The following is a 53,864-nucleotide window of genomic DNA, read 5'->3' as shown; positions in this document are numbered from 1 at the left end:
GCGCCGAGGGCTGAGGCTCCTTCGCCTTGAATGCGCCGGCCAGATTCCACAGCCAGGCCTGTGAACGCACGATGAGGTCGTTCCCCACCCGCTCAAGCGCCCTGACACGCGCCCGCTGGACCGGGTCGGTGCCGAGCATGGGCCTCTCCGGGTACAGCTCTTCGAGATACTCGACGATCGCGGCCGACTCCGTAATGGCGGTTCCGTCTGCCGTCACCAGTGTCGGTGCACGACCCGATGGATTGAGCGCCATGTATGAGGCCGAGCGATGCTCCCCACTGGCATAGTCGAGCTCGTAACGCGGGATGTCGATGCCTTTTTCCGCCAGGTAGATGATGACCCGGCGGGGATTCGTTCCCATCTTGAATTGATAGAGCAGCATATGCGGGCGTCTTGTCCTGCCGTCAGGCGCTCACGGCCTGCTGACGCTTGAACTCTTCGATCCGCTGCCAGGCGCTGGGTGAGAACTCGGCTGCTGGCGCATTGCCTTCGACCATGCCCAGCAGCAAGCCGACCTTCTCGTCGGAACCCGCCTCCAGGCATTCGAAGCGACGCGGCACACCGACGGGGCAGGCGAAAAAGTCGAGCAGGCCCAGTTCAATGGAGCCATTTCCCTCCTGGCCTTCCCATTCGATCAGCCAGCGTCCCTTGACGCACAGGAAAGTCTCGACGGTCGCGTGGTTATGCATCAGCACGCCAGTGCCGGGCTCACACTCGATGAACGATACGCCGAAGCCGGCGCGTAGGTGTCCAACAGCTGCCTTGGCCTCGTCACCGAAGGGTGACGTGTACGCGTCGTCCTGGGGCTGCTCGAAGCCTAGCACGTTCAGGAAGGCGCGCCTGCCCTCGGGCAGCTCCATGTCAGGCAAGCCGGAGCTGCAACGCGCCAGCTCCGAAAACCGCGCGAGCCCCTTCAACATCTCTTTCTCGGGTGGTGTGACGACAGGTAATGGCATTTCTATATCTCTTGGTTGATTGGTTGCGAAGGCGCGCTCAGACGCCGCCCCCGTTGACGCGGATCACCTGGCCGCTCAGCCAACCGGCCTCCGGGCCCGCCAGGAAAGCCACGATGCCGGCGATGTCTGTAGGCTGGCCTAGCCGACCCAGAGGAACGCGGTCCGCGTAGTAGCGCAGTTCCTCTTCGGTCCGTCCCTCGAGGAACAGTGCCGTTTCAACCTGACCGGGCGCCACGGCATTGACGGTCACCTGACGCGGACCAAGCTCCTTTGCAAGAATCCGCGTCATCGCATCGATGCCACCCTTGGTCGCGGCATAAACACCGAACTCAGGGTGATAGAAGCCGATCACACTCGTCGAGATGTTGATGACCCGACCACCATCTCGGATGCGGCGTGCGCTCTCGCGCATGCCGCGGAAGTAGCCGCCGAGGTTGACTGAGACGACGCGTTCGAACATCTCGTCATCCGACTGCGCCAGCGGTGCTTTCCGCAGCATGCCCGCGTTGTTGACGAATACATCCACCGGCCCAAACTCACACTCGGCGATGTCGTACATGCTGCGGGCGCAGTCCAGCGCCGCGACGTCACCTTTGACCGCAATGGCTCGCCCACCGGCTGCCCGAATCTTTTCTACGACACCGTCTGCCTCAGCCGTCGCCTGCGCATAGTTGATGACGACCGCATGACCGTCAGCCGCCAGGCGGATGGCGATCTCGGCACCGATGCCTTTGGACGCCCCGGTCACGATCGCCGTCTTCTGTTGCTTTAAATTCGACATGTTCTTACTTGATTGATCTTCGATATGCTCTGGCTTACTGGACGCTCAGCGTCCCTGCCTCTCCCATGCGTTTGATGCTCTCCTGCGAATACACACCTCGCGGCGACTCGCCCTGAATGATTCCGATCAGCAACGCTTCAGCCTCCCCCGGTTCTGTCGATACACATTCGAAGCGACGGTTGACGCCGACAGGACACGCGATGAAGTCCAAAGCGCCGAGCATCACGGACTCGACGCCCCGGTCGCCTTCCCAATCAATGCGCCACTGACCCTTGACACACATGAAGGTCTCAACGGTGTCGTGCGCATGCATCAGGACGCCCTTGCCGGGTTTCGCGGCGATAAACGAGAGGCCAAAGCCTGCCTTGATGTGCCGAATGCGCGCCCGAGCTTCGTTGCCGAAAGGCGAGTAACCGCCGTCGGGCTGCTCAAAGCCGAGCACATTGAGAAAGGTGCGCTCGCCCTCAGGCAGGCCCATGTCGGGCAGCCCCGAGCTGCAGCGCGTCAGCTCCGAGAATCGGGCCAGTCCGGCCAGCACCTCGTTACGGGCTGGTTTTGAAATCTGAAACGTCATGGTGTTGCCTCCGGCTCGTTGTGGAAAGACTGAGCGATCAATCGCCCTTGAAATGCGTCATCAGCGCTGCGGCGAACTCAGTCGGGTTGAGCAGTGCGGGGTAGTGCCCCCCCGTGCTCAGCCTGAATTGCCTACTACCCAGATAGCGCTCGCGCATGGCCTCACGCGTGGGATCGTCGACCACGCCGTCGTCGCGCGCGTCAAGCAGCGCGATCCGGCTCTCGGACAGGTTGACCTTTGAAATGGGTGTGGCGCCGAGAACCGCCATCAGGGCCGACTTGGCCATCTCGGCTGTCTGAAGCGAGCCGACGAGGGCCAGCATCGTGTACTTGAAATCTGCTTTCTGCGCGGTTTCCTCTCCGGCGGATCGCAGCTGCCCCAGCGTGATCTCCAGGTGTTCGCTGGCGGACGTCGCGGCCAACTTCTCTCGCGAGATCTTCTTCTGCAGCCACCCGGCGTCGTGGAATGTGTTGGCGAACATGCACCGGCGCACGCGGTGCGGCTCACGTAACGCGCAAAGCTGCGCCACATATCCACCCAACGACGAGCCAAACAGATCAAAGGACCTGATGCCCGCCGCCGCCAGCAACGTCAATAGGCCCGAAGCCATGGCACTCGCGTCATCGAGTGCCGGATACGAGACGCTGATGACCCGGTGTGTGCCACGTAGAGCTTCAATGGTGCGATAGAACACATCCCCGGTGCCGCCGGCGCCAGGCAGCAGCACCAGCGGAATGCGCGCCGCGTCCTGATCGGTATCACGGATCGTCCAATCTTCGCCCTCGGCGCTCCACCGGATAAGCGGGAACCGGCGTTGGAAATCGGTGATATTCGAGTGCATTGTTGCGAGGCCTGGAAGGGAGGAGGCAATTCGAACAGCTGCGGCTCTTCCCGCCAATCAGGCCGCGTGCATTCGCGCATTCGTGGCGCCGATGTGCGCGCGTCCGATGCAAGGAGTCCGAGTCCGCATTGACCTCTGCCGCTTGCACCACCCAAAATTGCCAACCAACCCTGGAGGTGACTAGTGGCCCCGCTCAAGAAGAACGTCGACCTGAACCTACTCGTCTGTCTCGATGCCTTGCTCACTGAAGGATCGGTAACGCGCGCGGCAGACCGGCTCGACATGAGCCAGCCTGGCATGAGCCACGCGCTGTCGCGGCTGCGCGCGCTCACCGGTGACGCGCTCTTTGTGCGCTCCGGCAATGAGTTCATCCCTACAGAACGCGCGCGGGCACTGGCAGGAAAGGTACGTATAGGATTGGCCGCACTCGAGGAGATCTTCTCTTCCGAAGGGCCGTTCGATCCCGCCGCCACCGCGGGAAAATTGACGGTCGCGGCTGTCGATTCGGTGGGCGTACTGTTGATTCCGTTACTGGCTGAGGCGCTCGCGCGCGAGGCGCCAATGATCTCTCTTCAGGTACGTCTGCCCGATCCGGAAAAGCTGCGTGAATGGCTCACGGAAGGCGAATGCGACATCGCCCTCGGCTTCTATATTGATGCACATTCGGAACTGCATTGCAGTGACCTCTTCGGCCAAGAGCTGGCCCTGATCAGCGGTCCATCCCATCCTTTGCACGGCAAGCCGATGAACCTCGAGCAATATGTGGAATCAACCCATGTGGTGTTCGGTTCGCCCTTCTCTTCCACCTCCCCGATGGAAGAGATCATCGATCAGGCGCTGAAAGCGCGGAACCTTGAACGCACGCAGTCCGTCCAGGTGTCTTCGATGCTTCTGATGCCTTACGTCGTCGCTGCCTCGCCACACGTTGCCGCGCTGCCCGCATGGCTGGCCCGTCAGTACGCGCTTTCACTGCCGCTGCAGGTGCGACCCATGCCGCTCAACGTGCAGCCCATCATCATCCGCATGCTGTGGCACGACCGCACGCATCGCACGGGCATGCACCGGTGGGTGCGCCAACTCGTGCGCAAGCTTACCGAGGAGATGGCGCAATCCGGATCCACCATCACGGTGTCAAGAAGGACGGACGGTGACCCGCTTAGTGGCGCTGCCCAGATATGAGAAAGCCTGCTGATGACAGCGGCTCACAGCTTCAGCGTTGCCAGAATGCAGCTTGCTTCAGTCGGTACTCTTCGCGTCTGCAAACTCGATGCCGATTCCTGCAAAGCGTTTTGCCACCTCATCGCCGAATTGCTCGCGAAAGTCGCGCGAATTGCCAGGCGCCACGCTGATGTCAAAGTGGTCGGATTCGTTGGTGCCGGTGATGAGCACCAAGACGTAGGCCGTCTCGTCGGTCACATTGGTGAATCTCGGCGAACGCCTTGGCGACTATGCACATGTCCCAAAGAGACAGGAATATCTCACCCGCCGCGTGTGTGCACACGCAGTAGTCCCAGGATGCGGCATGCGTGTTGCGAACACATCTGGACGTCACGAGATGACTACGATGCACGGGCCATTTTTTCGATCGCTTCGAGTGCAACGAAGGCACGCAGCTTCAATCGTCATTGAATGGAAGATCCGCGCGCCGCTGCCCCGGGGGACCGGGCGGCGCAATCTCCGAGCAGTTGTTCGCGACCTTCTTTTTCGCCAGCACCGTGCGCACAAAAGCAAGCGAATCATCGAAGGACCCGTGCAGTGCGCCGTCATGCCCATGGCCTTCGTAGCGGTTCCAGCTGACCCTGTTGCCCGCGGTGCAAAGTGCCGAAACCGCAGCGTGCTGCCGCACCGGCGCGATCGTGGCATCGGCCAGGCCGGTGCCGATGAACAGCGGCACGCCGACAGGGCCCATCGGCATGTCCGTCACGGGCAGGCGAAGTCCTGCGAGGCGCTCCCTGGAGATCGACAAGGTCTCGCCGAGATCGGCAACGCGCAGCTTACGCGCGAGCCTCGCGACGTCTGCGGTACAGCCGCTGCGTGCCGCCTCCAGAAGCTGCCGCCCCTTGTCACTGACGATCTCGTCGATCTGCGGGCCGTCGTCGCGCAGCCCGCCTGCAGCGAAGGCGAGGAACATGTTGCTCGAGTCGCGCACAGGCTGCGAGACCGGCCCGGCGGGGAATGTACTGACAAGCCCTGTCGCGACGGCACCCAGCACGTTCAGCTCCGGCGCATATTCGCGAGCGAGTCGCGCCGCACCCAACGCGGCCCCGGAGCCCTGCGATTGGCCTGCGACAAAGACGCGGTTCGATACCTGGCGAGGACGCGCGCCGATGGCCGCTCGCACGGCATCCAGCACCGATCGACCCTCGGCCTGCCAATTCAGATAGGGATGCGGGCCTGGGCCGCCGAGTCCCTGGTAGTCCGTGACGACAACGGCGAAGCCCGCCTTGAGCCACCTGTTGATGTAGGTGGCATCCCGCGGGCGCCACCCGGTCCACGAAGGCGCGCACACGTCAGCAATTCCCAAGGTTCCGTGCGCCCAGGCCATGATGGGCCAGCCTCGCGCCGGCGCATTTCCAGCGGGCAAATAGAACGCTCCGCTGACCGGGATTCGACCCGAATGCCAACGCGCGTCGATCGACGTGTAGAGGATGCGCCGGCTTTCGGCGGCAGCATCGATCTCCGCCTGGCCCGGCATCGCCTCCTCGCGCAACAGTACGCCAGGTGCGCTAGGCAATGCGTCGGAGACCCGATAGAACGGCGACAAGGCCATGTCGCCCGCCGCCGGCCCCACGGGCAGGCTTCCCTGTGCGAGCGCAGCAGCCGAAACGGTTGCCAGCGCCAGCACGCCCAAGAGGCCACGGGCCCTTCTGTCTTCGACAAGTTCGCGCACGTTCATGCCTGCTCCCTTGCCGCATCCGAGGCGGGTTCTCGGGACATGGCTTCGAACAGCGGTTGGAAATCCCTTTGCTTCGCCAGATCCGACACAAACTCGAGCACGCGCCCTTGAGCAACACGGCCGATATGCGGCGCAGCCATGCGGCGAAACTTCCGCTCGAAGTCCGTGTCGGTCATTGGTGTTTCCAACGAGCCGGGGCCGCTGATTCTCTCGCTGCTGAACTCTTCACCCGACGCCAGCGTGACGGTCAGCCGGTTCGCGAGGTGCTTGGGAAACAGCTTCGTCAGCGCCGCGTCTTCGCTGACTGTCGTCTTGCTCATGAGCGCAATGGCGCGCGGATCGGCCATCCGCTGCGCCGTGTAGGACTCGATGGTGATGTCCCCGTCCAGCAGCGCCCGTGCCACGTTGTAGGGCAAGCTGTGGTCAGCCGTTTCCCGCGTGAGGGGCCGCCACTTTTCGGGCGAGTCGGCGAGCACGCGCAGGTTGAACTCCGAGGTTTCGACGCGAATCGCTGCGATGGTGTCGATATCGGGGATTTTCGATCTGAGATCTATTGCCGCCCACACGGCGGTATGCAACTCGCCGTTGGTAGGAAAGGTCTTGGTGAGCGAGCGGAGGATGGCGAACTGCCCGTTCTCACGACTGCCGAAACCGTCGACGTCCAGCTCGAACGCACCTGTCACCTGCTTGAAGAACCCCATCTCTCCTTCGAACACGGGAGACGGCCCGGTCATTCCGTGGCGCGCGAGCGTGGCGGCAAAAATCGCGTTTCGCGCAGCATTGGCTGCCGAGCACCCCTTCCAGTCCGACAACGATCCCGAGCGCACCTGGCGCATGGCAATGTGCGCGCTGAGCGCGATGTTGATCGCTTGTTCAGTCTGCGCTTCGTCGAGCTTCATCAGCCTGGCAGCGGCTGCGGCCATCGCTACATTGACGTAGTTCACGTGATCCCAACCGCGCTTGTTCAGGCTGGCTGCATCCTGCAGCCCCATCTGGATTTCGTAGGCAACGACGATGGCCGCCATGAGCTCACTGCCGGTCGCTCCTTCTGCCTCCGCCACTGCGAGGCATGCAGGAATGCTGTCGCTCGGATGGCCGGGCTCGCGCCCCATGTAGCCGTCGTTGTAATCCAGGAAGCGCACCATGATGCCGTTCGCAAACGCAGCCAGTTCGGGCGTGGTGCGAAGGCCGGTACCGAACACGGTGGAAGATGGTTGCGGCGTGCCGGATGCCACCGCGACCGCGGTCCTCACCGGACCGGCGTCATAGGCCCCCAGGATACAGGCCAGGCTGTCGACGAAACGCTGCTGCACACGGGCGTTCACCTGTTCCGGGACATCGTCGATGGAAAGTGCGCAGGCATACCGTGCAATGCGTCGTGCGAGGTTCAAGTCAGACATGTGTAGGCGTTTTCAGTTGTTCAGGGGTCGGCTCCGCGCGATGGCGGCCGTCGGCAATCACGCAGTCAGACGGCGGCGCCCTCCCCTCCAGCACCGCGACAACGCATTGCGCCGCGATCCGGTTCGTGCGCACCAGGCCCTCGCGCGTGGAAGCGCCAGAGTGCGGCGTGGCAATCACGTTGGGCAATGCGATCAATGCGCGGGTCACGCTCATGCACGAGGGGTCGGACTCGCTCTGAAACACATCCAGTCCGGCACCGGCAATCCTGCCGGACGCCAGTGCATCGAGCAGTGCGGCGTCGTCCACCAGGCCGCCGCGGGCCGTGTTGACGAGGATCGCCGTGGGCTTCATGCGAGCGAGCGCCCTGGCATTGATGAGCATGCGCGTCTCGGGTGTCAGCGGCGCATGCAGGCTCACGACGTCGCTCGAGGTCAGCAACTCGTCGATCTCGACATGCGCGACGCCGTTCACGCGGGACCACTCGTCATCCGGGCTTGCACTCACCGCAAGAAGGCGGGCCTCGAAGCCCTTGAGGCGCTGCACGACGCCGCGGCCAATGCGGCCGAGCCCCACGATGCCCACGGTCTTCCGATACAGGTCCGCCCCGGTGAGAATGTTCCACGACCCTGCATTCATCTGCATCTGCGATTCGCGCAGCCGATGGCTCACGGCAAGCATCAGGGCCAGGGCGTGATCGGCAACGCAGGCGTCGTTGCCGCCGACGGCAATGGCAGCCACCTTCCCCAGGTCTGCCACGGCTTGGGTGTCCACCCGTTCGTAGCCCACGCCGCGGCGTGCGATGACCCGCAGCCTTGGCAGCTTGCCCAGCAGCTGCCGGGTCACGCGGGCATGGCCGACGATCCAGCCCTCGGCATCCGCAAGCATCTGCACGAGGGTGTCCTCGCTGAGCTCCCCATCGGCCTTGCCCGGTGGCATCTCGGCCAGGCGAACCTCGCACCCGTGCGAGTTCAGGTAGGCGACGGTGTCTTCGTCGAAGAACCTCTGCGTGACCACCACGGTCCGCATCGCGTGCTCGCTCATGTCGCTTCCTCCTTCGCCAATACGGCGCCTTCGGTGGTGGCAGGCCGCTTGCCATGGTCGATGTCGACGACCAGGTTGAAGAAGCGGTCGACTCCAAGGCTGCAGTCGGGGCCGAAGCTGCAGCTCGACTCCCTTTCCTCGACCACGGCCGGGCCTGCGATTCGCACACCCGGCTCGAGCGCATAGCGGTCATAGACCTTGGTCTTCATGAAGCCATGGCCGTCGAAGTACACCTCGCGCTCGCCACGCAGCGCCTCGCCGTGCACGCACGAATAGGCCAGGGTGATGTCTTGCGCCGGCAGCGATGCCTTGAGCCGCCAGTTGACGGCTTCGATGGCCACCCCCTTCACCACACGGCCAAAACGCGCCAGGTAGGCGGCGTTGAACGCATCCTTGACAGTCTGGACGTGGGAGGCGTCGAGCGGCCCGCGCGGAAGATCCACCGTGACATCGAAACCCTGGCCGACATAGCGCATGTCGGCTTGCCAGCGGATGGCGATTTCGCTCTCGCCAAGCGCGGCCCTGGCAAGGAGCTCCCGGCTGGCGGCCTCCATCTGCGCAAACAGGGCGTTCACCACCGGCCAGTCGGCGCCCTCGAGCCGCGTGACGTAGCCGCGCACCTCGTCGACGGCGGGTGCCGCCACAAGGAACCCCAACGCGGAGATGACGCCTGCCCCCATCGGCACGATGAGGCGCGGAACCTTGAGCAGGCGCGCAAGCGCATAGCCGTGCACGGCGCCTGCGCCGCCGAATGCAAAGAGCGAATGCGTCCGCGGGTCCTTGCCCTTTTCCGCCAGGTGCATGCGCGTGGCCGCCGCCATGGTCTCGTTGGCGATGGCCTGGATGCCCTTCGCAGCGGCCATGGCATCGATGCCGAGACGGTTGCCCAGGCGCTCCTGCATCGCCTTCTCGACGGCGTCCAATGACAACGCCATCTCGCCGCCCAGGAAGAACTTTGGATTCAGATAGCCGAGCAACAGGTCGGCATCAGTGACCGTCGGCTCGATGCCGCCGAGCCCGTAGGCGACCGGCCCCGGGTCCGAGCCTGCGCTGCGCGGCCCCACCTTCATGAGGCCATTGGCATCCACGGCGGCGATGGACCCACCACCGGTGCCGATCTCGATCAGGTCGACGACCGTGAGCTTCAGGGGCAGGCCCGAGCCCTGCTTGAACTTGCGGATGCGGCCGGCTTCGAACTCGTGCTTGAGGTTGGGCTTGCCGTCCTCGATCAGGCACATCTTCGCGGTGGTGCCCCCCATGTCGAACGAAATCATGCGGTTTTCGCCAACCTGGCGCGCCACGAACGCCGCGGCCATGGCACCCGCGGCCGGACCTGACTCGATGAGGCGCACCGGGAAGCGGCGCGCGTCTTCGACGGTCGTGATGCCGCCGCCGGACAGCATGATGTAGAGCTCGCCGTCAAAGCCTATGCCCGCCAGGTCGCTCGCAAGCCGGCCCAGGTAGCTGTGGACGCGAGGTTGAACGTAGGCGTTGACGCAGGCGGTATTCGTGCGCTCGTACTCTCGGATCTCCGGCGCGACCTCCGATGACAAGGTCACCGGTAGGTTCGGATACAGCCCTCGAACCGCTTCCAGTGCCCGCTGTTCATGAACGGGATTCCGGTACGCGTGCATGAAGGCAATCGCCAGGGCTTCGATCTGCGCCGACGCCACAAGCCACTGCACTTCGCGGACCACATCCTCGACGTTCAGCGGGTCATGTTCGACGCCGCTCGCCAACAGCCGGCCGCGCACCGGGCGGCGCAGCCGCCGCGCAACGATGACGGGCACGGGGGGCAGAAAGAGGTCATCGACGTCGTAGCGGCTCTCGCGTCCCATTTCCAGAACGTCGCGAAAGCCCTCGGTACACAGCAGCCCCACCTTGGCACCCGTCCGCTCCAGGACGGTATTCGTGATGAGTGTGGTTCCGTGAACGATGCTGCCAATCTGGGCCGGATCGGTCTGCGTCTCGGCCAGCAGCCGCTCAATGCCATCCACGATGGCCCTGCTGGGTGCCTCGGGCGTGGTCAGGCGCTTGCCGATGCGCGTGATGCCGCGCGATTCGTCGTGCAGGACGAAGTCCGTGAAAGTGCCGCCGATGTCGACGCCGATGCGGGTGCTGCGTTTCATTGGGCACCCCCATGCACCTGCGCGCAGGCTTGGGGATAGACATTGCGGACCTGCTCCACGGAGACAAAGCCGTCGGCCAGGTCTGCCGCCACCGCGGCGACGTCCCGCTGCGCCGGGTCTCCGAATCCTCCGCCGCCCGCAAACCGGACGACCACGCGCCCGCCGGGCAGGAGCGTCGACTGGGACTTCAGGCTTGCCGACGAGCCATCGGGCAGAACCACCTGCGCCACCGCGCCCGGCATGCCCCCGTGCAGCCCCAGCGCGGGATGAGACTCGCGGTCTCCGAGCATCCCCATCATCACGGGCCGGCTGGCCAGACTCTGGACCACGCACTCCTGGCCGAGGCCTCCGCGGAACCGGCCAGCGCCGCCGGAGTCCTGCCGATACTCCTTCCGGGTCAACAGCAGCGGAACCACGGCCTCGAGCGCTTCGATGCTCCCCGCACCCGAGTTGGTGGGAAAGGCCGTCGTGGACAATCCATCCTGCCGGGCCGACGCGCCCATGCCACCGCTGGCAAACAGGATCTGGCCGAACCGTTCGCCCGCATCGTTCACCCCTGCGAAGCCCAGCCGAAAGGCAGGCGCACCGCCGCTGTCAGCAATGACTTGTTCAGGAATGACCTTGCCGAGGGCCTGGTAGATCGCACATGAAAGCAGATGCCCGGTCAGGTGCCGCGCGGCGACTGCCGCCGGGTACTGCGCGTTCACGATGGTGCGCTCGGGAGCCCGCACTTCGACGGCCCTGTAGGAGCCCTCGTTCCTGCGCGTGAGCGGGTCCACCGCACACTTGATGGGGTAGACCGAGTAGGCACGTGTGTAGTTGATCGTGCAGTTCGTTCCTTTGTCGACCTGCGCGGAAGTGCCGGCATAGTCCACCACCATCTTGTCGCCTGCGACCGTGATTGCGCAGTGGATGCGGGTCGGATATCCCGGCACGCCGTCGGCCTCGATGGTCGAGACATAGTGGCCGTCGGGAATTGCCGCAATGGCCTTGCGCATGGCCACATCGGCCTTAGCCAGCACTGCCGCCGAAAGGCGTTCGAAGTCGGGCTCGCCGCTGTCCTGCAGAAAATCGACCGCACGTTCGCAGCACACCCGGTTTGCAGTGCATTGCGCCTCCAGGTCGCCGAGCACTTGCTCCGGCAGTCGCACGTTGTTCAGAAAGAGCTCCACAAGGGGCTCGTTGCGTTGGCCTGCCCGGTACAGGTGCATCGGCGGAATGCACACGCCTTCCTCAAAGAGATCACGGCATGTTGCGGAGAGGGTGCCGCCCACGTCCGGCGAGTGCGCCGCACAACCAGCGAAACCGACGACTCGGCCTTTGTAGAACACCGGTGTCACCACCGTGATGTCGGGCAGGTGCCCGGTCGCGATCCAGGGGTCGTTGGTCAGGATGCAATCGCCCTCGCGCCACGTCTCGAGCGGAAACGTCTCGAGCATGGCCCGGATCGTTCGCGGGATGATTCCCGCGAAGGCCGGAATACCGCCGCTGCACTCCGCAATCGATTCCCCGCGCGTGTTGGTCAACACGGTGGCAAAGTCGTTGGACTCCCGAACGATCGTGGAGAAGGCAGTGCGAAGAAGTGCGGTGGCGCCTTCATCGACGATCGCCACGAGTCGGCTCCACCATATTTCCAATGTGATGGCATCGATGCCGTCCGCTTGCTCATTCATGCGTTCTCCGGGTCTGCAATGGGTAAAGCAGGATCGTAGGAAGGGGGCGCGCCGGCGTGTTTAGCTTCGTGCGACAGGTCTTTCGCCGTACGCGAAACCTCTGGCGCGCCTGCCGTAAATGCACTGCCGGCCAAGCCAGACACGTTCCGCTGGAGCTCCGCCTCACCCGCGTCGATGCAGCGGCGCAAGAAAGCGCGTGCCGCGCCGCTGAGCCCTTGTTTCGAGCGTGCGCCCACCAGCATCTGGCGCACGGCCCAGGGCTCGTGGAGTTCGACCAGCGCGATCGAGAAGCATCCCTGGTAGTTCTCCACGATCAGCCTGGGCGCGATGCAGATACCCATTCCGGCGTGGACCATCCTGCACGCCGCATCGACGCTGCCGACACGGATCCGCACGCGGTAGCCGACACCGCCCTCGGCCATCAGCTTCTGGCTCAAGGAGCTCTGCGTCTGCGTGCCGATGTGGTCGTAGCTGAGGGTCTCCTCAAAACGAACGCGCGCTTGCGCCGCGAGTGGGTGTCCCCTGGGCACGACCACGCAGAGCCTGTCGCGACGGTATGCAAACGTGACCAGCTCATGGCCCGAGACCGGTTCAAGAAAGATCCCCAGGTCTGCCCGCTCACCCAGCACCGCCTCCACCACCTTCTGGCTCGTGCCTTCCGAGAGATCGATGGCCACCCCCGGGTGCGCATCCGAGAACGACCGCACTTCCTCCGGCAGAAACTGCGCGACGGCGGATGCGGTTGCTGCGATTCGCAGGAGCCCGTGGATCCCCCTCGAATAGAGCAGCAAGTCGCTTTGCATCTGCTCGACGCCGTGGATGATTTCTCGCGCGTGCTGCAGCAACGCCCGGCCGGCGGGCGTGAGCGACATGCCCCGGGCGCGGCGCTCGAAGAAGCGCGTGCCTGCCGCTGCCTCCAGGTCGGAGATCCGCTTGCTCAGCGCGGCAATCGCGATGTTGCACTTGTCGGCAGCCGTCGTGAGGCTGCCGCAATCAGCGACGGCCAGGAAGAGCTTCAGCGTCGTGAATTCGAACTGCTTCATGACAAGCTTCAGGCTCCCTCCACCTGTTCGCGCCGCCGGGGAGTGGGCCCGCGGACGACCTTCAGCATCAGCAGCGCGGAGAGGCAAGACAGCACAGCCGCATGCAGCATCATGTAGCGCCATGCCGTCAGGTCGACCAGAAGGCCCAGGAAGGCCGGCATCAGCGTCTGGCCAATGGCCGCCGCTGTCCAGTAGAGGCCGGTGTAGGTGCCCAGGTACTTCTGGTTGGGCACGATGCTCCAGAGAATCGCGACCGCATTGATGGCAAAGGCGGCCCATCCGACGGCCATCAGGGCCATGGCCGTTGCAACCTGGACCGTGCTCGTCGCGAAGAACACCGCGACACAGCCAAGGGCGACGACGATCATGCCGAGCATGCAAACCGCGGCACGGCTCGTTCGATCGGCAATGACGGCCACCGGTATGGCCGCCACCAGAAACGCGATACCGGCCGGAAAGCCGATGGAGCCGGCGGTGCCCCGCGACAGTTCGAGCACCTCCATCAGGTAGGGCGTCAGCTGGGACCGGATCGCCGTCCAGGTGCCATTGGCGCCAAACACGGCCAGCAGCAGAAGCAGCCGGCGCTTGTCCGGCGAAGTGAAGACATCCAGGACCAGCTCCTTCAGGTTGAGCTGCACGGTGTCTTCTTCGGCGCCCTCCACCGCACCGTGGGCCTCTTGCGATGACAGCCCCTTGCATGCGATGTACATGCCGATCACCAGGAGCACCGCCGGGATGAAGAACGCCAGGCGCAAGTCCTTGTCCACCACGATGAAGCTGATGGCAGCCGACGCAAGAATGGTCAACGCCACGCCGATGCGGGCCACCGCGTTGCCCTTGCTTCGATGGTTCGGCGCCTGGTAGTCGGCGGTGAGCGACTCCGCAATGGACTTGAAGCCGTTTGCCACAAATGCGAAGCCGATCATCGAAACCAGCAGCATTTCGAACGAAATCGCCCACGGTATGAGCGCGAACAGCACTGCGGCCACAGGCGCGCCGATGAGCAGGAATCGGAACCGGTTGCCGCCCTTGGCCTTGTGCTGGTCCGACATGTGGGCCATCCAGGGCTGCACGAAGATTCCCAGCAGGTTGTCCACCCCCATCAGCAGGCCGATGACAGCGGCGCTGCTGATGTACTGCCTGAGCGAGGCGGGAACTTGCGCGTCGTAGAAGTTCCAGACCGACTCCTGCGCGAACAGCGCCAGCGCAACGAAGAACGCAGCCTTCTTGTTGAAGCGGTTGATTTCAGGGTTCCGTGGGGCCATTTATTGATACCTTTTCAGCTTCGTGGTCGTGGCCGCGCTAGTGGCAAAGAGACAGTGGCAGGCACGCTCGGGTGCGGTTGGTCGTTGTTCATCCGGGTTGGCGAGGTTTGCAGTACCTGGACACGAGCCGCGCCATCTGAGGCGCCAGGAGCGTGACGACGATGAGCCGCATGACCTGCACCGCAAGAATCACCGGCACACAGGCGTGCATGCCATGAGCCACAGCCACGGCTGCATCGATGCCGCCGGGCATGATTGCGAGAAAGGCCGTGAGCACATCGATGCCCTCGAATGAACGAAGAATCGGCCACATCAGCGCGATGCACGACCCGATCATCAGAAGAATCCCGAGGACCATCGCCGGCATCAGGTGAAGGCAGTCGAGCAGCACCTGCCTGTTGAAGCGCAGGCCCGCATAGCAGCCGCCGAACGCAAAGGCGGCAGCCGCAACAACGGCCGGAACCTGGACAGCCGCCAGCCCTGCCGCGTGCAACCCGCTGCCCACGATGACAGGCACCCAGAACGCCGCCTGCCCCCACTTGGCTGCGATGGCAACTGCAACGCCTGCGGCGATCAGTCCCGCAAGGGTTGCGGCAACATCGACAGACACTGCGCCAGAGAGAAACACCGTCACCGGCGGCGAAGCGGAAGCGTCGGACCCGCTGCCTGCACCGGCAAGACCCGCGACTGCAATGGCTGTCAGTGTCACGCAGACGATGCGAAGGTGCTGCATCAAGGCGATCACCCGCGGGTCGGCGCCTCGCTGTTCGCCCAGCATCATCATGGTCGAGGCCGCGCCCGGGGACAGCCCCCAGATGGCCGACTGGCCCGGCAGCCAGCCACTGCGCGTGAACACCACGGCGACGGCGCCGGCAGCAACCACGCTCAAGACATTGACGGCCAGCACCACTGCCCAGTGGTCCGCGATGAGTTGCAGCAGGTCCCAGCTGACAACGGAGGCCACCATGCAGCCGAGCACCGCCTGAACGGGCAGGAAAATGCCAGCCTTCAGTTCCAGTCCCACCCCGCTCAGCGCGAAACCGATGGCGACCAGCATCGGGCCCAGCAGCACCGCACCGGGAACATGGAGCGCGCGAAGCAGGGCGACGCAGGCCCCGGCGCCTCCGATCAGCAGCGCCCACTGAAACATTTTCTTGAGTGGCATGGGTCGGGTCGTCAGCGGGCTTGCGCCAGTCGATGCGGATGTCGCACAGCTCAATCGGCCTTGATGCCGGCCTCGGCGATCAAGCGGCCGTATCCGGCGAAATCGCGCTGAAACAGGCTTTCGCAGTCTTTTGCCGTGCCTCCGATGACGGCGCCGCCGCTGTCGGCAACAAACCGCTCGAGTTCGGGCGTGCGAAGTGCGTTGTTGAATTCGCCATTGAGGCGCTGCACGATCGCCAAGGGCGTTCCCTTCGGCGCTATCAGCGCCAGCCAGCCATCGACCTCGAAGTCGGGAATCCCTGACTCTGCCAAGGTAGGCACATCAGGCAATGCCGGCAGCCGCTTGAGCGTGCTGATGCCCAGGGCCCGTATCTGCCCGGCCTTGATCAGCGCAGCCGCTGCGACCAGTGGAAGAAAACCGGCCAGAACCTGGCCTCCGGCGAGATCCGTCGAGAACGCCCCGATGCCCTTGTATGGAACATGAAGCGCCGTGAACCCTGCCTTCAAGGACATCAGCGCGCTGGCGATGTGGAGCGGCGTGCCGTTTCCGGAATTGCCCATCGGCACGGATTCCTTCTCCGGACGGGACCTGGCGTAGGAAACGAACTGCTGGATGTCCTTCGCGGGCACGCTCGCATGCACGACAAAGATCATCGGTCCCGAGGTGAGCGCAACGACGGGCTGCACGTCCTGCACAGGGTGGAAGCTCGCCTTGTAGAGATGCGGCGTGATGCAATGCGTCGACGCCACAATGGCAAGCGTGTAGCCGTCAGCGGGACTGCGAACCAGCTGGGAGGTCGCAATCAAGCCTGCCGAACCGGGCCGGTTGTCGATGACCAGCGGCTGGCCGAGCGGGCCTTCGAGCACAGGGGCAAGCCTTCGTGCGGTCGCATCGATGGCGGAACCGGGCGAAACCGGTAGAACGATCTTGATCGGCTTGTCCGGGTAGGTCGAACCCCATGCGGAGCCAAGCACTGCGCTGCCAAGCGCAGCCGCAACAAACTTGCGCCTTTGGAGCGCGCGATGCTGGTTCATCTCTTCAGTTCGATATCGAGCAATCGCACGTACTGCTGACCGGAGTGCATGTCGCGTTCGACCATTCCCCCTTGAGGGCTCGCTCGCGGAAAGGAGATCTTCAGCACATGAAGGGAATCGACCGGAATGCGCTTGACGAGGCTTGGATCCACGCCGTACAGCCGATGGAACAGCTCGGGGGAAAGTTCTTCGCAGTCCCGGTACTTCCTGTACTTTTCCTCCCCGTCAAAGAAGAGGTCGACCGTGACCCAGAAGGGGCCGGCGACCTTGGAGCGGATGTGGTGACAGACTTCACGCAGCTTGGGCATAACTGATTCCTTCTTGATTCCGTTCAGGCCGCGATTGCTTTGCCGTGTTTGTCGATCCAGACCATGCGAACCATCGACAAGGGGTCTTCGACGGCCACAACGTGGTTGAGCTTGAATTCGAAGACCTGGCCGCGCGGAACGTCTGCGGGGCTGAAGGCAAAACCGTAGCTGGGCAGCTCCTTGTTCATCACGACCGGGTAGTGAAAGAAGTACGGGTTGCATGCGTGAGCGATTGCATTGGCCAGCTCCTGGGTCTTGGCTGTGGCAACCAGCAGCACCCCTATCTCCCGTGGAGGCGGAACGTTCACCGGCACGTCGCCGGTCACGGCGTTCCAGCCATACATGCGAAGCGAGATGTGGAATTCACCCAACTCCTCTGCGGGAATCGACTTGCGGGTGCGTTCGTAGAGCGCGTCCAGCAGCCGATCGTGGAATGCGTTGACGTTGTTGAGAACGTCGGGATCCTGAATGCCGATGAGCATCAGCGTCTGGTAGTTTCCAGCAGCTGCTCCTTCGAGCTTCATCGTGTAGGGCTGTGCGACCCACTTGGCACCCTCCACGCGCACGGCGCGCTCGCCGAGCTGCGTATAGGCTGCGCCAGTCACGTCCAGAATTCCGCCAGGTTCGTGCAAATAGTGGGGGTCGCTGTTTTCGTACAGCATGTGCTTGGACACACTGTGCGGCGTACACCGGTTGGTTGCTGACAGTGGCTCCACTTCGAAGCCCCCCTCATCGATGGTCAGCAGGACCCCGGCTCCGTCGGCCGGATTGAGACAGCATTGCGCGCCGCATTCCGCAATCTTGCCGGCGTGCCACGAAGCCCCCCAGGGTGCGCCCTTCCAGATCGCGAAGCTGGCCAGCACGGCCGTGTCAGTGGCCCTTCCGCCGATGACGACGTCTGCGCCCGCTTCCAGTGCGGCAACGAAGGGCTCTACGCCCATCAGGCCGACGATGTGCTCGCATGCGTCGATGGTCGCGTCCTCCAACGGGCCGAGCGGAGGCAATGGCCTCACCTTGCCTTGCCGGTTGAACGCCTTGAGGCTGGCCCTCTCCTGCTCGGAGTACAGCAGCGCGATCTTCGGCGAGATGCCCAGCTCCTGGACAAGCTCCAGAAGAATGTCCCGGGTCCAGTCGACGTTGAGATCGCCGCCCGCCTGGCCCGCCGTGCCGACGATGATCGGGATGCGCGTCTTCGCATGGGCGCGCAGCAGGATGCCCAGGTCGCGCTTGACCGCCCCGCGGTTGTTTTTGGATTTGCCCAGCGCAAGATAGGCCGCCCCGCTGTCGGTGGAGCCGGCGTCCGTTGCAATCACGTTGGCACCCTTGGCCAACCCATATTCGATTTCGCTCTCGCGGACCCCCGATCCAAGGGAACCGCAGGGCACCAGTACTTTCACATTGCCTTGCAGGGCCATGACTGTCTTTCTTTTCAGAGGATTGGAAGGTCGCGCGGACCTGGGCGGTTCTCTCCGCCCGGGGCCGAAGGAAGAACTCAGAAGTCGTGACGGACCCCGATCGCATAGCCGGAAGTGGAAGAACGCGATGGATCCCGGGTCAGCCCGGCAATGTTGACGGGGTCGAGCCTGTACCCGTCCGAGAAGGAGTTGCTGAAGACCGAAAAGCTCAGTGCCGTGCGCCGGGAGAGTTGGTAGTCGACGGCGGCAATCGCGGTCTTCTTCTTGCCGTCGCGGCCCGCCACGTTGTTGATGTTCTTGCCGCTGTCCAGCGTGTACGAGAACTTGAAGATGAACGGCGCCATGTCATACCGCAAGCCCGGCGTGATCAATGTGTTGGCCTGTTCCGGCCTGCCCCTTGCGGAACCATCGAGCGTGGCACGCGCCGCATTCAGGTAGAGGCGCGCACTGCTGCCCAGGCGAAGCTGTCCGCCTGCACCAAGAACGGTGTGTTGCGGATAGAGACCCGTTGCCGCGAGCGTCGGCGACTTGAAAGTCACGCCGTAAAGGGCAACGGTGTATGTATTGGTGATCTGGGCCAGGTCGAAAGCCATGCTCCGGCCGGAGCCTTCGTTCGGCGCGGCACTCAAGGCCGCTGTGATTCCTGCCGGGCCGTCCCACCGGACCTTGATCACGTCGTCGCTGCGCGAGTCGTTGCCTGCAAACTTGTTGACCCCGTACAGCGCCAGCGGCGTGACGTGCAGGCTCGCCCCGCTCACACTGAACACGTCCAGGCTCCGGGTGACACGGTCCGTGGAGGCGTGGAACTGGCGCCCGAGCGTGAGCGTGAACGCCTCGCTGGCAAGGCCGACAGTCGATTCGCGATGCCAGAACTTTCCCCGAGAACCCATCTCGCCGGTGTCCGTGTCGATGTTGGTTTCGAGACGAAAGATCGCTCTCAGGCCACCGCCGAGATCCTCGCCGCCGCGGAACCCCAGATAGGACCCGTTGAGCAAGTAGTTGCTCAGCTCGGTCTTGGCCCCGGTTTGATGGGTCTTGTGCGTGATGCCCGCAGAGATCCGCCCATAGATCTGCACGCTGCTCGTCTGCGCAAAAGCAAGACCGCTCACCGCGAGCGTAGCGCCGCCTGCCACCGCAATGCGGCGCCCCATCGTTCCATTCTTCACAGTGTCTCCTCTGGCGGATGAATCTGGATTTGTTGGCCGAATGTCAGGCGCCGAGGCCGCTTGCAAATCGGTAGGGACATTATGCAAGCATGATGTCATAATTACATGCTAGTGAAAACCCGCCCCGTCGTTCGATGCGGGGGCTGCCGACGGACCTCCCTGACAATGCAAGCTTCAGCCACAAGATGAGTCGAGAAGACACAATGTCAGTGATCCTTCGCCGAGAACGCGGTGACCTCTTGCATCGCCAGCTGTTCCTGGCCCTTCGGGAACAGATCAGGCGGGGCGCCTACAGGGAAGGCGACCCGATACCCACCGAGGATCAGCTTTGCCAGTCATTCGGCGTCTCGCGCATCACGGTGCGGCGCGCGGTAGCGGACCTGGTGGAAGAAGGATGGCTGGAGAAGCGCCTCGGACGAGGCACCTTCGTCAAGCAGACGGCTGCCAAGCCTCAGAACCGCACCGGCTCCACGTTCACCGAATCCCTGGCGAAACGGTCGAAGCAGACCAAGGTCACTGTTCTGGAGGTATCGAAGTGCTCGCCACCGCCCTCGGTAGCGGCGGCCATGGGACTGGCCGATGATGCGCAAGTGATGTACGCCAGCCGTCTTCGCTCCATATCCGGCGTTCCCCTGCTCTTCATCGACTCCTGGGTAATGCCGGAATACGCAGGCACCATCAAGAATGACACGCTCGAGAAACGCTCGATCACCGAAATGCTGCTGTCGCAGGGCGTGCGGTTTCGGTACGTGACCGAGGAGATTTCTGCGGTTGCCGCAGAACCTCATGTGGCAGCGAGCTTGCATGTAGAGGTCGGCTCACCGTTGCTATGTGTTGCACGCCTCGTCAGCAAGGATGTGGGCAAGACGGTGATGTACCTCATGGCGTACATGACATCGGAACGCAGCCGCGTCGTGTTCAGCCACGAAGAGCAGGACCTCGACCGCATGTATGAAGCCAAACTCATTCACGACATCGATGCCTACGACGCTGACCAATGATGGTCCTGTTTGCTTCGGCGCGCCGACGGCGCCGGTAAGAGTCCGGTAAGACGAGCGCATCGACGATCGGAGCTTCCTCACAACCCTGATTGGCTCCGCCATGCCGCGTGCTTCGTCGACTCGTACGTTCTTTGCTTTTTGCCCTTTGCTTTTCGGTGCCTCGCTAACGCTCCTTGCCTCGCCCGCCGCGTGGGCGCAGGACGGCAGCCTCAATCCAACGCCGGCGGCCACCGAGCCGCAGCCTCAACCGTCGGCCGATGCCTCTCGCTGGGGCCTTGGCATGGCAGCCGGGGTCAAGCAGCAGCCATATACCGGCGCGGGCACAAAGACCCAGGGCATTCCGCTCATCTACTATGAAAACCGTTATGTGCGAGTCCTTGGTGCAGGGGCGGAGCTCAAGCTCCCGGAGATCGAACTGGGCTCCAATTCATCCTTGTCCTTCGGCCTGCGCGCCAAATACGGCCTCGGCGGCTACGAGCCGAGCGATGCCCCCATCCTGGAGGGCATGCAGGAACGCAAGGGCAGCGTGTGGCTCGGCGCCGGCGTCACCTGGCACAACGAAATCGCCGACATCTCGGCCGAATGGCTGGGCGATGCCTCGGGCAAGAGCAAGGGGCAGCAATTTCGGCTCGGCGTGCAGCACGATTTTCGCGCGGGCAGCTTCACGTTGACGCCGCGCATTGCGGCCAACTGGCTGGATAGGAAATACGTGGACTACTACTACGGCGTGCGCACCGAAGAGAGCCGCCCCGGACGACCTGCATACCTGGGCGCTTCGACAGTCAACACGGAAATCGGGCTGCGCGTCGACTACGCAATCGATCGCCAACAGACGGTGTTTGTCGACCTCAGCGCCACCCGGTTGGGCAAGCAAATCAAGAACAGCCCGCTGGTCGACCGATCGAGCCAGACCTCGCTCTCGGTTGGCTATCTCTTTCGCTTCTGAGGCAACCCTGGCTGCATGAACCGCATCGCGCTCATCGAAGACCACGACCGCATGGCCACCCTGGTGTGCAAGGCGCTTGTTGGCGCGGGCATCGAGACCGATGTGTTCGGGCGTGTCGATGTCGCCTGGCACGCCCTGCGCCGAACGCCCTACGCAGCGCTTGTGATCGATCGGGGGCTACCCGATGGAGACGGTCTCGAACTGGTGCGGCGGCTGCGTGCAGTCGGCACGCGAACGCCCTGCCTGATGCTGACGGCGCGGGATGCCTTGCACGACCGTGTCGACGGTCTGGAGTCGGGCGCCGACGACTATCTGGTCAAGCCTTTTCCGATGGAAGAGCTCGTAGCGCGCGTGCGCGCTCTGCTGCGGCGACCGGCCGAATTGCTGAGCCTGTCGCCCGCCTATGCCGACATCTGCATACACCCCGACAACGGAACGATGACCTGCGACAGCGAGGCCGTCACGCTCGCACCCGCCGAGCTTCAGATCATGCTTTGCCTCGTGCGCAGCGGTGGACAGACGGTACGCCGCAGCGCGCTCGAATCGGCCGCCTGGGGGCTTTCGGAGGCCGTGACGCCCAACGCCCTCGATGTGGCGCTGCATCGCCTGCGCAAGAAGCTGCAGGCCGTGGGCTCCGCGCTGCAGATCGCCAATGCCAGGGGACGCGGCTATGCGCTTCTCGAAGCTCCACTGGCCACGTAGCCTGGGCACGCGGCTGCTGGCAACGTATGTGGCCGGCATCCTGGTGTGCATGGTGGTGATCGTCGTCGTGAGCGCCGCCACCATGCTTCTGCGCGGAGACACGTTGAATGAAGGAATCTCCACCCATGCCCGCCTGATCGGCCAGCAACTGGCGTTCGACGCCAGCGGACGGCCGAGCGGCCTGGACGAATCGGAGCTCCCCATGTGGCTGTATTCAGGCATGGGAAAAGAAACCTCTGTGCGCGTGCTCGACGCCACCGGCGACGTCGTGCTGCCGGCAGGGAAAAACGCTTCGGCGCTACTGCAGGAGGGCAAGGGCTTCGAGCCGCGCGACCACACGTTCGATGCAGTCGCGGATAGGCTCGCGGTGCGTGCAGCAACACATGGCCTCGATCACGAGGGGCAGCGGTGGTATGTGCAGGTGGCGGTGAGCCAGCGGCTGATCGAGCTCATGGACCGCAGCGTCGGTCTGCCGGCGCTCGGGCAAGGCCTTCTGCTGGCGTGCCTCGCGTCTGTCCTGGTGTTCGCCGTGGTCATGTATTTCACACTCGGGCGCATGCTCAGGCCGCTGCGGGTGGCCTCCGAAAGCGCCGCACGCATCACGCCGCGCACGCTCGATGCGCGCTTGAGCGTGCAAGGATTGCCCTCGGAGATGCTGCCGCTGATCGAGGCCTTCAATCGCGCGCTCGACCGCTTGGAAAGCGGCTACATCGCCCAGCAGGATTTTCTTGCGGCGGCTGCGCATGAACTCAAGACACCGCTCTCGTTGATCCGCGGACAGATCGAACTGAGCGGCGGCGAGGATGCCGCCTTCAATCGCGACGCACTGATCCGCGATGTGGATCAGATGGCTCGGCACGTCGGCCAACTTCTGCACCTTGCCGAAGCGACGGAGTTGTGCAACTACGAGGTCCGCCTGGTCGGCGCAGCCGCACTGGTGGACGAAGTCGGCGACTATATCGGACGGCTCGCCGCGCGCCGCGAGGTGTATCTGGACTTGCGTGTCGCACCGAACGCCGTCTCATGGCAGGCGGACCGAGGCGCGCTGTTCACGCTGCTGAAAAACCTGCTGGAGAACGCAATCCAGCACTCGCCGCCGCATGGTGTGGTGCGTCTCATGGCCGACGCTCGGCAGATCTCGGTGCGCGATGAAGGTCCCGGCATTCCGGCGCGCGACTTGCCGATGATCTTCGATCGCTTCTGGCGCGGCGCTGGGCGGCGCGACGAAGGCACGGGGCTGGGTCTTGCAATATGCCAGGAGATCGCTCTCGCCCATGGCTGGCGGCTGTCAGCGCATGCAGCATCGCCGGGCACCGAATTTGTCATCGCCTTCGCGCCGGGACGGTGAACCATGAGGCCCGACCACAGCGCATAGGTCCGGCGCACGCAAATTTCAGGGACAGCGAAAGATCAAGGGCCGAAACAAAGCAGCAGCCAGAACGACACCGCGCCACTGTCGAGGAACAACAGGATCTTGACCGCAGCAGCGATGACGGCGAGGCTGGCAACGGCGTCCAACAGGCCGGACTCGAACAGCCACGAGCCGAGGCCTGGCAGCCAGCGAAACTTCGCGAAGAGCATGGCCAATCGCTTCACGTCGGCGACCTGGAGGGCCGAATCCACCGCCAGCTTTTTGCACCGGCGGCCGGCATTGCGGTGGCTGCAGCAAACGTCATGACGACTGCGTTGAACCGCGAGAGATGCGGGCGACGACGGCGCCCAGTGCGCTGAAGGCCGCCGCCAGCACCAGCGCCAGCAGCAGCCCTGCCGGAATGTCCAGCGGAAAATGAACGCCGACGTGAATGCGCGCCCAGCCGGTAAGTGAGCCCAGTGCAAATATCACCGCGCCTGCGCTCCGCAGCGCGCGTCGCCGCAAGCACAGCAGCGCCACGGTGAACATGACCGTCGCATGCGCGCTCGGCAGTGAACCGCGCGCACCGTGCTCGATGTACATCGGGCTCAAGCCCACCATGAAAGGACGCGGCCTGTTCAGTCCCGCCGCCAGTGCGTGCGCCAGCATGGAAGCAAGCGCCGCGCAGGCCAGCACGGCCAGAAGGAAGGCGCGTTCTCTGGGATGCAGCCAGGCCGTCCGGCCCAGCAAGACCGCGCACAGCCACGGCCCGCCGACAGCAATGGCGGCCGCAGCAGACACCAGCCAGGCGCGCGGCTCGTGTCCCGCAGCAATCGACAGGAACACGAGCAGATTCAGTTCCTCCATTGGCGATGAAGGGAACGCGGGTCGACGGAATGAGGCATTGATTTCGCACCAGGACAACCAGGATCTCTGGATCGTCTGCCTTGAAGACTTTCCGGCGACTTACCGGCCCTGTATCGCCACCTCGGTGGCGGCGAACTCCTCTTGTGCATCCGAACGTGCGAGCAGAAATCTGGTCCCCGGTTCGGCCTTCTGTGCAGAGCGCTTCCATCGGTGCGTCTGTTCCATCAACCGGCACATGACCCGGGCGAGACCGGCGAAGCCTTCGGGCCTCTTTGGCATCAGGCAGATCACGAGCTCGCCGACCACGGCGGCCAACGAGGCAGACGTGGAACAGGTGAGCGATTTGCTGCACGGCAAAGAGGACGCGATGTGGGCGGACTCGGGCTACCGAGGTGCACAGGGCCGGGTGAAGCGGGATGTGCGATGGCACATGGCGAGCAGGCCCAGCCACATGGCGGAGATGCCGGAGGGCCGAGCCAGGGCCAGAGCACACAAGCAGGAATATCAGAAGGCGAGCATCCGGGCACAGGTCGAGCATCCGTTCCGGGTGATCAAGCGGCAGTTCGGCCTGGCGGAGGTGAGATCCAAGGGACTGGCCAAGAACACGGCCCATGCGATCGCGCTATTTGCGCTGTCGAACCTGGGGATGGTCAGAAGGAAGCCGATTGCGATGATGGGACAGGTGCGCCCGCAGGCAGCATGAAAGGGCCACAGAGGCTCTCAAACGCGTGGAATGTTCGGTGCAATGAGCCTGGGAGTGCAGCGGGACAACACCCCGTCGTCATCAAACCAATTTACGACTTGATCAGATGGTATGGACGCCTACCTCCTGGTGCAGCTTCCGCCACGGCTCGTGTAGTGCCAGAGTGGCGACCTGGTCGTCATCATCAGCGAACTGGAGACCATCATGGGACGTACCGTCATTGCCATCGACATTAAAAAAAGGAGTTTCAGCTGCTCTGGATCGATCAGAAGACCAGATGCATCGAGCGATTGCGGTTGAAGCGCGCAAAGCTGCTCGAGTGGTTTGCGAACCGCGCAACTGCGCTGGTCGTGATGAAAGCATGCGGCGGCGCACATGACTGGGGTCGAGCTCTGATGGGACCGGGCCACGAGGTACGACGCATCTCGCCCAGGAAGGTACGTCCGTTCGTGCAGCGCAACGCGGACAAGCCACAGTCACGCCCACAGTCTATGTAGCCCGGACCGTCTCCCGATGCCGAACGGAGCCAGCGGGCCGAGGCGTCCGGCCACAGCGCTCAACGGGCCAGTGTGTCGCGTCCCCTCACTCGCGTAGCGTGAACACCACCGACAGATAGGAAACCGTCCCCGAATGAATGGTCTCGATGCCATGCAGCGCGGTCGCATCGAACAGCAGCGAATCCCCTGCCCCCACCGCAACCGACTTGCCGCCGTAGCGGTAGCTGACCTCCCCGGACACGAAGTACAGGAACTTGAGGCCCGGATGCTGGAAGGTCACGTAGGGATCGGCACCTGGCAGCAACGTGACCAGATAGGGCTCGACGAACAGATTGCCCGACAGGAGGTGACCCAGCAACTCGTAGCGGTAGTCCGCCACGGCGCCGATGCGATCGACCAAGACACCATGTCCTGCGCGCACATGGCAAAAGTCCGTGCGCCGCGCCTGATCACCGAAGAAGCGCGAGACAGGCACATGCAGGCCCTGCGCGAGGCGCTCCAGGGTCTCCACCGAAGGCGAGACCAACCCGCGCTCGATGCGAGAAAGCATCGAGGCAGAAATCCCCGAAGTCTTGGCCAGTTCGCCGCCAGACACCTCGGCCGCCATGCGCAGCGCCCTCACCTGCGCACCGATGCGAGCCGCAGACAGGCTGCGTACGACAGGTGCAGATTGCCTCGGGCGGACACGCGTCACCGAAATCGGCAACCGCAGAGGCCGAACTGTTGGCAGAGGCGAAGCGATCTGTCGGCGCGTCATTTGGATCTCATGGCAGAGGAGTCCCGAGAAAGGCCAAAACAGCATTTCTCCCTGCTATCCATGATAATCAAAAAAGGTCGAAATGGCCTTTCTCGATTTGCCTCCGAGCATCGAGAAGTGCCACCGTCCATTCACCATCGCCGATACGAGGTGCTAAGAAAGCATCTGCGCTCCCTTCGGCGCTCGGCCGGCTTGACACAGGCAGAACTTGGAGTTCGGCTCAAGGTGGACCAGTCCCATGTATCCAAAGTCGAGCGAGGCGAAAGGTATATGGACGTACTGTTTTATTTGGACTGGTGTCGCGCTTGCAAACAGCATCCCGAGGCCGCGATCACGGTTCTGGTTAAGGCTGGAGCCTAGCGACGGACGATCTGAAAGGGCGCACCGTTGACCCAGCGACTGGTTGCTCAGGCCTTCAAATTGAAACTACACAGCACCGTTGATCTACCCGTGCTGCGGTCAGCGATGCGCTGACCGACTCGTGGGCCAGACGCACGTTCAGGCGAGGAGATTGCTTCCGGACGGTTCAGCGATGGCGACAGCGTTGAACCACAGCCCAAGCGCTGGGCAGTGCTGACGCGCTACCTGGACAACGGCCAGTCGCCCGCGGATACGGATGCAATTGACTTCCTGGCCGTTTCGCCATTCACGTCCTCAGGAAACTGGCCCCATCGAGAGAGCCCCTTCAACGTTTCGATACCCAACAGCCAGCACGAACCCTTCAGCTTGCGAGCGCCGTGGACGCAGCATCGACCGATCTTCTCGCCCGCACGGAAGTGCCTGTAGCCCCCACTCAGTGGTATTCGAGGCCCGGAAGCCCCGCATGAACACCGCCCGTCGCAGTTCCGCGTCATCGTGTTTTGCCGTCGCTTCCGCCGTCAGAAACCGAGCGCTTCTGCTGGCCGTCGATCACGACCGGGTCGGCGGCCACTGGCGAGCGGTATGCACCAAGGTCAAGATCCAGATGGTATCGGCCCGCACCTCATAGACCAGCCGATAGCTCTCGTGCGGGATCAACTCACGGGTGCCCGGGATCTGTCCTGCCCGTCCTAACAGGGGGGTGCTCGGCCAACCGGCCGACGGCTGCCGAGAAAGTCTCATCCATGCGGATGGCGGCGAGCGGATTGTCCTGAGCGATGAAGTCGACGATGTCGGCGCGGTCTTGTTCGGCGGACAGCGTCCACAGGACCCTCATGCGTCGCCGCCAGCCTTGGCCCGCAGTGCAGCGCGACGGGCAGCAAAGCGAGCCTCGACGTCGGCATCACTGGCGTATTGACCGGATGCGATCTGCGCACGCGCCGTGTCGACCTTGGCACGCAGGAAAGTGTCGTATTCACGGGCCTGCCGTTGACGCTCGATGAACTCACGCATCAGTTCGCGCACCACCTGCGACGCCGGGCGGTGGCTGGCCTCGGCCTCGGCCATGAAGGCGTCGCGCAACTCCGGTTCCAGCTTCATGGTGAACATGGCTTCCTTGGACATGACCGGCTCCAGAAACATTGATGCCAACGAAGTATATACAACGTATATACTTTTTACCATACTGCCGCTACCGATCGTGGCTGGCCGCGCGCTCCAATTCAACGCACTTGAATCTGCATCAGCGCATCAAAACATGCTTTCGTTCGGCATCGCCTGCGCTTTGAAAAACTCGGGGTTCTTGAACGCTGCCAGACGGATCAGTGGCGGGGGTTGAGGCAGTTGCACCTTCTCGACGTAGATCGGGCCGGGCACGGTCATCGACCTGCGTTCCTCCACGGACATCGCGTGCGATTCGATCGAAGTACGCACAGAGCGTCCCCCGCACTCCCCAGCGAACTTGCGCACCCCTGGTCGATGCCTGCTTGTAGGTCGCCCCATGGCGCGAATCGGCGAGTGGAACGAGCTCGCCGGCGGCGGCGCGGTGGCGAGGCGCAGATCGATGCGCTCACCGCGACGCGGCCTCCAGACCTCCGGCGCGCCGCCAGGCACGTTCGCGGGCACCGCCTCGAATTGCCCGCGATGCAATGTGCGTGTCCCCCGGCGCGCTGGCCCCTCTGCGCCCGAAGGGCGGTCCTTCGAATGCGCAATTGCATCCGATGCAAGCATTGCGCACGCTCCGAAGCTCCTCGACGATTCGCGCATCACAACGATTCGTCTCGGAGACAATGTCCATGCGCTTCCACGCTTCGCTTCCCGGCTTGCTTCGCCGGCCCCTCTGCCTGGCGCTCTCGTCATGCCTCTGCATGGCCGCGGCCCACGCCGAGGGCAGCTACCGCATCGCGACCGAAGGCTCGTACCCGCCCTGGAGCTTCAAGGACTCGCAGGGAATGCTCCAGGGCTGGGATGTCGACATCGCGCGTGCACTGTGCGAGAAGATGAAGGCCAAGTGCGAAATCGTCGCGCAGGACTGGGATGGCATCATTCCGGGCCTCGTCGCCCGCAAGTACGACATGATCGTGGCGAGCATGGCGATCACGCCGCAGCGTCGCGAGCGCGTGGCCTTCTCGGCCAAGTACAAGGACACGATTTCGCGCTTCGTCGCGCGCAAGGGAACGCCGCCGGACATCGGCCCCGCGGCGCTGAAAGGCAAGACCATCGGGGTGCAGCGCGGCTCGGTCCAGGCGGCCTACCTCGCGCAGAACTACCAGGCCGCGGACCTCAAGTTCTACGACACGCCGCAGGCCGCCGAACTCGATCTCGTCGCCGGCCGCGTCGAGTACATCCTCGGCAACATGGTCACCTACCACGTCGGCTTCCTGAAGACGCCCGAGGCCAAGGACTTCGCGTTCGTCGGCCCGGAGCTCAAGGGCGGCATCCTCGGCGAAGGCAACGGCATCGCCGTGCGCAAGGACGATGGGCAGACCCTGGCGAGGATCAACGCCGCGCTTGAAGCGATCCGGGCCGACGGCACCTACGACCGCATCACGGCGAAGTACTTCCCGTTCAAGCTGATGTAGGCGCCGCGACCCCCGATGAACATCCTCCATGGTTTTGGCGGGCAGTTGCTCCTGGGTGCGCTCGCGACGCTGCAGCTCGCGGCCGCCGCGCTGGTGCTCGGCACGCTGCTCGGCGCAGCCGTCTGCGGCCTGCAGCTCTCGGGCCACCGCATTCTGCGGGCCGTCGGCGACGGCTATGCCGCGGTGGTCCGGGGCATTCCCGACCTGCTGATCGTCTTCGCCGTCTTCTTTGGCGGCTCGCTCACGCTTGCCGCGCTCACCGGCCGCTATGTCGAGATCGACACCTTTCTCGCCGGCGTGGCCGCGCTGGCGCTCTCGTTCGGCGCCTATGCCGCCGAGATCGCGCGGGGCGCACTGCTGTCGGTCCCGAAAACCCAGCGCGAGGCCGCGGGGACGCTCGGACTGTCGCGCGCCCAGGCGCTGTGGACCGTCGTGCTGCCGCAGGCGGCCCGCTTCGCGCTCGCCCCGTTCGGCAACCAGTCGATCGTTCTGCTCAAGCAGACATCGATCGTCTCCATCGTCGGGTGCGACGAACTCATGCGCAAGGCCGCGGAGGCCTCCGGCGCGACGCGCGAGCCGTTCACGATGTACCTTGCCGCCGCCTGCATCTATCTTGCGCTGACCGGCTTCGCCACGCTGTGCCTCGAGTGGGCGGAGCGCCGCGCCGCGCGCCCGCTGGCGGCCTGACCCCATGTTCGACATCACCCTTCTGTGGTCCGTGCTGCCCGCGCTGGTCGAGGGCGCCTGGCTCACGCTCGAGCTCACCGCCTGGGTCATCCTCCTGGGCACGACCTTGTCGATCCCCGTCGCCCTCGGCAGGAACGCGCGGGCCGCCGGACTGCGCGCGGCGGCCCATGCCTACGTGCTCTTCTTTCGCGGGACCCCGGCGCTGGTCCAGCTGTTCCTGCTCTACTACGGGGCGGGCCAGTTCGACGTGATCCGGCATTCCGTGCTGTGGCCCGTGCTGCGCGATCCCTACTGGTGCGTGGTGATCGCCCTGGGACTGAACTCGGCCGCCTACACCGGCAAGACACTGGGCGCCGCACTGGCCGCGATCCCGCGGGGGACGCGCGAGGCCGCCCGCGTCCTCGGGCTCGGCCGCGTCCAGGCCTTTGGCCTGATCGACCTGCCGCTCGCGGTGCGCACGGCGCTGCCGGCCTTCGGCAACGAGATCATCCTGACCTGCAAGGCGACGTCGCTCGCCAGCACCGTCACCCTGCTCGAGCTCACGGGCAGCGCCCGGCTGCTCACCGCCGAGACCTACGCGCCTTACGAAATCTTTCTCGGCGCAGGCCTCGTCTATCTCGCCATCAACTACGTCCTGCTGCGCGGCGTCCGCGCGCTCGAGGCCTCGTTGAATCGTCCACACTGAACCCAAGCAAACGCATGAGATTCCTCACCCTGGGCCCGGCAGGCAGTAACCACGAATTCGTGTCCCGCCGCTACCTCGACTTCCACGGCCTTCGCGACACCGCGATCCTGGACCTGGTCTCCGACTTCGAGCGCGGCGCCGATGCCGTGCTGCAGGGCGAGGCCGATTTCATGATCCAGTGCGCGGTGCATCCCGCCGCTGTGTCGACGGTCGCGAAGTACTTCGTCGGCCTCCACCTGATCGACACCTTCATCTCGCCGAGCCAGGATCTGGCGATCCTCCAGCGCCACGACGCCGCGCAACCCGCGTCCCTTGCGGTCATGCGCCCGACCCTGCCGTACATCGACCGCCGCCAGTGGCCGCAGATCGAATTCGTGGAGACCGTCGCCGAGGTCACCCAGGGCGTGAGCGACGGGAAGTACGCGGTCGGCCTCGGCTATGCCTGGGCCGCCGAAAAACACCCCGAGCTCCTGCATGTGAGGCAGTTCATCGGCACGGTCGACGATGCCTGGATGGTCTATGGGCGCACCCGCGTGAGCACAGGGGGCCTGAGCGCCTGGCGCGACAGCCCCGCCGCCCTTCTCTATCGGCGGGGAGCCTGAGCATGGGCACGGCCATCTCCTCTCTCGACCCGATGGTCTCGGTCGCGGGGCTGTCCAAGCATTTCCACGCACAACAGGTGCTCAGCGACGTTCATCTGAGCGTCGCGGCCGGTGAGCGCGTGGTCGTGTGCGGCCCCTCGGGTTCAGGAAAATCGACGCTCGCGCGGTGCATCAGCGGACTCGAGAGCTACGCAAGCGGCACCGTGACGGTCAACGGCGTCGCAGTCTCGCCGCGCATGCGCCATGCCGATCTGGTACGGGCCAACATCGGCATGGTGTTCCAGCAGTTCAACCTGTTTCCGCACCTCACCGTGCTAGAGAACTGCACCTTGGCGCAGCGCTGGGTCCGGCGCCGCTCCCGGCAGGAGGCGCGACAGACCGCACTCGCGTACCTCGACAAGGTCCGGCTCGCCGAGAAGGCGTCGGCCTATCCGGCTCAGCTCTCGGGCGGCCAGCAGCAGCGCGTCGCCATCGCGCGGGCACTCTGCCTGAATCCTTCTGTCATGCTGTTCGATGAGGCCACGTCTGCACTCGATCCGGAGATGGTCAAGGAAGTGCTCGAGACCATGATCCTGCTGGCGCGCGACGGCATGACGATGATCTGCATCACCCACGAAATGGGCTTCGCGCGGGCGGTCGCCGACAAGGTCGCGTTCATGGACGGCGGGCGCATCGTGCAGGCCGCGCCGACCGGCGAGTTCTTCGGCAGCTGCGCGGACCCGCGGATCCAGCGATTCCTCAGCAAGGTCTTCTGACCCGAGGTCCTTGCTCGAAGTTCGTGCGTTCACTCGGCGCACACGCGTGCCAGGCCGTGGTCCAGCCCGATGGCGAACAGCGGCGACAGCCCATGCGAGTCAACGTGCCGCGCGGTCGCATGCGTCAACCGCTCGCGGCAATCCGGCCGCTCGCGCAGCGACCGGGTCGCGACGAGTTCGTCGATGAACCGGGGGCGGAGCCGATCGAGCGCCGGACGGAGCTCGTTCCTCAGGTCTGCGCGAGGTCCGGCCGGCCCCCTTCCCTCGCGCCGCCAGCGAACCACGAGCGGATTTCGCCGGCTCAACTGGCGCTCACGGACCCCCATCGTCCGGCTCGACGCTGTAGCCCCGCTGGCGCTCGAAGTCCCGGTACTGTCGCGCGACCTCAGCGTCGCTGTGTTCGCCAGCGATCGTGTCCTCGGGGCCCTGACCATCGAGCCCCGACAACGTGTCGATCACTCCTCCCCACAATGGCCGCTCTTGGTGAACACCCACGAACGGTTCCAGGTAGTCATCCAGGATGCCCTTGCCAGGCGAAGCAATCTCGGCGCTCAGTGCTTCGAGGCAATCCGTCTTGCGGGTGCGATGCCATTCGATGCTGAAACCAGCCCGGTGGCACAGTTCGCTGTGCACCACCAACATCGTCCGCCCATTGCCATCCAAGAAAGGGTGGCCGTAGGCGAACAGCCCCATCACCTCGCCCGAGCGTTGGCGGAACTGACGCTTGTCGCGCGCGATGCGAAGGCCCTCCTCCACGGCGCGCCGCGCATCGGCCGGGTGACTGAACCAAGTCCCGGCTTTCGTCACCGCGATGTCGGGGGCCGTAGCCGCCCGATCTTGTCCGGCCCAGGGGTAGAACGCCGAGAACAAAATTCGATGGACTGCGAGAAAGTCGTCGTAACCCAGGCGCCTGCGCTTGGCCAAATGGGCGATGGCTTGGTCCAGACCCGCACGAAACAGCTGATGCTCCAACTCCTGAACGATCTGTAAATCCTTCTCCCCGTAGCGGTTGCGCAGGTAACCCGCCTGTTCGAAATCCTTAAATGGATCGAACACGTTGCTTGCGCTCGCGCAGGTAGTTGACCAGCAGCGTGGTCATCTGCGCAGTCGACAGCTTGCCCGCACGTTGGAGCGCGACCAGCAGGTCCTGCACAGGGCCAGTACGGACCGGATCTCCCGCGAGCTTTGTGACAGTCTCGGCCCACTGATCTGACATCGTCGGGCTGTAGCTCACCTGATGTCGACTTGCAAGATCGCGCACGAATTCAGCCACGTTCGTCGCAGGAATGACCAGCCTGCGATCCGACGCAGGCGCAACCTTTGCGCGCGTGCGGTCGTTGATGTAGGACACCCTGCGCTCGCCGAGCGCCAGCTTGCGCGAAAGGCGCCGGTGCCCGGTGTCCAGAACGATGTTGCCGTTGTTGCTCCTGGCGATCGGCGCGTTGTGGCCTGAGGCCGCCGAACCAGGGGTCATGTGAAGCTTGGCAGCAGCCTCACGAGCGAGGGTCTGAAAATCCGCCGCCGGCCGCACCGTCCGAGTCTGGGCGTCCCGCCGGGCTTTGGCGTAAACACCCGAGCCCAGACGGACCAGGTCGCCATCGCGCTGCAAGGTCCTGAGCGCGTCGGACACCTGCGACGCACTGCCCAAACCGGCAAGTTCGCTGCGCAATACGACATGGCCGGCTCGACGCCGAATTGACAAACGCATGCGGTCGACAAGTTTCATGGTGGTGCTATGCAATTTTAGCACCTTCCGGCAAAATTCAGTACAAATTCCAATCAAATCAACGACTTACACCTGCGAGAAGTAACGGCACTTCGGCATTTCCTGCAACTCCCAGAAAGGAAAGAAGGCCTCCTTGACCTACCCCTCATGCGATGCAGAGCATCACGCGGAAGCACGGGGATGCAAGACGGATCGATCTCTGCGGTTGCTGAACGGGTTCGAACTTCGCTGGGAGCATTCGCTGGCAACTGCTGTGCGGCCTGACTTCGTTGTCTTCCCGGCGTGAGCGTGTGACGACCGTCCTGGCCCGCCGCAGCGTCTCGAACGCTTGCTCGTTCGGACACTCGTCCCTGAACTTGCGGTGAAGCGCTAGCCGTTCTGCACGGGCCGTCCCGGCCCGTGCAGATGCAACGGATGCCGGGGGTCTGCGCCAGCCCCTGAAGGCGCGACAGCTGGGCTCTGGGTCGTGTCGGTGCGCACAACCGGCGGATACCGCGGGAGAGCCCACTGACCAGCAGACGAGCCGTTCGCTCTGGTCGCATTCCTCGATCATGGAGGCACCGGCCGCGCGCCTGGCCTGCGGGACTCGCGACCGCTTGGATATCGCAGGGCGATCAATGGGTCGATCGAAGACATCGAGGCTTCCGGGGCGACTTCAATCCGCGTCATCTGCCCATCAGTGCTCGAGCTTTCGCGCGGGCGGCTTTACGGGTTCCTCGCCCCGCCCACGAGCAGCAAGGTATTTCTTCGCGTCGTCCCAAGGCACGAAGCTCCCGGTCGCCAGCAACTTTGCCCAGCGCTTCTCGGCGATGCGATGCAGCTCTTCCTGTGCTTCGACTTGCTCGACTGTCCGAGCGATGGCATCGACGATGAAAGCATGGGCAGTTCTTCCTGCCAAGTCCGCAGCTGCGGGGATACGCTCTTTGAGAGCGTCGTCCAGGCGAATGGTGGTTGTCGACATGGTCAAACCTTTCGTACGTACATTGCAGCACGGTTGTGCTGCAAACCCTGTCTGGCACTTTCCGGTTTCTTCGGCATGGCGCAGCCGGATCCGCGGCCTGTCAGCAAGATCTTCTGACCCGAGGTCCTTGCCGGAAGTTCGTGCGTTCACTCGGCGCACACGCGTGCCAGGCCGCGGTCCAGCCCGATGGCGAACAGCGGCGACAGCCCATGCGCGTCGACGTGCCGCGCGGTCGCATGCGTCAACCGCTCGCGGCAATCCGGCCGCTCGCGCAGCGACCGGGTCGCGACGAGTTCGTCGATGAACCGGGGGCGGAGCCGATCGAGCGCCGGACGGAGCTCGTTCCTCAGGTCTGCGCGAGGTTCCGCCGGCGCTCCTCCCTCGCGCCGCCAGCGGGCCATGAGCGCGAACTGGACGAGTTTGCTCGCTTCGATCTGATCGGTGAAGAACGCGATCACCAGTTCTCCTGGCAAACCGCGCGCGCCCGCCTCTTGCGCAGCCGCCGCAACGACTTCCTGCTCGCGCGGATCGCCCGGCGGATCCGCGACCGGCTGGCGGCTGTCCCATTTGGTCAGCGCCACTTGCCGGGATAGATCGAGCCGCGCCGCGCTCAGGGCCACGAGGGCCGAGAAGCCCTCGGACCGATCGGGCCCGGTGGCATCCGAAGCACAGGCGAGTGTGGCCATCGTGAGGGCCATCGCGCCGGCCGCTCGGAGACAACGAATCGGAACGCGCATGTGCATCGGGAACCTCCGGAAGTCCAGCGACGCGATCGGGGCTGCCCGCCACCGGATCGACCCGAGGCAAAGATTAGTGCGGGGACGATCGCACGTCGCCTGTCAACATGCACAGTTGCGCGCGGACCGCCGGTCGCGCGCAACGGCACCGCCGCTCAGACGTGTTGGCGGCGGTGTAGATCCGCTTCTATTCGGTGGTGAGGAGGCGGTTTTGAAGCGGGGGTTCGGCCCGGCGGCCATTGAGGCCGGGCCATGAACGACAATGGCGGCATCATCGAAGCTGGAGCTGGAGCTGGCCCGTGTCGCGCACTGATGCCCTTCAAATCTCGTTGCACAAGTCCGGGCCTGCATTGACGCCGCCGCAAAAGCGGTTCAACAGCCTCATCCGGCAGATCGCACAGGCGCGGCAGACGCTGGCGGCGTGGCACGAGCACATCGCGGCGTATCGCCAAGCGCATGCACAGGTGCTCAGGCCGCTGCAGGCAGACTTGATCGCGGGACGCAGGCAATGGGTGTTTGCGTTGGATGCGCTGATTGATCAGCGCAACTGGACCAAGGCGGAGCGCGGCACGTTGCGCGAGCTGCTGTGCGACGCGACGGGGGAACTGCTGGCCGCGCGCGGCGAGGACGCAGCGCTGAAGGCACTGTTCGACAAGCATGCGCAGGTGGACTTCGACACCGAGCAGCGCGAGATGATGCGGGCAATGAAGGGCCTGACGGAGGCGATGACCGGGCTGGACCTGGGCGACGAGGAAGGGATCGATACGGATGCGGACCTGTTCGCGCGCATGCAGCAAGGCTTGCAGGACCGCGCGGCGGCCGAGGAAGCTGAGCGCGAGGCAAAGTCGGCGCGCGGCCGCAAGAGCGCGGCGCGGCAGCGGCGCGAGGCCGAGGCGCAACAGGCCACCCACTCGGTGCGCGAGATCTACCGCAAGCTTGCCAGCGCCTTGCACCCGGATCGCGAGACTGATGAGCGGCAACGCGCAGAGAAGACCGCGCTGATGCAACGGGTCAACCAGGCCTATGCGGCCAACGACCTGCTCGCGCTGCTGGAGCTGCAACTGGAGATCGAGCAGATCGATGCGAGCCACGCCGCGACCGCCGGTGCCCAGCGCTTGAAGCACTACAACAAGGTGCTGGGCGAGCAGTTGGCCGAACTCAAGTCGCAGGTGGCCGACGTGGAGATGGGGTTCCGCATGGAGTTCGGCCTGGAACCCGGTTGGGGAATGAACCCCCGCAAGCTCGGCGAGGTGCTCGAGCAGACGAGCCGCCAGTGGCGAGCCGAGTTGAGCGAGCAACAACGCGATATGCGCATGCTGGGCGATGTGGCGGCGACCAAGCGCTGGCTGAAGCGCCAGAGGCAACTGCTTGACGAATCCGAGTTCGACTTCGAGCCATTCTGAGCCAGGTGCTTGCGGCGATCGGAAGGGGTGGTCAGGATCGAACTCGGGCAGCGGCAAGTGCGGCGCGAGCTGATCGCGCCAGGCCTGCTGCGCGGCCGATCCGTACATTGACCATAGCTGCTCGCGCAGCGCATGCAGGCACTCGAAGACGGCCAGAACCTGCTCGGGTGTCCAGTGCGTGGGCAGCGACGATGGTTGTGCGTGGTGCGAGCTCACGACTTGCTCCTGACGGACTTGCCCGCGCGATGCAACGGAACCAAGAACACCTCAAGAAGATGGCTGCCGGCAAAATGTGAGGAGCGCCGCCATGCACCGCAGCAGAGAAAACACCGGCCGGCCGGCGCGCCCGTTCATCGCGCGTGCGCGCGTCCCTCTTCCCAGGCTCGCGCCATCTGCTCCCACAGCGCCCTGGTGACACGCGCGTCGCCCTTGGCCTCATCCAGGGTCTTGCCCATGGCACCCGCTATCCGGTCAATCACGTCGACGGGCCGGGCGACACCACAGATGCGGCGGCCGAAATCCACCAGTTCTTCGGTTGTCGGATAGGCTTTCGTCTGGTGTTTACCCGCGAACAACTTGAGCGCAAGTGTCCGGTCTTCGAGCTCAGGGCCACCCGGGAACTGGGCGTACTTGTAGATGGAGGTTGTCACCACATCGAACATGGGCGCCAACCACACGTCCTTGCGCGAGCGGTAGAGCCATCCGAAGTTCTTGAGGTGCGCATCGCCGTTGCGGACCATGATGGAGAAGGCGACCTGCTCGAAGAATTGATGCAGGTTGCTGCTGTGAAGCTGGAACCGGCGCAGCAACTCGGCGACACGCTGGTAGCTGCCGTGGTATTTGCGGTCCGACAGGATGTCGCGCACCCGCAGCCCCGCCAGCGCCGCGATGTCTTCAAAGCCGAGCCGCTCTACCCGGCCATCGTCATGGGCGACCAGGTCAAAGCGGTCCAAGACCAGCATCTGGCCATCGTCGGACAACGCGAACGACGGCACATCGATGCCTGCGCGTTTGGCGGCCGTCAGGCACAGATACTCGTTGGCAGCCAGCCCGGGGTAGGCCGCGCCTGCCGCCTTGACAATGAGTGATGGGATGGGCGCCGTCGGTCGGTCCGGCACCATGATCTTGGGCTGCATGCCCGCAATGCCCGCCCCCGTGCTCAAGTAGGCCGCCACCAACTCACTGAAAACCTCTGGCGTGTACTTCGTGCCCAGCAATTCGGCCTTGCTCAGCGTGCGCGGCAAGGGGGGTGCACCCTGGCCGGGCAGGCTGTAGCCCAAGCGGCCAATCCCGTTGCGCCCTGCCAGCGCCAGCATGTGCATCGGCGTCATCGGCTGTTTCGGGAACAGCTCCCGAATCCTCATGAACAGCTCGCCCTCGGGAAGATTCTGGCCCATCGGAGGAAACAGGTCGCCGTCTTGCCAGGTGAGGCGCTCGCTGGGCGGCATCAGCAGGGCCACCGTCGCCTGCTCCGCGTCCGGCGCGAGATACCGGAACTCGTAGGTGGATGTCCGGGGCAACTGGCCCGCCTGGGGAGCGTCCCCGATAGAGACATTCAGGAGACGAATCTTTTCAGGGAGCATCGTCGTCGTCCTGGAACCGGCCCGGCTGCGAGGCCGGCGCGCGACATCGCCACGCGCCGCCTTCACCAGATCTCGATGCATCGACCCCTCACCGCCACGCGATAGGTCCGGACCCGCCGAGCGCAGGCATCTCCCGCGCCACGATGTACGCGAACGCCTCCTCCGCAAGGCGCGCCGCCGTGAAAATCGCCGTGCGGTCGGCCCGCAGCACCTTCAGCCAGGCGTCGATGTAGGCCGCATGCCCCTCGACCGTGGCATCGACCAGCCCGCAGTGCCCCAGGAGGAACGCGCTGCCGAGCTCCGCCACCAGTTCCTCGAACGCATAGGCCGCATCGCCGAAGCGCCGCCCGAAGCTGCGGTTCAGCCGCTCGGGATGGCCGGTCCAGTGCACCAGCTCGTGCAGCGCCGTCGCGCACTGCGCCTCGGCGCTCGTGAACTGCCGCGGCCACGGCAGACGGATCTCGTCGAGCGCCGGCAGGTACGCCGCCTGGTCGAACCCGTGCCGGATCGTCGCATTGCAGCCCCCGAGCAGCCGCATCGCCCGCTCCACCGGCTCCTGCGAGGCCGCCGGCGCGGCGATGCCCAGGTCCACGACCTCGAGCGGCAGCCCGTCGATCTGCGCCAGGTTGAAGAGCCAGAACGGCCGGCACAGCAGAACCCCGGCGCGTCCACCGGGGCGGGCCGTCAGGGCCTCCTCATCCATGCCGCCTTCCGCGAGGACATCGTCGGTGTCGTCAGGGCGCTCCCGTGCCCTGCGCTCGAAGTGCGCGCACAGCACGCCGCGCTCACCGTGGCGGACCTGGGCGCCGAGGCGCTGCGCCTGCCTGTAGGTCAGCCACACATTGGACGCGTAGCCCGCCTCGATCGCCGCATCCCAGAGCAGCAGCACATTCGCGCCGCGGTAGGGCGCCCCGGTCTTGCCGTTGCGAGGCACCCCGCGCGCCGCCGCCCGCGTCCAGCGTTCGCGCATCACGCTGCCGCCCTTCTCCAGCATCGCGATGATCCGTTCCGTCACGATCCGCCGCACGTCCATGCGGTCCCGCCCCCGCGCAGCAGCGTCCGCAGATTCGGCAGCACCCTCACCTGCTTTGGGTGAGTCCTCGGGGGGTGCGGGGGGAACGCCCGTGGCTGTTGGCGTCCCCGCGCGATGCGCGGTGGCGATGGAAGTTGAGTTCGCGTGCATGGCTTGGCCTTTCTGCGGCATGTGCCGCGGTGGTTGAACATCTGCCTTCGGAGCCGCCTCGACGCATGAACAGCGCGCGAAAGGGCCGATGTCCAGGGACCGGCCGCAAGCCGCAGCCGAGCGCAGCGAGGACCGGGTGAGGACGGTGGCAAAGCCCGCAGCCCTGGACAGCGGCCCGTGCGCGCTATGCGTCGGTCAAGAGGCGGCCCCGAACGCAGATGCAAAGCGGCACAGGCCGCAACCCCGATGCACGCAACCGCCCGCGCCGCACAGGCGGACCGATCGGGCTCTGCCGTGCATGCACGGCCACTTGACGCACCCATCGGTCCGCGCGCAAGCGAAACCGCATCGACGGAACCATGGTTCTGGACCGACGAACGTTGGCGTGATTCAGCAGTCCTGCCAACAGTTCGATCTCAGAGTCGACAGCCGCCTTGAACTTCACCTTGCGTGTGCGCACGGCTGGCGCGCCGCGCGAGAGAGACAGGAACAAAAGAAGACGAAAGCGACAAAAACAAAGGGCGGCCGTGCCCTCAGGCCTGGATGCGCCCTGCCATGCGCGCCTCTTTCGCACAGGCGCTCAGGCGCTTGCCGGCCTGGAAGTGCAGGTCCTGCTCGATCGTCAGGTCCAACATGCCGCGCAGCCGGGCCAGCTCCGAGAGGCTCACGCAGCCCAGCTCGCGCAACCCCAGCCCGAGATCGCACAGCCCGAAGGCGATGTCGTGGTCCTCGGGGTCGATCTCGCTCAGCAGCCAGGTGGCGCCGGCGTCGGGCGTGAAGAGCTTGACCACGGGCGGCGGATCGAAGTCTGTCTGTGCCCGCGACTGCAGGCCGTTGGCCAGCAGCAGGTCGAACTGCGCATCGGAGAGGAAGGGACAACTGGAAACCATGGCGTTCTCCTTGAACGGTTTGCGGGCGGGATGGCCCGGGACCGTCGCCGGCACGCCGCAGCGCAGCAGTCAGGGTTCGAAGACGGCCGCAGGCCGCCAGCGCGCCACCCTGGCGCGCGCAGACCTTGACGGCGAGAACGGTGTGCCACCCTCCAGGTCGCAGCAAGCCGGCCCACCCACAGCCCTTGTCTTTTCTCTTTCCCCTCTGCAGACCGCACAAGGCGAAGCGAAGCAGCCCGGCGCGCTTGAGACCCGCCACCTCAGAGGCGATGCGTTGGACGTCGGCGGCGCGGGCCGCCAGGCTGCCGCTCCCCACGACTGGGTATCCAGCGGTGCGCGAGAGACCGGTGGCCGGCACGAGCGCCGCCAGGCCCGCGCGAAGCAGCGCGGGCGCTGCGCAACAGGGGGGACGCGGTGACCGGCTCGTCCTCCCACGCCCGGCGCCTCGCGCCGGCGCACCGCACGCGCGCAAGGCACTATATTTCCCGGGTGTCTGCCACCACGCCCATCCTGTTTGACTACGCTCGCTTCGTCGAGGGTCTGAAACGCCGCATCGACGGTGCGCGGCTGTCGGCCGCGCGCGCCGTCAACCGCGAACTGGTGGCGCTGTACTGGGACATGGGGCAGGCCATCCGCGAACAGCAGGCGCACCAGGGATGGGGCGATGCGGTAGTCGATCGCCTGGCGCGCGACCTCAAGGCTTCCTTCCCCGGGACGGCCGGGTTTTCCGCGGCGAGCCTCTGGCGCATGCGCCAATTTCACGAGACCTACACCGCGCCGGAGTTTCTCGCACAGCTTGTGCGAGAAAGCGGGTGCGACACCCAGCGCCCCCGCGGCTCCAAGGCGCTTGCGGTCGCTGACCACCGACAACTCGCACAAGCTGTGCGAGACATGGTGGAGGCCGTGCCCTGGGGCCACCACGTCAACCTGCTGTCCAGACTCGAAGATGCCGGCCAGCGGCTGTTCTACCTGAAGGCCACGGCGCGCTTCGGCTGGAGCCGCAACGTGCTGCTCAACCAGATCAAGGCGCAAGCCTACGAGCGGTCATTGGCCGAAGGCAAGGTGCACAACTTCGCACTGGCGCTGCCCGAGCACTTTGCCGAGCAGGCCGAGGAGGCACTCAAGAGCAGCTACAACCTCGAGTTCCTCGGTATCCGACGCGAGATCAAGGAGCGCGAGCTCGAGGACCACCTGATCGACAGATTGCGCGACTTCATCCTCGAGCTGGGTTACGGCTTCTGTTTCGTCGGGCGCCAGTACCGGCTCACGCTCGGGCGCAAGGAATACTTCATCGACCTGCTCTTCTACCACCGCTTCCTCAAGGCGCTGGTGGCCATCGAGCTGAAGATCGGCCCCTTCGAGCCGGAGTTCGCCGGCAAAATGGATTTCTATCTCAACCTCCTCAACGAGAAAGAGCGCGCGCCAGACGATGCGCCGTCCATCGGCATCATCCTGTGCGCCGAAAAGGACAACCTCGAAGTGGAGTTCGCACTCAAGAGCAAGTCGAACCCGATCGGCGTGGCCGAGTACCACCTCCAGGGCAAGCTGCCGGCCGCGATGAAGGGAAAGCTGCCCACCGCACGCCAGCTTCAGGAAGTCGTGCGGGCCAGCTACCCCCCGTTGGGCTCCCCGGGTCGCCCCTCCCGGTAGTCCAGTGCCGTCGCAACCGAAGACCCGATGGCACCTGAAGCGTCTGCCGAGGCCCGGTTCAATGTTCCATGGGGTCAGTTTCGAACCGTCATCGCCTCCATGCACCGCGGCACATGGGCCCTCTCCGACGCCGTCGGTCAACACGCGTGGTTGCAATGCTTGTGTTCAAAACCGACAGGACATGGCAAGAGTTTCACACGGGGCCTCACACCGCATGACGACAATGCCGATCCCGGAGTCGGCCATCAAGGTGGGCAACGCACCGGCGGGAGAGGCCGTCTCCACCACGCCCTCTCTCGCACCCCTCGTCTTCACGCACGCTGCTTGAGTAGGCCCCACTTCTGCCCTCACTCGCGCAGCGTGAACACCACCGACAGATACGAGACCGGCTGCGCCTGAATCTCCTCGATGCCATGCAGCGCAGTCGCATCGAACAGCAGCGAGTCGCCTGTCCCCACCGCCACCGGCTTGCTGCCGTAGCGGTACATGACCTCCCCGGACAGGAAGTACAGGAACTCGAGACCCGGGTGCTGGAAGGTCACGCAGGGATCGGCGCCGGGCAGCAATGTGACCAGGTAGGGCTCGACGAACAGGTTGCCCGACAGCAGGTGGCCCAGCAGCTCGTAACGGTAGTCCGCCACCGCCCCGACCCGATCGACGACGACGCCCTGCCCCGCGCGCACATGGCAGAAGTCCGTGCGCCGCGCCTGGTCCCCGAAAAACCGCGACGTCGGCACCCCAAGACCATTCGCGAGACGCTCCAGGGTCTGCACCGAGGGCGAGACCAGACCGCGCTCGATGCGCGAGAGCATCGAGGAAGAAATCCCCGAGGTCTTGGCCAGCGCGCCGCCAGACACCTCGGCCGCCATGCGAAGCGCCCTCACCTGCGTCCCAATGCGTACAGCGGACAGGCTGCGCACGACAGGAGCGGATTGCCGCGGCCGGGCGCGCGTCACCGAAACCGGAAGTCGCAGAGGCCGGGCGCTAGGTAAAGGGGATGCAATTGCTCGATTGGGCATAGAGAGACCTGCCTGAAGCGGAATGCGCAAGCCTTGATTCTACGAAAAACGTAAAGACGCGAAAAGTCGAACTTACGACTATCGTAGAATGCCTCCCAGCCCATCTCTTCGCTCTGTCTTCGGGACTCGCTTAAGACTTGCGAGATTGGCGGCAGGTTTGCCACAAGACAAGCTCGGCGTTAAGGCGGGACTGGATGAGGGCACCGCCAGCGCACGCATTTCTCGATACGAGAGCGGTGTCCATGAGCCAAACATTTCTTTCGCGCATCGGCTGGCAGACGAGCTTGGCGTTCCGGCCCCCTACTTCTATGCAGCGGATGACGAACTCGCCAAGCTCATCCTGTGGTTCGGTCAGCTAAACGCCAAACAGCGCAAGTCACTGCTCGACTTCGCAAGTCGTATCAAATCGTCTTCGTAGATGGCGGCTGCGGCAAATCCATCACACGGATTGTGGTTGTCAGGTGCGTGCGAATGAGTCATCGCGAACTCGCGCCTGCCGTCGGCGCCCTCCCACCGGTTGCAAGTGCCGTCGGACGCCAGGTCTCGACGGCGAGCACCTCGCACCCCAGCCCCCATTCCGCAGATGCGGAAAGTCCTGCACCAGCGCAGGCGAAGTCAAGGCGTGGCAACGGCGCATCCGCCGCGCCAGCGATCACCGGGCCGCGAGCAGCACCTCATCGGCCTGAGCCGGGCGGTACTTGCCCGCGGCTTCGCGAACAAAAAGATGAACGACATCGGAAAATTCGAAGGAACGCGAAGGAAAGAGATCGTGCGACATGGCCGGCTCCGCGAGTCGGGCGGGATTGTCAAAGACCGAAGCCGCGCGGCGCTGCACAGCTGCCAGGACTCGAAAGCGGCCGCAGGCCGGCCTCTGGGCAAGCACAGCGTGCGGGTCCGAAGCGCCGGAGGTCCCCGCGATGAAGACGGCACAGGCGCTGACGCCAACGCCGTTGGCGACTACCATGCTTCGCCCGCCGCACTGAACGGCACCCTTCGCCTTGGCGTGCTCATCGATGAACGCCAGACCGATCCACCTTTTCGCAGAGAGAGAAAGAGTTCACCCATGTTCCGCACCCTGCTCAAATCCAAGATCCACCGCGTTGCCGTCACCGACTGCGAACTGCACTACGAGGGCTCCTGCGCCATCGACGAGGACCTGCTCGACGCCGCCAACCTGGCCGAGAACGAGCAGGTGCACATCTGGAACATCAACAACGGCGAGCGCTTCGTCACCTACGCGATCCGCGGCGAGCGCGGCACCGGCATCATCTCGGTCAACGGCTCGGCCGCCCGCCGGGCCTCGGTGGGCGACCTGATCATCATCGCGGCCTTCGGCCTGGTGCCCGAAGACCAGGTGGCAGGCTACAAGCCCAAGCTGGTGTTCGTGGACGGCGCCAACCGCATCAAGGAAGAGCGCGCGCATGTTCCGGTGCAGGCGGCTTCGTGCGAGACCATCGCGGCGTAGCCGCGAGTGCGATGTCTGAAAAGGAACCAAAAATTTCGGACGTTCCGGATCTTTGAGAGAGTCACTCTCTTCCGAAATTCACAGCCAGGAAGGTGCGCGCTCCGCCATGGTCCTGGTCGAAATGCCCGAGCGATCATGCAACGCGGGCAGCGCCGCGGATGACGAATCTGTTCGAAACGAGCGGTGCACATCACCTCCCGGCCGTTTCGCTGCTGTGCCACCAAGCCGGCCCCAACCAGGGCCATGAGGTGATGTTCCAGCGTCGATGCCGGCAGGACAGTCGCTGTCTGAACCTCCGTCAGGTTCTTTCCATCGTGCCCGGCACGAAGCAGAGCGCTGAACACGGCCAAACGGGGAAGACTCCCCGGCGCAGCCAACATGGGGGCTGCGGCCTCGGCAGACAGCTCTTGCGACGATCTTTCCCGCTTCTTCATGAAGCGGCTTGACTCTGGTTTTGTGGATATGTTCACAGCGCAGGACCGGGATCGGAGATCTTGAGGACGACGGCGGCCGGGCAGCCCAGCCGGCGCGGCGTTCATCGACATTGACGTGAAGCGTCTCGCGGGAGATCCCGAACTGGTCCTGGCAGCCGTAGAACTCCATGCCGCGGAAGCCAAGGCTCGCAGCGCGGCCAGTTGAAGCTGGCGTACGCAATGCAGCGGACCTGCCGCCTACTCAAGAGAGCGAAGCGGAAGGCTGATGGTGAAGACGCAGCCCGAGCCCGGCACGTCCCGGACCGTCAATGTTCCGTTGTCCGCTTCAATGCTCTGACGAGCGATCGAAAGCCCAAGCCCCAGACCCGCCCTGATGTCATTGTTCGGCCTGAAAGGGATGAACATCTTTGCGGCTCCGCCGGGCGGCAATCCTCCGCAATGGTCCTCGACATCGATGAGGACGTGTTCGCCCGAGGCATAGGCACTCAGGGTCACCATGGAGTTCTCCTGGGTGTACTTGAAGGCGTTCTGCAGCAGGTTGGCCAGCGCCGCATGAAGCAGGTCCCGGTTGGCCAGGATCGCCAGCGAGGGGTCCACGGTTCGCACCTCGAAGACAGCGCCTCTGCGCGCCACATCGAGCCGGGCCACCAGGTCCACGTCCGCAATGAAGGAGGCCACCGAGAAGGTCTGGCGTTGATCCGCGCCCTCCCCCCTCACTTCGGCCGTGGCCCTGCTGATCAACAGACCGAGCGTGGAGAGGCTTCGCTTGAGGACCGCGCCCGTTGCGCCGCTGATGGCCATGTTGCCCAGCTCGAGCGCACGCACGGCAAGCGTGGCCGTGCCGAGCGAGTTGCGCAGTTCGTGAACCAAAAATCCGAGCCGCTGCTTTTCGCCTGCGAGATGCTGCACCGAGATCTGCGCATCGCGTTGAGAGCTGAACTCGGTGACGGCGTCCGCAATGGCGTTGTCCAGGCAGCGGTTCAGCGTCCGGAACTCGACCACGGCAAATGGCGCGTCGCGCTCGAATGCGAGGTCCGTGATGGCCTGGCAGAGATCGCCGTAGTCATGAACGACCTGGTCCACGGTATAGCCGAGATTGAGCAGTTCCTTGCCGTGCGCGGTGGCGCTCACGCCTATTTCCGACAGGGCGAGCGTATCGCCGCCAGAGGGCCCCGAGATTGCGATGCTCAGGTCCAGTTCGTCCTCGTCCTCCGCGGCGAGCGTTCTCGTGAGCTGGTCCAGGAACATGGGCACGCCATGGGCCAATTGCTTGTCGGTCGCCGCGCGCAACGGGCGTTGTGCGACTTTCGCCTTGCACCTCGCGATCAGTTCGTCGCGATTGTTGAAAAGGAAACGGTGCATGAAACCTCCTGGCTCGGGACACGACGCGGCTGGGAGCAGGACGGCAACTCGTGCTTCGGAGGCTCGAAGGCCACTATAGGCGCTTCGGACCGGGAGGTCGAGGGAAAGTCCGCAACGCCAACTCCACTGCGGCGGCCAGACCCCTCCCCTGCGGTCTTGCATTTCCGGCCTCATCGAAGCGGGACAACGGGCAATCCGGCAAGAACCCTGAGGTCATTGCTTGCCCGGTCGCGGCGCGCTGCATAGACTACGAGACATGTCGGCCCCTTTCGTCTTCATCCACGCCCCCGCCGCGGCGCTGCTTGCTGCAGCGCAGTGCGCGCGTGCACGCGTGGCCCTGAAGGCGGGCCGCAGGCAACTGCCTCCACATCTCTAGGCCCGGCGGTCGCTTCCTTTTCCTCCTTTCTCTTCAGCGCAACCATCCACCGCCGGGCACAAGTCCCGCGCGTCCGCGGCCATCGTCCACCGACGGGTCCGCATGAATGGAGTGCGTCAATGCATGCAACGATCCACGGCGAGCGCACGCTCACCGAACTTGATTTCGCCCGCCTGAACAAGCTGCCCCGGCTCAACCTGCCGCCCAGCCTTGCGGATCTTCTGGACTGTGCCGAGGTGACCAGCTCGAGGGCCGTGCCCGGCAACATCGTGACGATGTGCTCGCGCGTCGAGATCGTCGACGTGCACACGCGTCGGCGGCAGACGCTGACCGTCTGCTATCCCGAAGACGCCAGGCCTGCGGACGGCTGCATCTCCGTGCTGTCGCCGGTCGGAAACAGCCTGCTCGGGCTGAAGGTCGGAGACACCGCCAAGTGGCAAGCCCCGAACGGAGAGGCATGCGCCGCGGAAGTCGCGGCAATCCTCTTTCAGCCCGAGGCGACCGGCGACTACGTCACGTAGGCGCCTCGCCGAACGCCGGCGCCCATGCACGAACAGGTCCCGCGGCTCAGGAGGACGGGCGCGACAGCGTCGCCAGCTTCTTCTTCGCGCTTTGCAGGAGCCCGAACCGCTCGACGGGCAGCTGGGCCTTCGTGTCTCCGAGCGCGATGATCTCGAGCGCGCAAGCCGCCGCAAGCTTGGACGCAAGCGGGTCGCGCACCGCCAGGCTGTTGAACCTGTGGCTGGATATGACATGCACCTTCAGATGACGGTGGATGGTCTTCGACAGCTTCTGGCAGGCGGCCGTCATGGCGGCTTCATCGGGTATCGACTGGCCATGCACGACCAGGAGCTCCACGGTGCCGTCCTTGTCCTCTCCCAGCAGGAAGGCACGCAAGACCGAATCCTTGAACTTGCTGCGCAGCATCGAGCGAAGCGGTTCAGCGGCGGCGAATGACTTCAGCGCGATGCGGCGCAGTTCATCGTGGAAGATGAACGAGCGGTCGAGCGTGATGGTGTCGGGCTCGTCCGCTTTCGGCTTTTGCCTCTTCAGGATGCCGCTGCTGACGAGGTGCTCCAGCGTGCGCGCCACCTCGGCGGGATCGAGCTTCGAACGCCGGGCAAGCTCGCCTGGCGCAAACGCTTGGTCGGGAGCCGCGTAGACGACCTTCAAGAGCTTTTGCACCTCAGGGGCGAAAAGAAAATCTGCGGCACTCATTTTTTTCTGGATCCGGACAAGGGACCGCATTATCGGGTTGAGACCTTCCAGGCCCCATCTTTGGCTCCGCCGAAGGTTGCACCTGACAGAATCGCCGGCAGCTTCACTTCCCCCACGAATATGCTGCGCTTCGTCCTCATGACTGCGTTGAGCCTCGCCACCGTGGATGGAGCGGCTGCTCGATCGGCCGAACCGCGGCCGGTCGAAGCCGCTGCAGAAGCAGCGCCGGTGACCACATATGCGCGCCTCGTCTCCGCCAGAGAGGAGGCCGACGGCAAGCTGTATGTCCGATTGAAGCTGATTCCGAGGGCCAAGATTCCTTTCACGGTCCAGAGGTTCAGGGTGAGAGACCGGGCGCTGCTGGCCGGCATTGCGGAGGGTTCGTGGGTGAGGTTCACCGCGAAGCACATCGATGGCGAGAACACGCTGACGTCCATCCGCGTCACGGCCGAATGCAAGCGCTTTCAGGAATGCGGCTGAGGCTTCAGCCTGCCGGAGGGTGCATCATTGCGGGCACAATCCTGCGCACGAAGGAAAACCCATGCCCTCCTCCACCGACTACGAATCGATGTTCGAGTTTGCGCCGATGTCGCTCTGGCTCGAGGACTACAGCGGACTGCGCAAGCTGTTCGAGTCATGGCGCAGCGCCGGCGTGGTGGACTTGGTACAGCACCTGAATGCCGAGCCGCAGCGTGTGCGCGAATGCATGGCGCAGCTGCGGGTGCTGAGCGTCAACCAGAGCACGCTCACCCTCTTCGGTGCCCAGAGCCAGGCCGACCTGCTGTCGCGGCTCGACAGCGTCTTCCGCGACGACATGACCGCGCCCGTGATCTACGAGCTGGACCAGCTCTGGCGCGGAAATCTATGCTTCGGCAACCAGACGGTCAACTATGCGCTGGACGGCCGCAGGCTCGACGTGCATGTGCGCGTGCAGGTGCTGCCCGGACACGAGGCGACGTGGGACCGCGTGCTGGTGTCGCTGGACGACATCACCGAGCGCGTGCGGGCCGAGCAGCTGCGCCTGGAAAGCGAGCGCTATGCGCGCGAGCTGTTCGAGCGTTCGCCGGTGTCGTTGTGGGTGGAAGACTTCAGTGCGGTGAAGGTCCTGCTCGACGACATACGCAATCGGGGCATCAGCGACTTCACGACCTTCATCAAGGTACACCCGGAGTTCATCACGCGCTGCATGCGCGAGATCCGCGTGATCGACGTCAACCGCGAGACCCTGCGCATGTTCGGTGCGGCCGACAAGAACGAGCTGCTGGAGAACATCTCGGAGATCTTTCGCGACGAGATGCACGACTCCTTCGCCGAGCAGCTGCAGGACCTCTGGAACGGCAAGATGCAGCAGCAGCGGGAGGTCATCAACTACGCGCTGACGGGCGACCTGCTCAACATCCACATGCAGTTCGCGGTGCTCGAAGACCGGCTCGCCACCTGGGATCTCGTGCTGGTGTCGCTGATCGACATCACGGCCAGGAAGAAGGCCGAGGCCTACCTCGAATATCTGGGCAAGCACGACGTGCTGACGCAGCTGCGCAACCGCGCCTTCTTCTCGGAAGAACTGAACCGGCTGTCGCGCAAGGGCCCGTGGCCGGTGTCGGTGCTGGTGATCGACATGAACGGCCTGAAGCCCGTCAACGACGAGGAAGGGCACGCCGCCGGCGACGCGCTGCTGCGGCGCGTGGGCGAGGTGCTGAGCAAGGCGGTCGACGAGCCCGGCTGGCCCGCGCGCATTGGCGGCGACGAGTTTGCCGTCGTGCTGCCGAAAACGGACGAGCGCGGGGCGGAGGCCATGCGCGATCGCATCGCTTCCATGCTCGAGCTGAACAACCAGTTCTATGCAGGGCAAAGCGGGCGGGTGCTCAACCTCGCAATCGGCGTGGCGACCTGTGACGCCGGCGACCAGCTCGACGCGGCCCTCCAGCGCGCGGACCGCGCGATGTACGAAGAGAAAGCCCGCCACTACCGCGAAACCGGGGCCGAGCGCCGCCGCGACTAGGGCGTGGCGGCGGCGATGCCGGCTTTCACTCCGCGTCGAGCCGGTCCCGCCGCATCGCGCGCCAGAGTGCCAGGTCGTAACTGATCTTCAGCAGCCCGCAGGCGACGAGCGGCAGCGAGATCCATCCGGCCGCGAACGGCGCAGCCAGCACCAGGCAGACGTTGGCCGGCAGGTGCGTGAAGACCATGGTGTTGAGCAGACCGATGCACCGGGCCACCACGGCGGCGGCAAGCTGGGACGGCGTGCCCAGAAGACCGGTCCAGAAGAAGAACACACCGGCCTGGGTCAGAGAGAAGCCGAACCGCTCGAGCAGCCACAGCGACATCAATGTGTCAACGCCGAAGTAAATCTGCCCCACTGGGGATGCGGCTAAAAACTTGGACTGTTTATGCCATGAGCCCCAAGCTTCGTCGGTAGTCAAGCGGGCTGCGCGCGCCCAAGGACATCTTGATCCGCTTCTCGTTGTACCAGCGGATGCAAGAGTCCAAGGCCTGAGTGAACTGCTCAACGGTCGTTGATTGCCAGTTGCCAGGATAGAACCATTCGGTCTTCAATCGACCGAAGAAGCCCTCGCAGGCCGCATTGCCGGGCGAACAGCCTTTGCGGGACATCGAACGGATAAGCTTCGCATCAGCGATGCGCGAGAGCCAGCCTGGCCAGCGATAGTAGGCACCACGATCGGAGTGAACGATGGGCCGGTCTCCGGTATCGACCACCGTCTCGCGCCAGATGACCTTCTCAACCGAGACTTCCGGGCTGCCGCGCCCAACGAGAAGTGGCTCACTGACATCACGGAGTTCAACACCCTGTCCTTCAGAGACCAGGAAGTGGTCCAAGGCTCAGACATACACGGCGCAGGCGTCGCGCTGCCTCGTCGGCCACGGTCTTGACGGAGGGATCGTCAACCAGTTGGGTCATCACCTGCGGGTCGAGGAAACCTACCACCATCCGGTCGGGAGCCTCCTGACGCACGATCACGTTGCATGGCAGCAGCAGGCCGATGTCGGGCTCGGCCTGGAGAGCCTGGTGCGCCAGTGGCGGATTGCATGCGCCCAGGATGCGATACGGTGCCATCTCCACGCCCAGCTTCTCCTTCATGGCGTGCTGCACATCGATGTCGCTCAGCACGCCGAAGCCCTCGGCCTTCAGTGCCGCAACGGTCTTGGAGAGCGCTTGTTCGAACGACATGCCACTGAGTGTGGTGCTGAATCTGTACATGAGGAACCTCGTTTTATGGGTGAGTAAGTTCAGAAAAGCGTTGGCGCCACGGGACCTCTCGGGCGACCAATCCGGACAGTCCGGCAAACCCGATCGGCGGGTGGGTCAGCCAAGCAGAGCGCAAAGATGCGCCTGTCCAGGATCCTCGCCTTGATCTGCATCAAACGCAGGAGTGGGCGCCGCCCGCCGAGAGCTGAGAAAAGGAGCAGGTGAGGCATCCTGAAAGGAAACTTGGCATTCGAACGATGGACAGCGTTCCAGCTTCTTCCCGGTGTGACCGAAACCGGCACACGCATGCAAGTACTACCCCAGCCGCGCCTCGTCCTTGGTGGCGTTGCGGTCCGTTGATGCACTTCTCATGCGGGCCCGCTCGTGCTTCAGAATGAGGCCGGCGTATCGATCGCGCCCCTCCTCCGACATATTGTTCGCATTCCCGTCGGAACAGCCGACGACGAATCGCGACTCCTGACGACAGCCGTGGCCGGTCTCGTGGCCGGCGCCATGTCACAGGCGGCGGGAGAATTTGTCTCTGTGTACTCCCAGGCCGACACGGAGAAGGCTGACCTGGAGCGGGAGCGCATCGAACTGGAAAGTGACTCTTGGTCACTTCGTCGCTTATCTTGGCACCTGCGCCAGTGGGTATGCCCGCCTGGGCCGAGAGGCCAGGCCTGTCGCATGCAAACGACGGCAGACGAAATCACCACACGCCGGGCCTCCGCCGTTTGACCTGCGGCGGGCATCGTGACGATCAATCGCGGCGGTGCGGGGATTGATACGGATCAAGTCTGGACGAGGCAGATCTGCGAATACTGGCGTCTTCTCATGCAATTCCCTGACCCGTACGATCTGCTGAATGCAAGACATTCGCGACCATGGAGGAAGCCATGCAAAGCATAGACAGTCTTGTTGAACAACATATCCGTGAATCGGAATCCCATCTTCGACATATCGACGAATTGATGGCCAAGGCAAGCCAGCCTTCTATCGATGCGTCAGCTGCCCCTGAAGTTCAGACGCTTCTGAGTCAAATCAGGGAAAGCCGCGCGCAGTTGGTGCAAGAACTCGACGAGCTCCGTCGAGGTTTCGTAAACAGGGATGACCCAAACAGGGTTCAGCACGGTGAAGGCTTGAAGTTCGCCTTGCAGGCGGTGGGATTGCAGTTCGAACGAGCACTCACGGCGATCCTCGACTCCCGCGGTCTGTAGTTTGGCGATCTGGCCGTTCGATCATCGTTGAGCACGTCGTTCGGATTCGACATCGGCTCGTTTCACGCTCGCCTGCTGGAGGCGACCAGTCCGGCGGATATGAAGCATGTGGCGACTAAGCCAGCGTCTGGCTGCGGCGGCCAATGCCCGCCATGCGACGCGGACGAGCAAGGGTTTTCTAGGGCAACCCTTGATGCAGGTCAATCACCTTGTCTGCAGCATCCCTACTATCGATTGATTCCCTAGCAGTATATGGAAGGCAGATCATGACCGACAATTTGTCACGTCCGGAGACAGCCGAGTGCAAAAACGCGTCTTGCTGCCCAGGGATTGCGGCCTCGGATCTGCAAATTCGGCGAGTTCGCGAAGAAGAGCGTACGCGCTTGGCGCGCGAACTTCACGACGAGCTGGGGTCGATCCTGACGGCAGCCAAACTGGAGCTCGCATGTGTGAAGATGAAACTTGGCGACGTCGACAAGGATATCGAGCAGCATTTTCAACATCTCAATGCAACCCTCAATGCAGGTCTTGACTTTAAGAGCCGGATCGTCGGCAGCCTCAGCCCTTCGTCGCTCGGTGCCGCGAGCCTCGGCGCCTCGCTGGACCATCTCGCTCGTGAATTCACCCTTAGCACGGGAATTCCTGTCACCGTAGTCCATCAGGGCGTGGTCCTGCCGGAATCCACTCAACTGGCTATCTATCGGATGGTGCAGGAATCTCTGACGAACGTCGGCAGGTACGCGCACGCCGACAAGGTGAGAGTCAGCCTGCTCGAGGGCGGGCGCAATGTCGTCGTGGTCGTCGCGGACAAGGGGCGAGGATTTGATCCGGCGCGATACCAACCTGGCAAGCACGGAATCGCGGGCATGCGCCAACGCGTAGAGGAGTGTGGCGGTCAGCTGCGGGTGACGTCCACTCCTGGCAAGGGCACCCGGATCTGTGCGGTGATCCCGCGGTCGGCCGATAGAGCGCCATATGCATCGATTCCCCTCCAATCATCGCGACGAGCTCATTGAGCGGTGCGAGGCCAAGGTTGCTCAGTAGTTCGCCATCGGACGGGCCCGACCCCGGGCATGAAACGGGGGTCACAGTCAAATTCGGCGGTCGATGGCATGAGTTTCTTAGCAGCCTAGGCGAATCACCACGGCTGAGCAGTTCGCCAACGGCATTCCAATGGTCCTGGACCCGTTGACGAGAACCTCAGCCTTGGGGAACTTCACAACGACGTTTGTAGAGATATCAGGAGCACCAT

At 64.3% G+C, this 53,864-nt stretch carries 60 protein-coding genes and 3 pseudogenes (1 of these 63 running past the window's edge); 23 read left to right on the top strand and 40 right to left on the bottom strand.

Translation table 11 applies throughout. The annotated features are described in order from the left end of the window. The 5 genes in view from EJO66_RS20530 to EJO66_RS20510 are tightly spaced (at most 37 nt apart) and all read right to left on the bottom strand, a layout consistent with a single transcriptional unit that may run on beyond the window. Positions 1–382, bottom strand: the 5' portion of a protein-coding gene (locus tag EJO66_RS20530) for a glutathione S-transferase family protein (protein ID WP_125965942.1). 230 nt of this gene lie to the left of the window's left edge; the window shows 382 of its 612 coding nt (coding positions 1–382); the start codon lies at positions 380–382; its stop codon lies off the left edge, out of view. A gap of 22 nt (positions 383–404) precedes the next feature. Then, positions 405–956 (bottom strand): cupin domain-containing protein, encoded by a 552-nt coding sequence (locus EJO66_RS20525; RefSeq protein WP_124960011.1) that lies wholly within the window; start codon positions 954–956, stop codon positions 405–407. 37 nt (positions 957–993) lie between these two features. Continuing rightward, positions 994–1,737, bottom strand: coding sequence for an SDR family oxidoreductase (locus EJO66_RS20520; RefSeq protein WP_124960010.1), 744 nt, complete (start codon positions 1,735–1,737; stop codon positions 994–996). Between the two features lie 34 nt (positions 1,738–1,771). Beyond that, complete coding sequence (locus EJO66_RS20515; protein ID WP_124960009.1) at positions 1,772–2,311, bottom strand: cupin domain-containing protein; 540 nt, start codon at positions 2,309–2,311, stop codon at positions 1,772–1,774. A gap of 37 nt (positions 2,312–2,348) precedes the next feature. Continuing rightward, positions 2,349–3,152, bottom strand: a complete 804-nt coding sequence (locus tag EJO66_RS20510; protein ID WP_125965940.1) for an alpha/beta fold hydrolase — start codon at positions 3,150–3,152, stop codon at positions 2,349–2,351. Positions 3,153–3,335: 183 nt separating this feature from the next. Between EJO66_RS20510 and EJO66_RS20505 the strand changes: the two genes are divergently transcribed. Continuing rightward, the gene (locus EJO66_RS20505; RefSeq protein ID WP_125965939.1) at positions 3,336–4,331 is read left to right on the top strand and encodes a LysR family transcriptional regulator; all 996 of its coding nucleotides are present in this window, start codon (positions 3,336–3,338) and stop codon (positions 4,329–4,331) included. Between the two features lie 57 nt (positions 4,332–4,388). Here EJO66_RS20505 and EJO66_RS20500 read toward each other — a convergent pair whose 3' ends face one another. The 13 genes from EJO66_RS20500 to EJO66_RS20440 form a co-directional block, all read right to left on the bottom strand. Continuing rightward, positions 4,389–4,568 (bottom strand): hypothetical protein, encoded by a 180-nt coding sequence (locus tag EJO66_RS20500; protein ID WP_125965938.1) that lies wholly within the window; start codon positions 4,566–4,568, stop codon positions 4,389–4,391. A gap of 199 nt (positions 4,569–4,767) precedes the next feature. Next, entirely contained in the window at positions 4,768–6,048 is a 1,281-nt protein-coding gene (locus tag EJO66_RS20495; protein ID WP_206168868.1) for a lipase family protein, read from the bottom strand. Then, a complete protein-coding gene (locus EJO66_RS20490) occupies positions 6,045–7,439 on the bottom strand; it encodes an MmgE/PrpD family protein (protein WP_185738357.1) in 1,395 nt (464 codons plus the stop codon). The genes EJO66_RS20495 and EJO66_RS20490 overlap by 4 nt, the downstream gene beginning before the upstream one ends. A gap of 1 nt (position 7,440) precedes the next feature. After that, positions 7,441–8,490, bottom strand: coding sequence for a phosphoglycerate dehydrogenase (locus EJO66_RS20485; protein WP_125965937.1), 1,050 nt, complete (start codon positions 8,488–8,490; stop codon positions 7,441–7,443). Beyond that, entirely contained in the window at positions 8,487–10,619 is a 2,133-nt protein-coding gene (locus EJO66_RS20480) for a hydantoinase/oxoprolinase family protein (RefSeq protein WP_125965936.1), read from the bottom strand. Before EJO66_RS20480 ends, EJO66_RS20485 begins: the two co-directional genes overlap by 4 nt. Next, complete coding sequence (locus EJO66_RS20475) at positions 10,616–12,292, bottom strand: hydantoinase B/oxoprolinase family protein (protein ID WP_124960002.1); 1,677 nt, start codon at positions 12,290–12,292, stop codon at positions 10,616–10,618. The genes EJO66_RS20480 and EJO66_RS20475 overlap by 4 nt, the downstream gene beginning before the upstream one ends. Then, a complete protein-coding gene (locus EJO66_RS20470) occupies positions 12,289–13,335 on the bottom strand; it encodes a LysR substrate-binding domain-containing protein (RefSeq protein WP_164547871.1) in 1,047 nt (348 codons plus the stop codon). The genes EJO66_RS20475 and EJO66_RS20470 overlap by 4 nt, the downstream gene beginning before the upstream one ends. Before the next feature lie 8 nt (positions 13,336–13,343). Continuing rightward, entirely contained in the window at positions 13,344–14,600 is a 1,257-nt protein-coding gene (locus EJO66_RS20465; protein WP_124960000.1) for an MFS transporter, read from the bottom strand. Between the two features lie 88 nt (positions 14,601–14,688). Then, positions 14,689–15,765: an AbrB family transcriptional regulator gene (locus EJO66_RS20460; RefSeq protein WP_125965935.1), complete on the bottom strand. Its 1,077-nt coding sequence runs from the start codon at positions 15,763–15,765 to the stop codon at positions 14,689–14,691. A 50-nt stretch (positions 15,766–15,815) separates the two neighbouring features. Continuing rightward, complete coding sequence (locus EJO66_RS20455; RefSeq protein WP_125965934.1) at positions 15,816–16,799, bottom strand: Bug family tripartite tricarboxylate transporter substrate binding protein; 984 nt, start codon at positions 16,797–16,799, stop codon at positions 15,816–15,818. After that, positions 16,796–17,107, bottom strand: coding sequence for a DUF4387 domain-containing protein (locus EJO66_RS20450; protein ID WP_124959997.1), 312 nt, complete (start codon positions 17,105–17,107; stop codon positions 16,796–16,798). The genes EJO66_RS20455 and EJO66_RS20450 overlap by 4 nt, the downstream gene beginning before the upstream one ends. 23 nt (positions 17,108–17,130) lie before the next feature. Further along, a complete protein-coding gene (locus EJO66_RS20445) occupies positions 17,131–18,522 on the bottom strand; it encodes an acyclic terpene utilization AtuA family protein (protein ID WP_124959996.1) in 1,392 nt (463 codons plus the stop codon). Positions 18,523–18,599: 77 nt separating this feature from the next. Continuing rightward, positions 18,600–19,688 (bottom strand): porin, encoded by a 1,089-nt coding sequence (locus EJO66_RS20440; protein WP_164547870.1) that lies wholly within the window; start codon positions 19,686–19,688, stop codon positions 18,600–18,602. A 203-nt stretch (positions 19,689–19,891) separates the two neighbouring features. On the opposite strand from EJO66_RS20440, the gene EJO66_RS20435 reads away from it, so the two are divergent. From EJO66_RS20435 to EJO66_RS20420, 4 genes are all read left to right on the top strand, one after another. Further along, on the top strand, positions 19,892–20,689 hold the full coding sequence (locus EJO66_RS20435) for a GntR family transcriptional regulator (protein WP_164547869.1): 798 nt from the start codon (positions 19,892–19,894) through the stop codon (positions 20,687–20,689). Positions 20,690–20,789: 100 nt separating this feature from the next. Further along, a complete protein-coding gene (locus tag EJO66_RS20430; protein ID WP_125965932.1) occupies positions 20,790–21,635 on the top strand; it encodes a MipA/OmpV family protein in 846 nt (281 codons plus the stop codon). A gap of 15 nt (positions 21,636–21,650) precedes the next feature. Next, the gene (locus EJO66_RS20425) at positions 21,651–22,337 is read left to right on the top strand and encodes a response regulator transcription factor (RefSeq protein ID WP_124959992.1); all 687 of its coding nucleotides are present in this window, start codon (positions 21,651–21,653) and stop codon (positions 22,335–22,337) included. Then, positions 22,306–23,685, top strand: a complete 1,380-nt coding sequence (locus EJO66_RS20420) for a HAMP domain-containing sensor histidine kinase (RefSeq protein ID WP_164547868.1) — start codon at positions 22,306–22,308, stop codon at positions 23,683–23,685. Before EJO66_RS20425 ends, EJO66_RS20420 begins: the two co-directional genes overlap by 32 nt. Positions 23,686–23,747: 62 nt before the next feature. On the opposite strand, the gene EJO66_RS20415 is transcribed toward EJO66_RS20420, so the two are convergent. Next, positions 23,748–23,960 (bottom strand): hypothetical protein, encoded by a 213-nt coding sequence (locus EJO66_RS20415; RefSeq protein WP_125965930.1) that lies wholly within the window; start codon positions 23,958–23,960, stop codon positions 23,748–23,750. Positions 23,961–24,009: 49 nt separating this feature from the next. Beyond that, positions 24,010–24,555, bottom strand: coding sequence for a phosphatase PAP2 family protein (locus EJO66_RS20410; protein WP_124959989.1), 546 nt, complete (start codon positions 24,553–24,555; stop codon positions 24,010–24,012). Here EJO66_RS20410 and EJO66_RS33020 point away from each other — a divergent pair. Further along, entirely contained in the window at positions 24,470–25,258 is a 789-nt protein-coding gene (locus tag EJO66_RS33020) for a transposase (RefSeq protein ID WP_420856700.1), read from the top strand. The genes EJO66_RS20410 and EJO66_RS33020 overlap by 86 nt on opposite strands. A 582-nt stretch (positions 25,259–25,840) precedes the next feature. On the opposite strand, the gene EJO66_RS20400 is transcribed toward EJO66_RS33020, so the two are convergent. Then, a complete protein-coding gene (locus EJO66_RS20400; RefSeq protein ID WP_206168874.1) occupies positions 25,841–26,404 on the bottom strand; it encodes a helix-turn-helix domain-containing protein in 564 nt (187 codons plus the stop codon). Positions 26,405–26,629: 225 nt separating this feature from the next. Between EJO66_RS20400 and EJO66_RS20395 the strand changes: the two genes are divergently transcribed. Together EJO66_RS20395 and EJO66_RS32610 are read left to right on the top strand one after the other, a co-directional pair. Beyond that, positions 26,630–26,872, top strand: a complete 243-nt coding sequence (locus EJO66_RS20395; RefSeq protein ID WP_124960075.1) for a helix-turn-helix domain-containing protein — start codon at positions 26,630–26,632, stop codon at positions 26,870–26,872. Between the two features lie 463 nt (positions 26,873–27,335). Further along, on the top strand, positions 27,336–27,500 hold the full coding sequence (locus EJO66_RS32610) for a hypothetical protein (RefSeq protein ID WP_164547867.1): 165 nt from the start codon (positions 27,336–27,338) through the stop codon (positions 27,498–27,500). Here the strand turns inward: EJO66_RS32610 and EJO66_RS20390 are convergent. From EJO66_RS20390 to EJO66_RS33225, 4 genes are all read right to left on the bottom strand, one after another. Next, a complete protein-coding gene (locus EJO66_RS20390) occupies positions 27,422–27,613 on the bottom strand; it encodes a type II toxin-antitoxin system RelE/ParE family toxin (RefSeq protein WP_420856699.1) in 192 nt (63 codons plus the stop codon). The genes EJO66_RS32610 and EJO66_RS20390 overlap by 79 nt on opposite strands. Next, complete coding sequence (locus tag EJO66_RS33385) at positions 27,531–27,707, bottom strand: type II toxin-antitoxin system RelE/ParE family toxin (RefSeq protein ID WP_420856698.1); 177 nt, start codon at positions 27,705–27,707, stop codon at positions 27,531–27,533. The genes EJO66_RS20390 and EJO66_RS33385 overlap by 83 nt, the downstream gene beginning before the upstream one ends. Further along, a complete protein-coding gene (locus EJO66_RS20385; RefSeq protein ID WP_124959986.1) occupies positions 27,704–27,994 on the bottom strand; it encodes an antitoxin of toxin-antitoxin stability system in 291 nt (96 codons plus the stop codon). Before EJO66_RS20385 ends, EJO66_RS33385 begins: the two co-directional genes overlap by 4 nt. 126 nt (positions 27,995–28,120) lie before the next feature. Beyond that, positions 28,121–28,252, bottom strand: coding sequence for a hypothetical protein (locus EJO66_RS33225; protein ID WP_276311986.1), 132 nt, complete (start codon positions 28,250–28,252; stop codon positions 28,121–28,123). A 485-nt stretch (positions 28,253–28,737) separates the two neighbouring features. Between EJO66_RS33225 and EJO66_RS20375 the strand changes: the two genes are divergently transcribed. Genes EJO66_RS20375 through EJO66_RS20355 form a run of 5 tightly spaced genes read left to right on the top strand, consistent with a single transcriptional unit; the run spans position 28,738 to position 32,180 of the window. Then, positions 28,738–29,451 carry an ABC transporter substrate-binding protein gene (locus EJO66_RS20375; protein ID WP_125966020.1) on the top strand — a complete coding sequence of 238 codons (714 nt, stop codon included), beginning with the start codon at positions 28,738–28,740 and terminating at the stop codon, positions 29,449–29,451. A 15-nt stretch (positions 29,452–29,466) separates the two neighbouring features. Next, positions 29,467–30,138 (top strand): ABC transporter permease subunit, encoded by a 672-nt coding sequence (locus EJO66_RS20370; RefSeq protein ID WP_125965928.1) that lies wholly within the window; start codon positions 29,467–29,469, stop codon positions 30,136–30,138. 4 nt (positions 30,139–30,142) lie between these two features. After that, entirely contained in the window at positions 30,143–30,823 is a 681-nt protein-coding gene (locus EJO66_RS20365; protein ID WP_124959983.1) for an ABC transporter permease, read from the top strand. Between the two features lie 14 nt (positions 30,824–30,837). After that, positions 30,838–31,425: a TAXI family TRAP transporter solute-binding subunit gene (locus EJO66_RS20360; RefSeq protein WP_125965927.1), complete on the top strand. Its 588-nt coding sequence runs from the start codon at positions 30,838–30,840 to the stop codon at positions 31,423–31,425. Positions 31,426–31,427: 2 nt separating this feature from the next. Beyond that, positions 31,428–32,180 carry an amino acid ABC transporter ATP-binding protein gene (locus EJO66_RS20355; RefSeq protein ID WP_125965926.1) on the top strand — a complete coding sequence of 251 codons (753 nt, stop codon included), beginning with the start codon at positions 31,428–31,430 and terminating at the stop codon, positions 32,178–32,180. A gap of 312 nt (positions 32,181–32,492) precedes the next feature. Here the strand turns inward: EJO66_RS20355 and EJO66_RS20345 are convergent, their stop codons facing one another. The 5 genes from EJO66_RS20345 to EJO66_RS20325 form a co-directional block, all read right to left on the bottom strand. Next, positions 32,493–33,236 (bottom strand): Fic/DOC family protein, encoded by a 744-nt coding sequence (locus tag EJO66_RS20345; protein ID WP_125965925.1) that lies wholly within the window; start codon positions 33,234–33,236, stop codon positions 32,493–32,495. Next, positions 33,220–33,906, bottom strand: a complete 687-nt coding sequence (locus tag EJO66_RS20340; protein WP_125965924.1) for a hypothetical protein — start codon at positions 33,904–33,906, stop codon at positions 33,220–33,222. Before EJO66_RS20340 ends, EJO66_RS20345 begins: the two co-directional genes overlap by 17 nt. A gap of 145 nt (positions 33,907–34,051) precedes the next feature. Beyond that, complete coding sequence (locus EJO66_RS33380; protein ID WP_125965923.1) at positions 34,052–34,459, bottom strand: integrase core domain-containing protein; 408 nt, start codon at positions 34,457–34,459, stop codon at positions 34,052–34,054. A 123-nt stretch (positions 34,460–34,582) separates the two neighbouring features. After that, complete coding sequence (locus EJO66_RS20330) at positions 34,583–34,867, bottom strand: CopG family ribbon-helix-helix protein (RefSeq protein ID WP_125965922.1); 285 nt, start codon at positions 34,865–34,867, stop codon at positions 34,583–34,585. Positions 34,868–35,013: 146 nt separating this feature from the next. Next, positions 35,014–35,565, bottom strand: a complete 552-nt coding sequence (locus EJO66_RS20325; protein WP_276311987.1) for a chorismate mutase — start codon at positions 35,563–35,565, stop codon at positions 35,014–35,016. A 338-nt stretch (positions 35,566–35,903) separates the two neighbouring features. Between EJO66_RS20325 and EJO66_RS32605 the strand changes: the two genes are divergently transcribed. Next, a complete protein-coding gene (locus tag EJO66_RS32605) occupies positions 35,904–37,007 on the top strand; it encodes a J domain-containing protein (RefSeq protein WP_124959977.1) in 1,104 nt (367 codons plus the stop codon). A 350-nt stretch (positions 37,008–37,357) separates the two neighbouring features. On the opposite strand, the gene EJO66_RS20315 is transcribed toward EJO66_RS32605, so the two are convergent. The 3 genes from EJO66_RS20315 to EJO66_RS20305 form a co-directional block, all read right to left on the bottom strand. Further along, positions 37,358–38,671 (bottom strand): type II toxin-antitoxin system HipA family toxin, encoded by a 1,314-nt coding sequence (locus EJO66_RS20315; protein WP_240648621.1) that lies wholly within the window; start codon positions 38,669–38,671, stop codon positions 37,358–37,360. Positions 38,672–38,678: 7 nt separating this feature from the next. Continuing rightward, the gene (locus EJO66_RS20310; protein WP_125965920.1) at positions 38,679–39,623 is read right to left on the bottom strand and encodes an ArdC family protein; all 945 of its coding nucleotides are present in this window, start codon (positions 39,621–39,623) and stop codon (positions 38,679–38,681) included. 683 nt (positions 39,624–40,306) lie between these two features. Next, complete coding sequence (locus EJO66_RS20305; protein ID WP_125965919.1) at positions 40,307–40,663, bottom strand: DUF2958 domain-containing protein; 357 nt, start codon at positions 40,661–40,663, stop codon at positions 40,307–40,309. A gap of 489 nt (positions 40,664–41,152) precedes the next feature. Between EJO66_RS20305 and EJO66_RS20300 the strand changes: the two genes are divergently transcribed. Beyond that, entirely contained in the window at positions 41,153–42,313 is a 1,161-nt protein-coding gene (locus EJO66_RS20300; protein WP_125965918.1) for a PDDEXK nuclease domain-containing protein, read from the top strand. A gap of 347 nt (positions 42,314–42,660) precedes the next feature. Here the strand turns inward: EJO66_RS20300 and EJO66_RS20295 are convergent, their stop codons facing one another. Further along, positions 42,661–43,233 (bottom strand): helix-turn-helix domain-containing protein, encoded by a 573-nt coding sequence (locus tag EJO66_RS20295; protein WP_125965917.1) that lies wholly within the window; start codon positions 43,231–43,233, stop codon positions 42,661–42,663. Positions 43,234–43,420: 187 nt separating this feature from the next. On the opposite strand from EJO66_RS20295, the gene EJO66_RS20290 reads away from it, so the two are divergent. Further along, positions 43,421–43,750, top strand: a complete 330-nt coding sequence (locus EJO66_RS20290; protein ID WP_124959971.1) for a helix-turn-helix domain-containing protein — start codon at positions 43,421–43,423, stop codon at positions 43,748–43,750. A gap of 234 nt (positions 43,751–43,984) precedes the next feature. On the opposite strand, the gene EJO66_RS20285 is transcribed toward EJO66_RS20290, so the two are convergent. Beyond that, positions 43,985–44,296 (bottom strand): hypothetical protein, encoded by a 312-nt coding sequence (locus tag EJO66_RS20285; RefSeq protein WP_125965916.1) that lies wholly within the window; start codon positions 44,294–44,296, stop codon positions 43,985–43,987. Positions 44,297–44,395: 99 nt separating this feature from the next. On the opposite strand from EJO66_RS20285, the gene panD reads away from it, so the two are divergent. Further along, the gene (panD, locus tag EJO66_RS20280) at positions 44,396–44,797 is read left to right on the top strand and encodes an aspartate 1-decarboxylase (RefSeq protein WP_124959969.1); all 402 of its coding nucleotides are present in this window, start codon (positions 44,396–44,398) and stop codon (positions 44,795–44,797) included. 671 nt (positions 44,798–45,468) lie between these two features. Here the strand turns inward: panD and EJO66_RS20275 are convergent. Further along, positions 45,469–46,593 (bottom strand): sensor histidine kinase, encoded by a 1,125-nt coding sequence (locus EJO66_RS20275; RefSeq protein WP_124959968.1) that lies wholly within the window; start codon positions 46,591–46,593, stop codon positions 45,469–45,471. 495 nt (positions 46,594–47,088) lie between these two features. Here EJO66_RS20275 and EJO66_RS20270 point away from each other — a divergent pair, with 495 nt between their 5' ends. Further along, the gene (locus tag EJO66_RS20270; protein ID WP_124959967.1) at positions 47,089–47,490 is read left to right on the top strand and encodes a GreA/GreB family elongation factor; all 402 of its coding nucleotides are present in this window, start codon (positions 47,089–47,091) and stop codon (positions 47,488–47,490) included. Between the two features lie 46 nt (positions 47,491–47,536). Here the strand turns inward: EJO66_RS20270 and EJO66_RS20265 are convergent, their stop codons facing one another. Next, positions 47,537–48,187, bottom strand: coding sequence for a MarR family transcriptional regulator (locus EJO66_RS20265; RefSeq protein ID WP_125965915.1), 651 nt, complete (start codon positions 48,185–48,187; stop codon positions 47,537–47,539). A gap of 120 nt (positions 48,188–48,307) precedes the next feature. On the opposite strand from EJO66_RS20265, the gene EJO66_RS20260 reads away from it, so the two are divergent. Further along, complete coding sequence (locus tag EJO66_RS20260; RefSeq protein ID WP_125965914.1) at positions 48,308–48,667, top strand: copper-binding protein; 360 nt, start codon at positions 48,308–48,310, stop codon at positions 48,665–48,667. Between the two features lie 61 nt (positions 48,668–48,728). Continuing rightward, a complete protein-coding gene (locus tag EJO66_RS20255) occupies positions 48,729–50,189 on the top strand; it encodes a sensor domain-containing diguanylate cyclase (protein WP_125965913.1) in 1,461 nt (486 codons plus the stop codon). Positions 50,190–50,214: 25 nt separating this feature from the next. Here EJO66_RS20255 and EJO66_RS20250 read toward each other — a convergent pair. From EJO66_RS20250 to EJO66_RS20240, 3 genes and pseudogenes are all read right to left on the bottom strand, one after another. After that, a pseudogene (locus EJO66_RS20250) lies at positions 50,215–50,526 on the bottom strand (MFS transporter); the annotation flags it as partial. Positions 50,527–50,575: 49 nt separating this feature from the next. Continuing rightward, positions 50,576–50,890, bottom strand: a pseudogene (locus EJO66_RS20245) (transposase); the annotation flags it as partial. Positions 50,891–51,002: 112 nt separating this feature from the next. Continuing rightward, the gene (locus tag EJO66_RS20240) at positions 51,003–51,407 is read right to left on the bottom strand and encodes a DUF302 domain-containing protein (RefSeq protein WP_125965912.1); all 405 of its coding nucleotides are present in this window, start codon (positions 51,405–51,407) and stop codon (positions 51,003–51,005) included. A 372-nt stretch (positions 51,408–51,779) separates the two neighbouring features. Between EJO66_RS20240 and EJO66_RS33305 the strand changes: the two are divergent. The 3 genes and pseudogenes from EJO66_RS33305 to EJO66_RS20225 all read left to right on the top strand — a co-directional run. Further along, positions 51,780–51,998, top strand: a pseudogene (locus EJO66_RS33305) (VIT1/CCC1 transporter family protein); the annotation flags it as partial. A gap of 293 nt (positions 51,999–52,291) precedes the next feature. Further along, on the top strand, positions 52,292–52,612 hold the full coding sequence (locus EJO66_RS20230; RefSeq protein WP_125965911.1) for a hypothetical protein: 321 nt from the start codon (positions 52,292–52,294) through the stop codon (positions 52,610–52,612). Between the two features lie 266 nt (positions 52,613–52,878). Then, positions 52,879–53,628: a sensor histidine kinase gene (locus tag EJO66_RS20225; protein ID WP_125965910.1), complete on the top strand. Its 750-nt coding sequence runs from the start codon at positions 52,879–52,881 to the stop codon at positions 53,626–53,628. Positions 53,629–53,864: the final 236 nt, after the last annotated feature.

Origin of the sequence: Variovorax beijingensis, from assembly GCF_003951285.1 — a bacterium.
Lineage (GTDB): Bacteria > Pseudomonadota > Gammaproteobacteria > Burkholderiales > Burkholderiaceae_C > Variovorax > Variovorax beijingensis.
This window is presented reverse-complemented; position numbering and strand designations above follow the sequence as displayed.

Bases quoted from the DNA above. Each gene is read 5' to 3' on its own strand.
- EJO66_RS20330 (WP_125965922.1), bottom strand. From the start codon at position 34,867: ATGTCGACAACCACCATTCGCCTGGACGACGCTCTCAAAGAGCGTATC.
- EJO66_RS20230 (WP_125965911.1), top strand. From the start codon at position 52,292: ATGCAAAGCATAGACAGTCTTGTTGAACAACATATCCGTGAATCGGAA.
- EJO66_RS20315 (WP_240648621.1), bottom strand. From the start codon at position 38,671: ATGCATCGAGATCTGGTGAAGGCGGCGCGTGGCGATGTCGCGCGCCGG.
- EJO66_RS20425 (WP_124959992.1), top strand. From the start codon at position 21,651: ATGAACCGCATCGCGCTCATCGAAGACCACGACCGCATGGCCACCCTG.
- EJO66_RS20450 (WP_124959997.1), bottom strand. From the start codon at position 17,107: ATGCCCAAGCTGCGTGAAGTCTGTCACCACATCCGCTCCAAGGTCGCC.
- EJO66_RS20285 (WP_125965916.1), bottom strand. From the start codon at position 44,296: ATGGTAGTCGCCAACGGCGTTGGCGTCAGCGCCTGTGCCGTCTTCATC.
- EJO66_RS20410 (WP_124959989.1), bottom strand. From the start codon at position 24,555: ATGGAGGAACTGAATCTGCTCGTGTTCCTGTCGATTGCTGCGGGACAC.
- panD (WP_124959969.1), top strand. From the start codon at position 44,396: ATGTTCCGCACCCTGCTCAAATCCAAGATCCACCGCGTTGCCGTCACC.
- EJO66_RS20515 (WP_124960009.1), bottom strand. From the start codon at position 2,311: ATGACGTTTCAGATTTCAAAACCAGCCCGTAACGAGGTGCTGGCCGGA.
- EJO66_RS20305 (WP_125965919.1), bottom strand. From the start codon at position 40,663: ATGGTTTCCAGTTGTCCCTTCCTCTCCGATGCGCAGTTCGACCTGCTG.
- EJO66_RS20390 (WP_420856699.1), bottom strand. From the start codon at position 27,613: ATGAGACTTTCTCGGCAGCCGTCGGCCGGTTGGCCGAGCACCCCCCTG.
- EJO66_RS20310 (WP_125965920.1), bottom strand. From the start codon at position 39,623: ATGGACGTGCGGCGGATCGTGACGGAACGGATCATCGCGATGCTGGAG.
- EJO66_RS20225 (WP_125965910.1), top strand. From the start codon at position 52,879: ATGACCGACAATTTGTCACGTCCGGAGACAGCCGAGTGCAAAAACGCG.
- EJO66_RS20290 (WP_124959971.1), top strand. From the start codon at position 43,421: ATGCCTCCCAGCCCATCTCTTCGCTCTGTCTTCGGGACTCGCTTAAGA.
- EJO66_RS20510 (WP_125965940.1), bottom strand. From the start codon at position 3,152: ATGCACTCGAATATCACCGATTTCCAACGCCGGTTCCCGCTTATCCGG.
- EJO66_RS33380 (WP_125965923.1), bottom strand. From the start codon at position 34,459: ATGATCGAGGAATGCGACCAGAGCGAACGGCTCGTCTGCTGGTCAGTG.
- EJO66_RS20430 (WP_125965932.1), top strand. From the start codon at position 20,790: ATGCCGCGTGCTTCGTCGACTCGTACGTTCTTTGCTTTTTGCCCTTTG.
- EJO66_RS20420 (WP_164547868.1), top strand. From the start codon at position 22,306: ATGCGCTTCTCGAAGCTCCACTGGCCACGTAGCCTGGGCACGCGGCTG.
- EJO66_RS20365 (WP_124959983.1), top strand. From the start codon at position 30,143: ATGTTCGACATCACCCTTCTGTGGTCCGTGCTGCCCGCGCTGGTCGAG.
- EJO66_RS20460 (WP_125965935.1), bottom strand. From the start codon at position 15,765: ATGCCACTCAAGAAAATGTTTCAGTGGGCGCTGCTGATCGGAGGCGCC.
- EJO66_RS20360 (WP_125965927.1), top strand. From the start codon at position 30,838: ATGAGATTCCTCACCCTGGGCCCGGCAGGCAGTAACCACGAATTCGTG.
- EJO66_RS20255 (WP_125965913.1), top strand. From the start codon at position 48,729: ATGCCCTCCTCCACCGACTACGAATCGATGTTCGAGTTTGCGCCGATG.
- EJO66_RS20475 (WP_124960002.1), bottom strand. From the start codon at position 12,292: ATGAATGAGCAAGCGGACGGCATCGATGCCATCACATTGGAAATATGG.
- EJO66_RS20455 (WP_125965934.1), bottom strand. From the start codon at position 16,799: ATGAACCAGCATCGCGCGCTCCAAAGGCGCAAGTTTGTTGCGGCTGCG.
- EJO66_RS20375 (WP_125966020.1), top strand. From the start codon at position 28,738: ATGGCCGCGGCCCACGCCGAGGGCAGCTACCGCATCGCGACCGAAGGC.
- EJO66_RS20240 (WP_125965912.1), bottom strand. From the start codon at position 51,407: ATGTACAGATTCAGCACCACACTCAGTGGCATGTCGTTCGAACAAGCG.
- EJO66_RS20495 (WP_206168868.1), bottom strand. From the start codon at position 6,048: ATGAACGTGCGCGAACTTGTCGAAGACAGAAGGGCCCGTGGCCTCTTG.
- EJO66_RS20520 (WP_124960010.1), bottom strand. From the start codon at position 1,737: ATGTCGAATTTAAAGCAACAGAAGACGGCGATCGTGACCGGGGCGTCC.
- EJO66_RS20525 (WP_124960011.1), bottom strand. From the start codon at position 956: ATGCCATTACCTGTCGTCACACCACCCGAGAAAGAGATGTTGAAGGGG.
- EJO66_RS20270 (WP_124959967.1), top strand. From the start codon at position 47,089: ATGCATGCAACGATCCACGGCGAGCGCACGCTCACCGAACTTGATTTC.
- EJO66_RS20325 (WP_276311987.1), bottom strand. From the start codon at position 35,565: ATGGCCCTCACGATGGCCACACTCGCCTGTGCTTCGGATGCCACCGGG.
- EJO66_RS20260 (WP_125965914.1), top strand. From the start codon at position 48,308: ATGCTGCGCTTCGTCCTCATGACTGCGTTGAGCCTCGCCACCGTGGAT.
- EJO66_RS33225 (WP_276311986.1), bottom strand. From the start codon at position 28,252: ATGACCGTGCCCGGCCCGATCTACGTCGAGAAGGTGCAACTGCCTCAA.
- EJO66_RS20465 (WP_124960000.1), bottom strand. From the start codon at position 14,600: ATGGCCCCACGGAACCCTGAAATCAACCGCTTCAACAAGAAGGCTGCG.
- EJO66_RS32610 (WP_164547867.1), top strand. From the start codon at position 27,336: ATGAACACCGCCCGTCGCAGTTCCGCGTCATCGTGTTTTGCCGTCGCT.
- EJO66_RS20265 (WP_125965915.1), bottom strand. From the start codon at position 48,187: ATGAGTGCCGCAGATTTTCTTTTCGCCCCTGAGGTGCAAAAGCTCTTG.
- EJO66_RS20340 (WP_125965924.1), bottom strand. From the start codon at position 33,906: ATGAAACTTGTCGACCGCATGCGTTTGTCAATTCGGCGTCGAGCCGGC.
- EJO66_RS20370 (WP_125965928.1), top strand. From the start codon at position 29,467: ATGAACATCCTCCATGGTTTTGGCGGGCAGTTGCTCCTGGGTGCGCTC.
- EJO66_RS33020 (WP_420856700.1), top strand. From the start codon at position 24,470: ATGGCGGCCGCAGCAGACACCAGCCAGGCGCGCGGCTCGTGTCCCGCA.
- EJO66_RS20385 (WP_124959986.1), bottom strand. From the start codon at position 27,994: ATGTCCAAGGAAGCCATGTTCACCATGAAGCTGGAACCGGAGTTGCGC.
- EJO66_RS20480 (WP_125965936.1), bottom strand. From the start codon at position 10,619: ATGAAACGCAGCACCCGCATCGGCGTCGACATCGGCGGCACTTTCACG.
- EJO66_RS33385 (WP_420856698.1), bottom strand. From the start codon at position 27,707: ATGAGGGTCCTGTGGACGCTGTCCGCCGAACAAGACCGCGCCGACATC.
- EJO66_RS20485 (WP_125965937.1), bottom strand. From the start codon at position 8,490: ATGAGCGAGCACGCGATGCGGACCGTGGTGGTCACGCAGAGGTTCTTC.
- EJO66_RS20435 (WP_164547869.1), top strand. From the start codon at position 19,892: ATGTCAGTGATCCTTCGCCGAGAACGCGGTGACCTCTTGCATCGCCAG.
- EJO66_RS20445 (WP_124959996.1), bottom strand. From the start codon at position 18,522: ATGGCCCTGCAAGGCAATGTGAAAGTACTGGTGCCCTGCGGTTCCCTT.
- EJO66_RS20275 (WP_124959968.1), bottom strand. From the start codon at position 46,593: ATGCACCGTTTCCTTTTCAACAATCGCGACGAACTGATCGCGAGGTGC.
- EJO66_RS20470 (WP_164547871.1), bottom strand. From the start codon at position 13,335: ATGAAGCAGTTCGAATTCACGACGCTGAAGCTCTTCCTGGCCGTCGCT.
- EJO66_RS20355 (WP_125965926.1), top strand. From the start codon at position 31,428: ATGGGCACGGCCATCTCCTCTCTCGACCCGATGGTCTCGGTCGCGGGG.